Here is a 57,671-nt window from a genome sequence, read left to right as displayed (position 1 = left end):
GCCGCCGTTCCTTATCCATGTTTGCAATGCATCCGGCAGCGGTCCCGAGGCGAGCCACACCAATGGCTTGTCGATGGCTGGAAGCGATTGCTCAGTACCGGCGACATCGGGTGCAGGTGTCTTGTCCGCTCCGGCTGCAGCAGAAACGGCTTGCCAGGCAATCGCGGCCGCGCGGAAGTAACGAGCCGCTGCAGCATGGCTGTCGTCATGACGCACGACCAGGTGGGGCCGCGGCGTCGCTTCTTGTGGCTCCGAAGTTTTCCCGGGGATAGCGGCGCGATCGGCCACCTGCCAATCCACGCGCCGGTGCAACACGGGACGTTCCGCATCCGCGCCATCCAGTTGCTCCGGCACCAATACCGTGAGCCTTGTGTCGGCAGGCAAAGTCGCATCGAGTTCACGCAGCAGGCTGCCGGCAGGCTGCGAAGATGCAGGCGCGCCTTCTTCAATCGAAGGAAAGCCTTTAGCAAGCCAGCGCCGTTCGACGCCATCGGCTTCGGCAGTGACGGCTGCACGATCGACCTGCGGCGCAACCACGATCCATTGCTTCGCATGCGGCCCGCCGAACAACACCGGCTTTGCGAGTAGCAACGCCAGCGCCGCCAGCAGCAACAGGCGCACCAGCAGCAACGGCCATTCCTCGAACCGCAGCCGGCTGCGTGGCCGCGCACGCGCCGGCAGCCAACGCAGCGCGGCGAAGTCGGTGCGGTGCTGTTCGCTGTGGCGGCGCAGATGGATCAGCAGTGGAATCAGCCACGCAGCGAGGGCCGCCAGTCCCAGCGGCAGCAACAACACGAGGTTCATGCGAACTCCGTGTCGCCGTGCATGGCGAACAGGCGCCGTAGCGGCATGTCGAGCGCTTCGTCCATCACGTACTCGACCTGGCGCACGCCGTTCGCCGCCAGCTGCATCGCCAGCGCCTTGCGCGCCGCCGTGAAGCGGGCAAGGAAGCCGGCGCGCACGGCGTCGGCATCCGTCAGCAGTTCCTCTCCGCTTTCGACATCATGGAAGCGATGCCCGCCACGGAACGGAAAATCGCGCTCCTCGGTGGTGAGGATGCGGATGGCGAGCACTTCGCGTCGCGCGGCGGCTAGCCGTTGCGCGAACAGCGTCGCGTTGTCGTCGAAGCCGTCGCCGAGCATCAGCACCAGCGAGCCCGGCTGGATGCGTTCCCACAATGGACGCAGCGTGGTTTCCACTGGCCACGCGCCTTGCGCGCGAAGCTCGCGGAGTGCGAGCAGGCTGCGATCGCGGTGGCGAAGCCCTGCGCCCGCAGGCACCACGTCGAGGCCGCGGCCGCCGAGGAACGCGAGGCCAAAGCGATCGCCCTGTCGCAACGCGACTTCCATCGTGCAGGCGGCGAGGGCACGCGCGGTATCGAGGCGCGTCCAGTTCGCACGCGATACGTCGCCCTGGTTCATCGAAGCTGTCGCGTCGATCAGTAGCCAGATCGTGATCGGGCTCTCGCGCTCGGCTTCGCGCACGAAGAAGCGGTCCGAACGCGCGTAGAGCTTCCAGTCGACCTGACGCGGCTCGTCGCCGGGTTCGTAGGCACGGTATTGCGCGAACTCCAGTCCCGCGCCGCGGCTGTGGCTGCGATGCAGGCCGAAGCCATGCGCGCCAACGGCACGACGTGGCACCAGGCGCACGTCCTTGAGGCGTGCGCGTACATCGCGGGGAATGAAATCGGGCGTCGACATCGGCAGCTACAGCGATTGTCAGCCCGTGAACGGCACGCTGCGCAGCAGCGATGCCACGACATCGTCAGTCGTCTTCTGCTCCGCTTCGGCGGCGAACGACAGCAACAGGCGATGGCGCATTACCGGCGCGGCGAGCGCGAGAATGTCTTCGCGCGTGGCGGCAAGGCGGCCATGCAGCAGTGCACGCGCCTTCGCAGCGAGCACCAGCGACTGGCCGGCGCGCGGGCCGGCGCCCCATTTCACCCACTGCCTGATTTCAGCGGGCGCGTTTTCGCCTGGCCGCGTTGCGCGCACGAGGCGCGTGATCCATGCCAACAGGTCGTCGCCGAGGTGGATGTGGCGGACGAGCGCCTGCAGCTCGGTGATCTCGTGACCCGACATCACGCGCGGCACGGAGGCGCTGCGCGTACCGGTGGTCTGGGTGAGGATGTCGCGCTCTTCGGTTTCGTCGGGATAGTCGACGCGCACGTGCAGCAGGAAGCGGTCGAGTTGCGCCTCCGGCAGCGGATACGTGCCGGCCTGTTCGATCGGGTTCTGCGTGGCGAGCACGAAGAACGGGTTCGGCAACTCGTGCGTGACGCCCGCGTAGCTGACGGTGCGTTCCTGCATCGCTTCGAGCAACGCGGCCTGCGTCTTCGGCGGCGTGCGGTTGAGTTCGTCGGCGAGGAGCAGGTTGGTGAAAATAGGGCCGGGTTGGAACTTGAAATGACGCCGGCCGGTGCCGTGGTCTTCCTCAAGGATTTCGGTGCCGAGGATGTCGCTGGGCATCAGGTCGGGCGTGAACTGCACGCGACGGAACTGCAGGTCGAGCGCCTGTCCGAGCGAACGCACGAGCAGCGTCTTGCCTAGTCCCGGCACGCCTTCGAGCAGGCAGTGGCCGCCGGCGAGCAGGCCAATCAGCAGCTGCTCGACAACAGCTTCCTGGCCGACGATGGCTTGCGCGATGGCGGCGCGCAGCTCGGCGAGTTGCGCGAGCCGGGACTGGATGCCGGCTTCGGTGATGGTTTCGTTCATTTGCATTTATGCCTTTGCCTGTTGCCTTTGACGTCATTCCCGCGAAAGTGGGAATCCAGTGACTTTGCTTGGTTCTGCTTGCGGAGGACGCCATTGCAAGTGCACGAAAGACACTGGATTCCCGCTTTCGCGGGAATGACGATGTTGAGGTGTGCGACGACCTGAGAATGAACGGAGTCATCTGTATCAACTCGTCAGCGCATAGATGGCGACATTGACTGCGAACTTCGTATTGTCCTCGGCCAGGAACCGCTTGTTCCGCCAGTCGTAATCCCACTCGCAACCGTAATCCTTGTTGCTGTAGAGCACGCCAAGCCGGCCGTCGATCTCGATGCCCTTGAGGTACTCATGGACGATGTCGTCGCCCCAGCCGTTGAGTTCCAGCCCGGTGGGCGGCGGCCCATCGAACTTGAAGAAGCTGCGATAGAGCTTGTGGTCGTTCGGCAGCTTCCGTAGCGCGTCCTTGCCGAAGATCGAACCCATCTGCGATTCGAACGAGCGGGCAAACAGTCCGTCGATGTCGTGGTTGCAGTCGTCGACGAAGACGAATCCGCCGTTGCGCACATAGCGCTCGAAGTTGCGGCGTTCGGCGGGATTGAACTCCACCAGCTTGTGTCCGGCGAGGTAGCAGAACGGAGCGCTGAAGATCGTCGGATCCGACAGCGCGATCACGTGTTCTTTCGGGTCCACGCGCAGGTTCGTGTAGTCGATCAGCGCGGTGATCATGTTCGCCGGCATGCGCTGGTCCACGTCCCAGTCACCGGATTCGTACTTCAGCCGCGTGAACCAGAAGTCGTACGCGCCGGCTGCCCGCGCCAGCGGCGACAGCAACGCGGTAGCTGCGCCCCCCAGCGCCAGGCGGAGGAACTGCGCGCGGTTCATAGCGACCGCGCGGTGTTGATGACGTTGATGCCGTTGAAGCGCGCCGTGGCGGCGCCGTGCGACACGGCCGAGACCTGGCTCGGCTGTCCCTTGCCATCGAAGAACGAGCCGTTGAGGCGGAAGTCGCGTTCGTCGCAGATCGCAACGCAGGCGTTCCAGAACTCGGGCGTGCGGATCTGGTAGGCCGCGTCTTCGACCAGGCCCGTGACCTTGCCGCCCTTGATTTCGTAGACCAGCTGCCCGCCGAACTGCGCGTTGTAGCGTTGCTGGTCGATGGAATAGGAACCGCGGCCGTGGATGTACAGGCCGTTCTCCACGTCCTTCACCATCTCGTCGACGCTGAGCGGCTTCTTCCCCGGCATCAGCGACACGTTCGCCATGCGCTGGAACTGCACGCTCGACCACGAGTCGGCGTAGCTGCAGCCGTGCGATTCCTTGTGACCGAGGATGTGCGCTTCGTCGCGGGTGGCCTGATAGTCGACGAGGACGCCATCCTTGATCAGCGCCCATTCCTTTGTCTTCACGCCTTCGTCGTCGTAACCGACGGCACCGAGGCTACCCGGACGCGTCTTGTCTGCAACGAAGTTCACGATCGGGCTGGCGAAACGGAAACCCTGTTCGCGCTTGTCGAGCGTGGCGAAGCTGGTTCCGGCGTAGTTGGCTTCATAGCCGAGCACGCGGTCGAGTTCGAGCGGATGGCCCACGCTCTCGTGGATGGTGAGGAAGAGGTTGGTGGGATCGATTACCAGGTCGTACTTGCCCGGCTTTACCGACGGCGCCTTGAGCTTTGCCTGCGCGTCGCGGGTGGCGGCGACGGCATCGGCCATCACGTCGTAGCTGTGGCTGTAGCCGGTCATGCCGCCTGGCAGGGCGATGCGGCCCGCGGGATCCGCATCGAGGTATTCGTAACCCATGCCGACGGGCGCGGACAGGCCGTTACGCGTGCGGAACTTGCCGCTGGCCTTGTCGATCGCAGTCGCGGTGATCGGCAACCAGATGCGATGGATGTCCTGGTCGATGTAGCTACCGTCGGTCGAGGCGAAATACTTCTGTTCGTTGACGAGGAACAGCGTTGAATTGAAGAAGTTCGCGCCGGCCTTCATCGCCGCCGCATTCACGCCGAGCAGCAGGTCGACCTTTTCCCTGATCGGCACGGCCATCGCGTTCTTGCGGATCGGCGTCGCCCAGCGCACTTCGCCGACACCGCGCGCCGGGGCGAGTTCGACCTTGCGGGTCTGGAACTTCGCGTTCGCGCGCGCGATGGCCAATGCGGTACGGGTGGCTTCCGCGACGGCATCAGTGGACTGTGTATTCGTGGCGGCGAAACCCCATGCGCCATCGGCGAGCACGCGCACGCCGACGCCGGAGGATTCGCTGTTGACGATGTTCTCGACGCGCTCTTCGCGCGTGATGACGGATTGCCGCAGGTAACGGCCGACACGCACGTCGCAATACTGCGCGCCGCCGCGTTGGGCCGTCGTCAGCGCGGCATCGGCGAGTTGCCGGCGCAACGTGTTGTCTGCGGGTTCGAGCAGGGCTTCGGCGGCGATGCTGCGCCCGAAAGGCAGCATCAATCCGGCGAAGCCCAGCCCGGTACCACTCAGGAACTCACGCCGATGCACGTCCGGTCACACCGCATCCGACAGCGAGGTGAAGGTGAAGTCGCGGAGCTTCATCGGCGGGATCATCATCACGAACGGCGACTCGTCGTCGCCCACGCGCACCGGCTTGCCCAGCTCTTCGATGTTGTTGAGCATGATCACCGGTGATTCGTTGAAGCGGAAGTTCTTCACCGGGTACTTGATCTCGCCGTTCTCGATGTAGAACGTGCCGTCGCGCGTGAGGCCGGTGAGCAACACCGTCTGCGGATCGACCATGCGGATGTACCAGGTACGCGTGACCAGGATGCCTTTTTCGGTGCCCTTGATCATGTCCGCGGTCGACTTGTCGCCGCCGGCCATGATCAGGTTGCCGGGCTGGCCCACGGCGCGCTTGCCTTTCTGCTTCGCCCAGTAACGCGAATACTGCAGGAAGGAGACCTTGCCCTTCTCGATGATCGGCGTCTTCTCGCGCGGCAGGCCGTCCTCGTCCCACGGATACACGGCGGCTTCCGGATCCCACGGATCGGACCAGATTTCCACGCGCGGGTCGTAGACCTGCTCGCCGATCTTGTTGCCGCCGCCCTTCTTCGACAGGAAGCTGCGGCCTTCGTCGGCCTGGCGCGCATCGAAGCCGAACATCATGAAGGAGATGAGGCCCGCGGAAGCCGCGGGTTCCAGGATCACCGTGTACTTGCCCGGCTCGAGCGCCTTCGCGTCGGCCGAGTCCTTCGCCTTGCGGATCGCGGTGCGGATTTCGCGGCTCGCATCGAAGCGGCCGACTTCGCGCAGGTTGCGCGCGACCCAGCCCGAGCCGCGCCCGTCTTCGGTGCGCACGGTGCAGGTGTAATCCATTCCGGACGCCTGCTGGTAGCAGAAGTTGCCGTTGCTGTTGGCCGAGGCGAAGAACGAATTGCTGTCGCTGAAGAAGCCGGCGGCGATCAGCTTGTCGCTGCGGCACGGTGCGATCGAATCGGCCGCAACCTTGGCGCGGTATTCGGCGGTGATCGCCGCGGTGCCGGGATCGAACGTCGGCGTCGGCTTGTAGGTCTGCTTCCCGATCGCCGGCATGAACTCCGGATTTTCGGGCGCGAGGCGGGCGAGGTCCTCGGCGCGGCGCACCACGCGTTCGAGCGAGGCGTCATCGAACGAGTTGATCGTCGCGGTGCCGACGCGCTTGCCGAACGCGACCTGCACGGCAAGGTCGATGTTGTCGACGATGCCGCTGGTGGTGACGTTGTTGAGTGCGAAACGCACGTTGCCGTTGGTGGCGCCGGTCAGCGTCGCGGTGCATTCGTCCGCCTTCGACAGCTTGACGACCTTTTCGAGGATGGCCTTGGCTTCGGCTTCGGTGAAGATGCTCATGGGATTCTCCTGGTCGATCAGCCGAGCGAACGGGCCGTGTTGATGACGTTGATGCCGTTGAAGCGCGCGGTGCTCGAACCATGCGAGACCGCCGACACCTGGCCCGGCTGGCCCTTGCCGTCGAAGAACGAACCACCGAGACGGAAGTCGCTTTCATCGCAAACCGCCGCGCAGGCATTCCAGAATTCCGGCGTGCGGATCTGGTAGGCGACGTCTTCGATCTGCTGGGTGATCTTGCCGTCCTTGATTTCGTAGAACAGCTGGCCGCCGAACTGCGCGTTGTAGCGCTGCTGGTCGATCGAGAAGGAACCGTCGCCGATGATGTAGATGCCGTTCTCGACGTCCTTGATCATGTCCGCGACGGCGAGCTTCTGCTTGCCTGGCGCAAGCGAGACATTCGCCATGCGCTGGAACTGCACGCTCGACCACGAGTCGGCATAGCAGCAGCCATCGGACTCGGTCTTGCCGAGGATGTGGGCCTGGTCCCGGATGGTCTGGTAGTCGACCAGCGTGCCGTCCTTGATCAGGTCCCACTTCTTCGTCTTCACGCCTTCGTCGTCGTAACCGACGGCGCCGAGGCTGCCCGGCTGCGTCTTGTCGGCGAAGATGCTCACCTTGTCGCTGCCGTACCTGAACTTGTCCTTGAGTTTGTCGAGCGTCGCGAAGCTGGTGCCGGCGTAGTTGGCTTCGTAGCCGAGCACGCGGTCGAGCTCGAGCGGATGGCCGACCGACTCGTGGATCGTGAGCCAGGTGTGCGACGGATCGAGCACGAGGTCGTATTTGCCCGGCTTCACCGACGGCGCCGTCAGCTTGGCGCGCGCGTGCTTGGCGGCGGCGGTGATGTCTTCGCGCAGGTCGTAGGACTTGCCGTAGTTCACGACGCCGTTGGGCGAGACGAACTTCTGCGACGCGTCGCCGTCGAGGTATTCGAAGCCCATGCCCATCGGCGAGGACAGCTCGGCGCGCGTGCGGAACTTGCCGCTGGCCTTGTCGATCGCGGTGACGGTGAAGGGCAGCCAGATGCGGTGCACGTCCTGGTCGATGTAGGAGCCGTCGGTCGAAGCGAAATACTTCTGCTCGTTGACCAGGAACAGCATCGAGTTGACGAAGTCGGCGCCGGCTTTCACCGCGTCGGCGTTGGCGCCGAGCAGCAGGTCGACCTTGTCCTTGATCGGCACTTCCATCGAGTTTTTCCTGATCGGCGTCTTCCACGACACTTCGCCGAAACCGGGCGCCTTCGCCAGGTGAACCGGTTCGGTGCGCGTGAGCGCGTTGGCCTTCGCGATCGCGGCAGCCTGCTTCGCCGCCTTCACCACGCTTGCGGCGGAGAGATCATTGGTCGCGGCGAAACCCCACGATCCGCCGGCGATCACGCGGATGCCGACGCCCGTGGATTCCGTATTGACGATGTTCTGGACCTTGTCCTCGCGCGTGATCACGAACTGCCGCAGGTAGCGGCCGATGCGCACGTCGCAGTAGGTCGCGCCCGCGTCGCGCGCGGCCTGCATCGCGGCGTCGGAGATCGACTTCTTCATGCCGACGTCGAGGCTGGTAAGCAGCTCCTCGGCGGCGATGACGTTGCCGAAGGGAAGCGCCAGGCCTGCAAGGCCGACACCGGAAGCTTTCAGGAAATCACGTCTGTGCATCGCAATGCTCCGCCGTTGAACGCCCGAAACAGAATGTTTGCGGGTGCGAGTAGGTAGGACGAGGTGCCCCGGGACTGTGCTGGCCCACGCCGGAATGCGTCAAGGGTGACTAATGGGCTAGCGGAACGTTTTTCGCGCATGCGATGAGTAAGCGGAGCGTGATCGCATGCGCCGAAAGAGGAAGCGGTTGGATGCTGCAAAGAAGAAGGGCGCCAATGGCGCCCTTCGTGTCGATCGGTTTGCAATCGTGCTTCGGCGATCAACCGCCGGAATTGCGTCCGCCGCCGGGACGCCCGCCACCACGCGGACCACCCGGACGTGGGCCGCCCGGACGTGGGCCGCCCGGACGCGCGCCGCCGGGGCGCGGGGCAGCAGGCCCGCGGTTGCCACCAGGACGATTTCCACCCGGTGCGCCACCGGGACGGCCGCCCGCAGGAGCTGGACGGGGACCACCCGGGCGTCCGCCCGGACGCGGGCCGCGTGGCTTGTCGCCGTACGGATTGAAGCCGCCGGTACCGGCGTGATCGGACGGGAAGTGCGGCGCATTGCCCGGATGGCCGTAAGGCTTGGGCGCGCGGCCCTGTCCCTGGCCACCACTCCCTGGGCCGCGCGGACCGCGTTCTCCGCCGTAGCCACCGCGTCCGCCTTCGCCCTGGCCACCGAAGCCGCCTTCGCGACGCGGGCCGCGGCTTTCGCCTTGACCGCCACCGAAACCGCCTTCGCGACGCGGACCACGGTCGCCGTAGGCAGCGCCACCGGCACCTGCACCGCCAGGACGGCCCTTGTTGCCGTACGGCTTCTTGGGGCCGCGGTTTTCGGGATTGCGATGCCCGCTCGGACCGGTATCGACGCCTTCCGGCACGTACCAGCTGCGGAACGCGGCCGGATTGCCATCCGGCAACGGCTTGGGTCCCTTTTCCTTGCGCTGCTTGAACGGCTTCTGCGACTGCTTCGCGGCCATCTCGCCGCTGACCGTCAGGCCGCCAGGCTTGCGCGGGCCGCCTCGGCCGCGACCGCCGCGATCGTCGCGCACGTGGTCGAAGCGACGCAGTTCGCGGCCTTCGTCAGCGGTGTTGTGTCCGCTGACGTAACCCTGCGAGCGGGCACGGCCGGTGAGGTCGATCGTCGACTTGGAAGCCTTGCGCTGGCCGATCACCGGCTGCAGCGTCAACGCGGAGGGCGTGTCGCTATCGAGGCCGAGTTCGTCGCGCAGCGCTTCGACCTTGTCGGACGGAAGTTCCTGCGATTGTCCACGCAGCAGTTCGCGCGGCAGCGCGACCTTGCCGTAGCGCACGCGCTTGAGGCGCGAAACCTGGCAGCCCTGCGATTCCCACAGGCGGCGCACTTCGCGGTTGCGGCCTTCCTTCACCACGACGCGGAACCAGTCGTGCGAGTCGCTGCCGCCGATGCGTTCGATCTCGTCGAACTTGGCCGGACCGTCTTCCAGCGCAACACCACGGGCGAGGCGGTCGACGATGTTGTCGGGGACCACTTCCTCGCCTTCGGGCGCACGCACGCGGCAGACGTATTCGCGTTCGACTTCGAACGAGGGATGCATCAGTGCGTTGGCGAGCTCGCCGTCGGTGGTGAGCAGCAGCAGGCCGGTGGTGTTGATGTCGAGGCGTCCGATCGCGATCCAGCGCGCGCCCTTGAGCATCGGCAGCGACTCGAACACCGTCGGCCGGCCTTCTGGATCTTCGCGCGTGGTCACTTCGCCTTCGGGCTTGTTGTACATCAGCACGCGCGCGGGTTCGGTCAGCGCGGTGGCGACGAAGGTCTTGCCGTCGATCTCGATCTTGTCGCCGCCGGTGACGCTCTGGCCGAGCTGCGCGGTTTCGCCATTGATCTTCACCAGGCCATCGGCGATGCGCTGCTCGAGTGCGCGGCGGGAACCGAGTCCGGCTTGGGCGAGCACCTTGTGCAGGCGTTCTTCGAGCTTGGGTGCGTCCACGGCTTCGGTGCCGGGGCGCTTGAGGGTGAGCTTGCGGCTCTTTGGTTCAGTCATTTTTCTCTGGCTCCGACGATGCTTCGACAGCGTCGTCATCGGTCATGGGAACGGTCGTCGTCTCGACGGCGTTGTCCTGCCCGCTGCTTTCATCAAGCGCATCGGCGGGCAGGCTTTCATCGTGTTCGGGGTCGTTCTCGTCTTCCGCGCTGTTGCCCTGCGCGGATTCGGGTTCGCCATCGCTGGCGGGTTCGTTGTCTTCACCGGCGGCATCGGCGATGCCTTCGATGAGGTTGTCTTCGGATTCGCTGGCGGCGAGGTCGTCGTCTTCGCTTTCACTACTGTCAGACGCGTCGAGGTCTTCGGCATCAGAGGCGTGGGCTTCGGCTTCGACACCAGGCGTGGCGCCAAGGCTGCCTGCGTCGATCGGCGTCGGATCGTCCATCACGTTGTCGAACTGCAGCTGCGGTTCGAGCTCGCCGATGTCCTTGAGTTCCGACAGCGGCGGCAGCTCGTCCAGGCGCTTGAGGCCGAAGTAGTCGAGGAATGCCTTGGTGGTGCCGAACAGTGCCGGCTTGCCGGGCACGTCGCGGTGGCCGACGACACGGATCCACTCGCGTTCTTCCAGCGCCTGGATGATGTTGCTGCTCACCGCGACGCCGCGGACCTGTTCGATCTCGCCGCGCGTGATCGGCTGGCGATAGGCGATCAGCGCCAGTGTTTCGAGCGTGGCGCGGGTGTACTTGGTCTTGCGCTCGGTCCACAGGCGCGACACCCAGGCGTGCACGTCGGCCTTCACCTGGTAGCGGAAGCCCGAAGCGAGTTCGACCAGTTCCACGCCGCGGTTGGCGCAGTCCTCGCGGAGGAATTCCAGTGCCTGTTCGACGCTGTCGTTCGGCGCAGGCTGGTCTTCCGGGAAGAGCGAGTGCAGCTGCGCCAGCGTCAGCGGCTGGTTGGCCGCGAGCAGCGCGCCTTCGACGATTCGGTTGATGAGGTCTTGGTCCATCAGGATGTGCGTGCGGTTTCGACGGTTGAGTGGTTCGAGTTCGAAGTCGGGAACGGTGGGTTCCGCGTTTTCGGCTGCAAGCGGTGTGTCGTTGGCGGCAGGCATGTCTGCCGCCGCCGGAATGCCGGAAGACGGCGAATCAGGCGCGTGAGTCGTCATTCGCCGCCGGCTCGTCATCGAATTCGCTGCTCAGTTCGATTTCCTCGCCTTCCTTCATCAGCGCCAGCGACTTCACGTAGATCGGCTGCAGCGGGCCTTCCTGGACGATTTCGACCAGCTGCTCCTTGGCCAGCGTGAGCAGGCCGAGGAAGGTCACGATCACGCCGAGCTTTCCTTCCTCGGCGTTGAAGAGCGATTCGAAGCGGTGGAAAACGCCGTCCTTCAGCGATTCGAGCAGTTCGGCCATGCGCTGGCGGACGCTGAGCGCATCGCGCTTGATCGCGTGCTGGGTGAACAGCTCGGCGCGCTTGAGCACGTCATGCAGCGCCAGCAGCATTTCCTTCAGCTCGACCGGCGGCGGCAGCTTCACCGAAGCGCGGTCGGGCACGAAGGCGGTGGCCGGCGTGGTATCGCGGTCCTGGCGGGGCAGGGCATCGATGTCCTCGGCGGCCTGCTTGAAGCGCTCGTACTCCTGCAGGCGGCGGACGAGTTCGGCGCGCGGATCGTCCTCGAGCCCTTCTTCGATCGCAGCGCGCGGCAGCAGCATGCGCGACTTGATCTCCGCGAGCATCGCGGCCATCACCAGGTATTCGGCCGCCAGCTCGAAGCGCATCTCGTGCATCGTCTGGATGTACGCGACGTATTGGCGGGTGATCTCGGCGACCGGGATGTCCAGGATGTCGAGGTTCTGCCGGCGGATCAGGTAGAGCAGCAGGTCGAGCGGACCTTCGAAGGCTTCGAGGATGACCTCGAGCGCGTCCGGCGGGATGTAGAGGTCCTGCGGGATCTGCAGCACCGGCTGGCCAAGCACCATCGCCAGCGGCATTTCCTGCTGCTGCGGACGGTTCGCGTTGTGGTTGTTTTCCGGAGCGGCAGGCGCACTGCCTTCACCGGTTACATCGCCGCTGTTTACGTCATCGGTCATTCGAAGCCGGCCCCTCCGGGCCCTGGCGTTGGCTACGGCATTCGGTGGCGAGGCAGCGGGGCAAGGCCCGGTCTGCGAACACGACCGCAAGGTGCTACGGACAGCAAAGTCAAAGCACTGTTTCGAACATCTGGCTGATTCGAAAATCTGGCCCCGTTGCCCGATGGGCTTCAGCCTGCGCACCCGCACGGCGGGGCGATGGAGGTGAAGTGGATTGCGGGCTTGGACCGGGTAGGTGCAGCGACGCACGTCGATGTGCGTGTGGCGACGGTGTGGGGACCTGTCGCGACGGCCGCTGCTTCCGGCCTCAGGTAGTTGGCGCCAAGGGTACGGGGCTGTGCCGGGCGTGTCCAGCGATCCGGTGAACGGGAAGCCACAGTTTCGGCGCGGCTACAATTTGCGCCTTCGCAGCTGGGAAGAACAGGCATGTGGTACGTGATCGAAGGCCATGACGGCCCGGATGTGTTGTCCCGCCGGCAAGCCGTGCGCCCCGCGCATCTCGCGCGATTGACCGATCTGCGCGACCAGGGACGCCTGATGCTGGCCGGTCCATGTCCGGCGATCGACGCCGAAGACCCCGGCCCGGCAGGCTTCAGCGGAAGCCTGGTGGTCGCGGAGTTCGATTCGCTGGAGGCGGCGCGTGCCTGGGCCGACGCCGATCCTTATATGGAAGCGGGCGTCTACATGCGCGTCGACGTGCGCCCGTTCAAGCGGGTGCTGCCGTGAGCATGCCGCGGGAACAGCGGGTGGAAGCGATCCGTGCGGCCATCCAGGCGGCCTTGGCTCCCAACACGCTGGAGGTCGAGGACGAGAGCCACAAGCACATCGGCCATGAAGGAGCGCGCGACGGTCGCGGCCATTTCCGGGTCGATGTCGTCAGCGGCGCGTTCACGGGCATGACGCCGATCGCCCGTCATCGGGCGGTCTACGCGGCCGTCGGCGAGCTGATGGCCACGGATATCCACGCCCTGGCGATCCGTGCCCGGACGCCTGAAGAAGCGGGTTCGCCCGGTTAAGGGACGCGAGACGGTTCTCGCCTCCACTACCTCCTGCCACACGCCAACTGCCCAGCTATACTCGCCCACGACTCCGGTTTTAGTGCCGGGCACTGTCTAAGGGATTCAAATACTTAGGCGAACTATTTAACCTGTTTCAGAATCCAGTGGCGAGCCGTCCAACGGCCGCGACCGAGGCACCAACGCCGCATGCGTCTTTCCACGATCAAGCTCTCCGGCTTCAAGTCGTTCGTCGACCCGACCACCCTGCACCTGCCGACCAACATGACCGGCGTCGTCGGTCCCAACGGTTGCGGCAAGTCCAACATCATCGACGCCGTGCGCTGGGTGATGGGCGAAAGCTCGGCGAGCCGGCTTCGCGGCGATTCGCTCACCGACGTGATCTTCGCGGGTTCCTCCGCGCGCAAGCCGGTGTCGCAGGCGCAGGTCGAACTGATCTTCGACAACTCCGACCACACCATCACCGGCGAGTTCGCGGCCTTCAACGAGATCTCGGTCAAGCGCGTGGTCAGCCGCGATGGCCAGAGCCAGTACTACCTCAACGGCGCCAAGTGCCGCCGTCGCGATATCACCGATCTCTTCCTCGGCACCGGCCTGGGCCCGCGCAGCTACTCGATCATCGAGCAGGGCATGATCTCGCAGGTCATCGAGGCCAAGCCCGAGGAACTGCGCGTCTATCTCGAGGAGGCCGCCGGCATCTCCAAGTACAAGGAGCGGCGCAAGGAAACCGAGACCCGCATCCGCCACACCCGCGAGAACCTCGACCGCCTGCGCGACCTGCGCGAGGAAGTCGGCAAGCAGCTCGAACACCTCAAGCGCCAGGCCCGCCAGGCCGAGCAGTACCAGGCGATCCAGGCCGAGCGGAAGATCAAGGACGCCGAATGGAAGGCGCTGGAGTACCGCGCCCTCGAACAGAAACTGCAGGCCCAGCGCGAGAAGCTGAGCCAACAGGAAACCCGCCTGCAACAGCTCATCGCCGAGCAGCGCGAAGCCGAACGCCAGATCGAAACCAACCGCGTGCGCCGCGAGGAAGCCGCCGAAGCGCTCAACAAGGCGCAGGCCGCGAGCTACGAAGTCGGCGGCACGCTCGCCCGCATCGAACAGCAGATCCAGCACCAGCGCGAGATGGCTACGCGCCTGCAGCGCGCACGCGACGAAGCGATGACGCAGCTGGCCGAAATCGCTTCGCACATCGGCAACGACCAGTCGAAGCTGGATGTGCTGCGTGCCTCGATCGAAGAATCCGAACCGCGCCTTGAACAGCTGCGCGCCGAGGACGAAGCCCGCCAGGACGCCCTGCGCGACGCCGAAGCGAAGCTCAACGACTGGCAGCAGCGCTGGGACGCGCACACCCGCGCGCAGTCGGAAGCCGCGCGCGCCGCCGACGTCGAACGCACCCGCATCGAACACCTCGATCGCCAGTCGCTCGACGCCGACCGCCGCCGCGAAGCGCTGACTGCCGAACGCGCGGGCCTCGACCTGACGGCGCTGGCGGAAGCCTTCGCCGGCATCCAGGAACAGCACGACACCCAGAAGGAATCGCTCGACACCCTCACCACCGAGCTCGAGACCCGCAAGCACTCGCTGACCGAACTGCAGGACCAGCAGCGCGCCGCGCAGACCGAGCTGGCCGAAGTCCGCAAGCAGGCACAGACCGCGCGCGGCCGCCTGTCTTCGCTGGAAACCCTGCAGCACGCCGCGCTCGGCCAGGAGCAGGGCGCCGCTACCGAATGGCTGCGCCAACGCGGTCTCGATAACGCTGCGCGCGTCGGCGAGAAGCTGGTCGTCGAAGCCGGCTGGGAAAACGCCGTCGAAGGCGCGCTCGGCCAGCTGATCGAAGGCGTGCTGGTGGAAGCCCCGGAAGCGCTGGTCGATGCGATCGGCGATCTCGGTGAAGGACGCCTGTCGCTGGTCGATCCGCAGAATGATTCGGCTTCCTTTGCTCCCACTTCGCTGGCCGCGAAGGTGCAGGGGCCGATCGCGATCCGTCGCATTCTTTCGAAACTGCACGTCGCTGAAACCTTGGCCGACGCGCGCGCCATGCTGCCGCAACTGGGGGAGGGCGAATCCGTCATCACCCGCAACGGCGAGCGCCTCGGCGCCGGTTGGGTCCGCGTGCTGCGCTCGGGCGCCGCCAAGCAGGGCGCGTTGCTGCGCGAGCGCGAGATCCAGACGCTGCGCGCACAGATCGAAGAGCTGCAGAACCGCGAACACGAACTCGAACGCAACCTCACCACGTGGCGCGACCGCCTGCTCGCCGCCGAACAGCACCGCGAAGACGCGCAGCGCGCCCTCTACATGGCGCACCGTGGCGTGTCCGAACTGGCCGGCCAGCTACAGAGCCAGCAGGGTCGGCTCGACAGTGCCCGCGGCCGCATCGAAAAGATCGACGCCGAACTCGCGCAACTGGCCTCCACCCTGGATGGCTCGCGCGAACAGGCGTCCGAAGCGCGCAACCGCCAGGAAGAGGCGGTCATGCGCATGGCCGAACTCGAGGACGCACGCCTCGCGCTGGACGCCGAACGTCGCGCGCTGTTCGAAGCCCGCGAGCAGGCCCGTACCATGGCCCGTGAATCGCGCGACGCGGCGCAGGCCCTCCTGCTCAGCGTGGAAACCCAGCGCGCCCAGATCGCCGGCCTGATGCAGGCACTCGAGCGCATGGGCGGCCAGCGCGGCCAGCTCGATTCGCGCCTCGGCGAACTCGCGACCCAGCTCGCCGACGGCGACGAGCCCGTGGTCACGCTGGAGCAGCAGCGCCAGGTTGCACTGGAGCAGCGCGTCACCGTCGAACAGAACCTCACCGCCGCGCGCACCGCGCTCGACGGCATCGACAATGAACTGCGCCAGTTCGAACAGACCCGCCACACGCGCGACGAGCAGGCCATTTCCCAGCGCGAAGCGATCGGCCAGCGCCGCCTCGAACAGCAGGCGCTGGTGATGAAGTCCGAAACGTTGAGCGCGGCGATCGTCGAAGCCGGCTTCGTGATCGAGGACGTCGTCAACACGCTTGCCGACGATGCCGACGCCTCGGCGTGGGAACGCATCGTCAACGACCTGGACGGCAAGCTGCGCCGCCTGGAGCCCGTCAATCTTGCCGCGATCCAGGAACACGCCGAAGCCGCGCAGCGCAAGGAATACCTCGACGCGCAGGACACCGACCTCACCACCGCGCTGGAAACCCTGGAAGAAGCGATCCGCAAGATCGACCGCGAGACCCGCGGCCGTTTCAAGGACACCTTCGACCGCGTGAACTCGGGCGTGCAGGAGCTCTATCCGCGCCTGTTCGGCGGCGGCCACGCCTACCTCGAACTCACCGGCGAAGACCTGCTCGACACTGGCGTCGCGATCATGGCGCGCCCGCCAGGCAAGCGCGTGTCGAACATCTCGCTGCTCTCGGGCGGCGAGAAGGCGATGACGGCGGTGGCGCTGGTGTTCGCGATCTTCCGCCTGAATCCCGCGCCGTTCTGCCTGCTGGACGAAGTGGACGCACCGCTCGACGAAGCCAACGTCGGCCGCTTCACCGCGATGGTCAGCGAGATGAGCGAGCACGTACAGTTCCTGTTCGTGACCCACAACAAGGCGACGATGGAAGCCGCGCAGCAGCTCTCGGGCGTGACCATGCGCGAGCCGGGCGTCAGCCGCCTGGTCTCCGTGGACCTGGCCGAAGCCACCCGCCTGGCGGGCGCGGCCTGAGAACGGCTCGCGATTCCGGCTCCCATGCGTGGACCGGAATCGCTACCCTCGCATCCTGCTGTTAGGAGAAAACGATGTCCGACGTGACCCTGCTGCGACTCGGCATTCTGATCGCCGGCCTGATCCTGATCGGCGCGATCGTTTTCTTCGGTCGTCCGCGCAGGCAGGAGCAGGGCAAGCGGGTGCCGCGCGAAAGCGTGGCCGACGGTTTCATCCGCACGGAGCCGACGCTGAGCGGACAGGCAACGGGCAACGATGACCTCATCGACAACTACGACGAGCGCGCCAGCCAGCCGGAACTCGCGCTCGACGCGGCCGAAGCAGGTGCAACGTCCTCTTCCGCCGTGAGCAGCGACCTGGGCAAACGCAACGACGAGTCGTTCGACAAGATCGTCACGCTGTATCTGGCCGCTCGCGCAGGCGCGAAGCTGCATGGCCCGGACATCGTGGTGGCGGCCGAAAAGACAGGTCTGTCCTACGGCCACATGGGCGTGTTCCATCGCCTCGTCGACAACCATCCCGAACGCGGCCCGGTCTTCAGCGTCGCCAACATCATGAAGCCCGGCAGCTTCGACATGGCCAGCATCCAGTCGATGGAAACGCCGGCGATCGCGTTCTTCCTGACGCTGCCCGCACCGGTCGCGGCGCTGGATGCCTGGGAAACCATGCTGCCGACTGCGCAGCGCATGGCGGAACTGCTCGACGGCGTGGTGCTGGACGAGTCGCGTAACGCGCTCGGGCGCCAGCGCATCGCGCACATCCGCGATGAGCTGCGTGCCTACGACCGCCAGCGTGAAGCGCCGCCGTTGATGAAGCCGGGTCGCTGGTAACTCTCTCGCGGGTCCGCGGCCGATGCCGCGCCTGTTGGTGTTGCTTTGCTCGTCATTCCCGCGCAAGCCGGAATCCGGTGACTTTGGCCTGGAATGTCGATGCTGAGGCACTCCAGCAAGAGGTGCAGTACGCAGGCCCCGGCCTAGCGCCCTGGATGATTGGATCGAGCATTCCGCAAGTTGGCGAGGCGGTGTTTTTGCTTTCCCCATCGCACCCACAAAGGCAGAATCCCTACCTTGGATTCCCGCCTTCGCGGGAATGACGAGCAAGGCGAACAACCAACCAATGACGCCGAAGTCGCCATCGCCCGCTACCCGTATTGCCGAGCTGCGCCAGCAGATCGAAGACGCCAACTACCGCTATCACGTCCTCGATGATCCCGACATTCCGGACATCGAGTACGACCGCTTGATGCGGGAACTCGAGGCGCTGGAAGCCGCGCATCCCGAACTCGCGTCACCGGATTCACCTACGCAGCGCGTGGGCAATGCGCCCTCGGCCAAGTTCTCCGAAGTTCGCCACGCCGTGCCGATGCTCTCGCTCGCGAATGCGTTCGAGCCTCAAGAAATCCACGAGTTCGTTGCCCGGATAGGCAAGGAGACCGGCGATTTCGAACCGGTGTTTTCCGCGGAGCCCAAGCTCGATGGTCTCGCGATCAGCCTGCGCTATGAGAATGGCCAGTTCGTACGCGGCGCAACGCGTGGCGACGGCGCCACCGGTGAAGACGTCACCGTGAACCTGCGTACCGTGCGCGCCATTCCGCTGAGGCTGCGCGGAAAAACGCCCGATGTTCTGGAGGTGCGCGGGGAGATCTACATGCCGCGCGCCGCGTTCGAACGCTACAACAAGTGGGCACGCGAAAATGGCGAGAAGACCCTGGCCAACCCCCGCAACGGCGCGGCCGGATCCCTGCGCCAGCTCGATCCACGCATCACGGCGCAGCGTCCGTTGAGTTTTTTCGCCTATGCATTGGGCGAAGTGGAAGGCCTGAAGTTGCCGGCGACGCATTCGCAGACGCTCGCGCTATTGCGCGACTTCGGCCTGCCCGTGTGCCCGCAGGTCACCACCGCGAAAGGGGCCGAAGGGTTGCTCGCTTACTTCGAACAGATCGGCACGCAACGTAACGACCTGCCGTACGACATCGACGGTGTCGTCTACAAGTTGGACCGCTACGACCAGCAGCGCGCCATGGGCTTCGTTTCGCGTGCGCCGCGCTGGGCGATCGCGCACAAGTTCCCTGCGCAGGAAGAGGCCACCACGGTCGAGTCGATCGAAGTCAGCGTCGGCCGCACAGGCGCGGTGACACCGTTCGCCGTGTTCACGCCCACGCACGTTGGCGGTGTCACCGTGGTCAAGGCGACGCTGCACAACGCCGACCAGGTGGCGCGTCTGGACGTGCGCAAGGGTGACGTGGTCATCATCCGCCGCGCCGGCGACGTGATCCCGGAAGTCGTGCGCGTGATCGAGGAACGCCGGCCGACCGACAAGGAGGGCAATCCGCTGCATCCGCCGTTCGTGATGCCGGCAGAATGTCCTGCCTGCGGATCGGCGGTGGAGCGCGAAGAGGGCGAAGTCGTGGCGCGCTGCACGGGAGGCCTGTTCTGCCCCGCGCAACGCATCCAGGCACTGTTCCACTTCGCTTCGCGCCGCGCGATGGACATCGAAGGCCTGGGCGAGCAGTTCATCGCGGCGCTGGTCGAGTTCGACTACGTGCGCACCGTCGCCGACCTGTACAAGCTGACGCTCGAGGATTTCCTCGAGATGAAGCGCCGTGCGGACGAGGTTACTGGAGCAACCCCAGCGACCGCCAAAGCCGGGAAAGTCGCTACACGCTGGGCGGAAAACCTGATCGCCGCGATCGATGCCAGCCGCAACACCACGCTCGAACGCCTGCTGTATGCGCTGGGCATCCGCGACGTCGGCGAATCCACCGCGAAGACACTGGCGAAGCACTTCGGCGCGCTTGACCCAATCATGAGTGCCGACGTGGACACGTTGCGAACCGTGCCAGACATCGGCCCGATCGTCGCCGCGCGCATCGCCCACTTCTTCGCCGAGCCGCACAACCGCGAAGTTATCGCCGCGCTGCGTGCGAATGGCGTGCACTGGAAGGAGGGCGCACCGCAGCGCTCGGCCGACGGACCGCTCGCCGGACAGACGGTGGTACTGACCGGGGGGCTTGCAGCGATGTCCCGCGACGAAGCCGGAGACAGGCTGGAGGCTCTCGGCGCCAAGGTATCGGGCAGCGTTTCCAAGAAGACGTCGTTCGTGGTCGCAGGCGAGGCGGCGGGTTCCAAGCTGGCCAAGGCACAGGAACTCGGCGTCGAAATCTGGGACGAGGAGCGCCTGCTCGCTTTCCTCGCCGGGCACGCTTCGTGACGCAGGGCTGGCAGCCTTCGGCATCTTTCGATGCGTTGCATCTGCGCGCGCGTCTCAATGCAGCCATACGCTGCTTCTTCGACGAACGTAACGTGGTCGAAGTGGAAACGCCGGTACTGTCGCGCGCCGGCAACACCGATCCGAACATCGCGTCGTTTTCGCTCGAATTCAGCGGCCGCACCGACGGTGCGCCGCGCACGCGCTGGCTGCGTACTTCTCCGGAGTATCCACTCAAGCGGCTGCTGGCAGCAGGTTTCAACGACTGTTACGAATTGGGTCGCGTCTTCCGCGACGGAGAGGCGGGTGGCCGCCACAATCCTGAATTCACCATGCTCGAGTGGTACCGACTGGATTGGGATCATCGCCAGTTGATTCTGGAAACCGCGGCGCTGGTGAACACGGCATTGGCGCTGGTTGGTCGCAACGCCGAATTGAAGCAGGTGAGTTACCACGCGCTTTATCGCGAGCAACTTGGCATCGATCCGGCGACCGCGAGTGACGAAGAACTCCGTGCAGCAATGGGCGACGTGGTGATCGATCCCACCGGCCTGACGCGCGACGACTGGCTCGACCTGCTGATGACGCATCGGTTGCAGCCAGTGTTCGCCGAGGGCCAGTTGCTCGCCTTGTATGACTATCCGGCGTCGCAGTGCGCGCTTGCACGGATCCGGGAAGACGGCGTGGGCGGCGTGCCGGTAGCCGAACGGTTCGAGCTGTACCTGGGGCCACTGGAAATCGCCAACGGCTATCACGAACTCGCCGATGCGGCGGAGCAGGGTGCGCGCTTCAATCGCGACCTGCACCGACGCGCTGAACGCGGCGACGCGCAACCGCCGCGCGATGAAAACCTGCTGACGGCGCTGTCCGCTGGATTTCCTTCGTGTGCCGGCGTCGCGCTCGGCGTGGACCGTGTGCTGATGGCCATGCTTGGCACGACCCGCATTGCGGACGTGCTGGCCTTCGATTTCACCCGTGCGTGAATTGGTGCCGAGCCATGCGCGGCACGCTGCTGCAGCCGTGATGGCCAAAGACGTGCCGGCAAGCTCGGCACTACGGGCCGGTCGGTCGTGATCGCAATCACGCTCCGTTAGAATCGCGCCATGACCGACACCTTCGACTTCGACCGCTACGACCGCATCCGTCCGATCCGCTGGACCGGCGATGCACTCGAACTGCTCGACCAGCGCAAGCTGCCCTTCGATGTCGAATACGTGCGCTGCGTTACCAGCGATGAAGTCGCAGCGGCGATCCACTCGCTGACCGTGCGCGGCGCGCCCGCCATCGGCATCGCTGCCGCATGGGGCGTAGTGCTCGCGGACCGGACCATCGAAGCTGTCGACGGCGCCGAAGCCGTGCACAAGCTCGAACCCGCGATGCAGCGCCTCAACGACGCGCGTCCGACCGCCGTGAATCTCGCCTGGGCGCTGGCACGCATGCGTCGGGTGTTGGGCGCAGCCGGTCCTGACTGGCGCGAGGTAATGGAGCGGGAAGCACAGGCCATCGCCGACGAGGACCTCGCCGCCAACCGCCGCATGGGCGCGCTCGGTGCCGCGTTGATCGAACCCGAAAGCGGCGTGCTGACCCACTGCAACACGGGCTCGCTGGCTACCGCCGGCTTCGGCACCGCGCTGGGCGTCATTCGTGCCGGCGTCGCGCAGGGCCGCATCGGCAAGGTCTACGCCGGCGAAACCCGGCCGTGGCTGCAGGGCGCGCGCCTGACCGTGTGGGAGCTGCAGCAGGACGGGATCCAGCCCACCCTGATCGCCGACTCCGCGGCGTCGCACCTGATGAAGACCGGCGCCGTGCGCTGGGTCGTCGTGGGCGCCGATCGCATCTGCGCCAATGGCGACACCGCCAACAAGATCGGCACCTACCAGCTCGCCATCGCCGCGCGCCACCACGGGGTGAAGTTCATGGTGGCCGCGCCGTCTTCGACCGTCGACATGGACACGCCCACCGGCGCCGACATCCACATCGAGGAGCGCGACCCCTGCGAGATGTTCGCCATCGGCGGCGTGCGCACGGCCGCGCACGACATCGACGCCTGGAACCCGGTTTTCGACGTGACGCCGCACGAGCTGATCGATGCGATCGTGACCGAAAAAGGTGTCATCGAGCGCCCGGACGTGGCCGCCATGAAGGCGGCTTTCGGCAGCTGATCGGGCGTCTTGTGCGGACCCGTGACCGGGCGCGCTGCAATAGTTTCGGAACGACCGCGAAAAAGCGCCGTAAGTACTTGTTTCCACGTGGAAATCCGGGTGTCTATAACCCCGGTTCTGTGATACGATTTCACGTCTTTTGAAGCCGCCCTGAGCGAGCCGCAAAACACGCCCGCTCCGGGCACGTTTTGCCTCGCCCCGACGGGCCGGTTTTGAACCAACCGCAACGCAAGCACACGGAACCCGAATGGCAGAACTCGCCAAGGAAATCATCCCGGTCAACCTCGAAGACGAGATGCGCCGCAGCTACCTCGATTACGCCATGAGCGTGATCGTGGGACGCGCGCTTCCCGATGTCCGCGATGGTCTCAAGCCCGTGCATCGCCGCGTCCTGTACGCGATGCACGAGCTCGGTGCGCACAGCAACAAGCCGTACTTCAAGTCGGCGCGTATCGTCGGTGACGTCATCGGTAAGTACCACCCGCATGGCGATACCGCGGTGTACGACACGCTGGTGCGCATGGCGCAGCCGTTCTCGCTGCGCTACATGCTGGTCGACGGCCAGGGCAACTTCGGTTCGATCGACGGCGACTCGGCCGCGGCGATGCGTTACACCGAAGCGCGCATGTCGCGCCTCTCGCACGAGCTGATGGCGGACATCGACAAGGAAACCGTCGACTTCCAGCCCAACTACGACGAAAAGGAACTCGAACCCACGGTCATGCCGACCCGGGTTCCGAACCTGCTCGTTAACGGTTCCGCCGGCATCGCGGTCGGCATGGCGACGAACATTCCGCCGCATAACCTCGGTGAAGTCGTCGATGCCACGATCGCGCTGATCGACGATCCCACGATCGACATCGACGGCCTGATGCAGTACATCCCGGGCCCCGATTTCCCGACCGCGGGCATCATCAACGGCGTCGGCGGCATCCAGCTCGCCTATCGCACCGGCCGTGGCCGCGTGCGCATGCGCGCGAAGGCCGACATCGAAGTGAACGAGGACACCGGCCGCGAAGCCATCGCGGTGACCGAGATCCCGTACCAGGTCAACAAGGCTCGCCTGATCGAGAAGATCGCCGAGCTGGTGAAGGAAAAGAAGCTCGAAGGCATCAGCGAGTTGCGCGACGAATCCGACAAGGACGGCATGCGCATCTACATCGAGGTCAAGCGCGGTGAGTCGGCGGAAGTCGTGCTCAACAACCTCTATCAGCAGACGCAGATGGAGTCGGTGTTCGGCATCAACATGGTGGCGCTGGTCGATGGCCGCCCGCAGCTGCTGAACCTCAAGCAGATCCTCGAAGCCTTCGTGCGCCATCGCCGCGAAGTCGTCACCCGCCGCACCATCTTCGAACTGCGCAAGGCACGTGCCCGCGCGCACATCCTGGAAGGCCTGACGGTCGCGCTCGCGAACATCGACGAGATGATCGAGCTGATCAAGACCTCGGCGAATCCGAACGAAGCGCGCGATCGCTTGCTGGCGCGCACGTGGGAAGCCGGGCTGGTTGCTTCGCTGCTGGCCGCCGCTGGCGCGGATGCATCGCGTCCGGAAGACCTGCCGCAGGGCGTTGGTCTCATCGACGGCCGCTACCAGCTGACCGAAACGCAAGCCCAGCAGATCCTCGAGATGCGCCTGCACCGCCTGACCGGCCTGGAGCAGGACAAGCTCACCGAGGAATACAAGCAGCTGCTCGAAACCATCCGCGGCCTGATCGAGATCCTCGAAGATTCGTCCGTACTGCTTGAAGTGATCCGCACCGAGCTGCGCAACCTCAAGGAAGAATTCAACGACGCGCGCCGCAGCGAAATCCGTGCTTCGGAAGAGGACCTCGACATCCTCGACCTGATCGCGCCCGAAGACGTGGTGGTCACGCTGTCGCACTCCGGTTACGCCAAGCGCCAGCCGGTCAGCGCCTACCGCGCGCAGAAGCGCGGCGGCCGGGGCCGTAGCGCGGCTTCGACGAAGGACGAGGATTTCATAGACAAGCTCTGGCTGGTCAACACGCATGACACGCTGCTGACCTTCACCAGTGCCGGCCGCGTGTTCTGGCTGTCGGTACACCAATTGCCCGATGCCGGCCCGAACGCGCGCGGCCGTCCGATCATCAACTGGATTCCGCTGGAAGCCGGCGAACAGGTCCAGGCCGTCGTTCCGGTGCGCGAATATGAAGAAGGCAAGTACGTCTTCTTCGCCACCCGCAACGGCACGGTCAAGAAGACGCCGCTCACCGAGTTCGCCTTCCGCCTGCAGAAGGGCAAGATCGCGATCAACCTCGACGAGGGCGATGCGCTGGTCAACGCCGAACTCACCAACGGCAGCCGCGACATCATGCTGTTCGCGAGCAACGGCAAGGCCGTGCGTTTCGCCGAGAGCGAAGTGCGCTCGATGGGCCGCACCGCCACCGGCGTGCGCGGCATCCGCCTGGCGGCTGGCGATTCGACTGAAGGCGAAGAAGGCGAGGGCGAAGTAGTCCAGTCCGGCGCCAAGGTCGTCAGCCTGATCGTGGTCGATGGCGATGGCGACATCCTCACCGCCAGCGAACGCGGCTACGGCAAGCGCACGCCGGTGTCCGAGTACCCGCGCAAGGGCCGCGGCACCCAGGGAGTGATCGCGCTGAAGACGACCGAGCGCAACGGCTTGTTGGTCGGCGCCGTGCAGCTGTCCGACCACCACGAAGTCCTGCTGATCTCCGACGGTGGCACGCTGGTCCGCACCCGGGCGGCGGAAATCTCGCAGGTCAGCCGCAACACGCAGGGCGTCACGCTCATGCGCCTGGCGGCGGACGAATGCCTGCAGGCGATCGAGCGGTTGGATGCTTCGCTCGACGACGACGGCGAACCCGTCGAAGCCGAGGCCCTTGTGCCGGCCGGCGCGGAAGACGAATCGCGTTTGGAGTCGTAATCCGGACTGCGTTCCACGAAAACGCCGCCTCAGGGCGGCGTTTTTGTTTTTGGGCCCGGTCATCGCCAGCTAAACGCCAGTTCACTGGACCGTATTCCACACCTCTCCCACATCGTTGCGCGCTGCCGTACGCTTGCCCGCAAACTTGGGGAGAGTCGCATGAAGCGCCTGCAGTATCCGGAGGGAATCGTTCCGGCCCGCCTGTCGTGCGGGTTGGTTTTTGTGCTGATCCTGGCAAGCCTGGCGCTGGGAGGCTGCAGGCGTGACGCCGACGGACAATTGCCCGAAGTCACCGGCGAGAAGATCGCCGCCAAGCGCGAAGCGGTGGAGGGATTCGGCCTCGTTGCCGCGTATCCCGACCAGAACGGCGACGAGCTCGCCATCGCGCTGGAATTCAGCCGTCCGCTGGTCGGCACCCAGGAATTCGATGCACTGATTGCCGTTACCGACAAGGACGGCGCGCCCGTCAAGGGCAGCTGGGTTCTCGACGACGACGGCGATGACGAAGCCAAGGTGCTGCGCTTCCCGCACGTGGAAGCGAGCAAGGAATACGTGGTCACCCTCAGGGCGGGCCTGACCGCCGCGGATGGCAATCGCCTCGGCAAGGAAGAAAAGCGCACCGTCTACACCGGCCCGCTCGAACCCGTCGTCGGTTTCGCCTCGCAGGGCAGCGTGCTTCCCGCGCGCGAGAGCCGTGGGTTGCCGGTGGTTTCGGTGAACGTGACGGAAGTGGACGTCGAGTTCCTGCGCATCAAGGAGAAAGAACTGCCGAAGTTCTTCGCCGAATTCCAGCGCGGCGGACGACGCAGCAGCTGGGATCTCGAGCGCGAATATTCCTGGGACGACGACGGCGGTACCGAACACAGCCGCACGCCGCTGTCGAAGCTCGCCGAACCCGTGTACGTCAACCGCTTCGTGCTCGGCGGCAAGAAGAACGAACGCGTGCTGACCTACTTGCCATTGCAGGACATCGAGGAACTGCAGGAACCCGGCCTGTACTTCGCCGTGATGAAACGAACCGGCACGTTCAAGGAAGAATTCGACACCGCCTTCTTCACCGTGAGCGACCTCGGCCTGCATGCGCGCGCCTACAAGGACAAGTTGTTCGTCCACGCCGCATCACTGGAAACGGGCAGTGCGATCGCCGGGGTGGAGCTGAAGGTGCTCAACGCCGAAGGCGAGCCGGTCATGAAATCGGCGACCGACCGCAACGGCAACGCGATGCTCGATTACAGGATCGATGCCGCGCACGTGTTGATCGCGCAACGCGGCAGCGACGTGTCGATGCTGCCGTTCAACCAGCCCGCACTGGATCTGTCGGAATTCGCCGTGGCCGGTCGCGAGCAGGCCTGGTTCGACGTCTTCGCCTGGTCCGGTCGCGACCTGTACCGTCCCGGCGAAACCGTGCGCATCTCCGCGCTGCTGCGCGACCAGGATGGCCAGCCTGTCGCCGCCAAGGGCAAGGCGCTGCAGCCTGTTTTCGTGCGTTACGTGCAGCCGGACGGCAAGACGTTCCTTGAAACGAAGTTGCAGCCGGATGCACAAGGTTACGTGCGCCATACCCAGGTGATTCCAGTCGACGCGGCAACGGGTCGCTGGCGCGTCGAGTTCCGCACCGATCCGGCGAGCAAGGACGCCGTGCAAGGCATGGCGCTGCGCGTCGAGGAATTCCTGCCCGAGCGGATGAAGCTCGATCTCACCGCGCAGCCTGTCATCCGCCCGGGTGAGCCGCTGCGATTGCAGGCGACAGGCGCCTATCTCTACGGCGCGCCGGCAGCCTCCAACCGCTTCACCGCGAAACTGACGGTAGCCGTCGAACAGCATCCGCTCGAACAGTTACCGGGTTGGTTCTTCGGCGATCCCACGCTGCAGCTGCCGAAGGAAGCGAAGGACGTCATCGATACCTCGCTCGATGCCAACGGCAAGCTGCAACAGGACATCGCATTGCCCGCCGAGGCCAAGCCGGTCAGCGCCATCGCGGCGATGGTGACGGGCAGCGTCTTCGAAACCGGTGGACGCAGCGTCAATCGCAGCCTCAAGCGCGTGCTCTGGCCCGCCGATGCGCTGGTCGGCGTGCGCCCGCTGTTCGACGACAAGGAAGGTTCGGACGCGAACGCGAACGCCGCATTCGAAGTGGGGCGCTTCGGCAGCGACGGCCAGCCGCGTCCCGGCAAGGCGCTGCGGGTCACGCTGGTGCGCGAGCACCGCGACTATCACTGGAACTGGCACGACGACAGCTGGGATTACGACTTCACCCGTCGCTACGAAGACATCAATACGCGCACGGTTGACGCGGGAACTTCGCCGGTGAAGATCGATTTTCCGGTCGAGTGGGGCGAGTACCGGCTCGATGTGTACGACCCTGCGACGAAACTCACCACGCGCTATCCCTTCAAGGCCGGCTGGAGCTGGAGCGACGAGAACCGCGGCCTCGACGCCCGTCCCGACAAGGTCAAGCTCGCGCTGGACAAGACCGCGTACAAGGCGGGCGACGTGCTCAAGGTGACACTCACGCCGCCGCACGAAGGCCGTGGCCTGCTGATGGTCGAAAGCGACCACATGATCTACGTGCAGGACATCGAAGCGAAGGCCGGCAAGACCTTCGAAATTCCAGTCACCAAGGATTGGGAGCGCCACGACGTATACGTCACCGCGCTCGTTTTCCGCGGCGGTACCGCGGAAGACAGGATCACGCCGGCGCGCGCCGTCGGTGTGGCCTACGTGCCGATGGATCGCCGCGACCGCAGGGTTGCCGTGGGTCTCGCGGTGCCGAAGCAGATGCGTCCGGAACGGGATCTTCCGGTGACGGTGAGTGTGCCGCAGCTCGCAGGTGAGCAGGCGTTCGTCACAGTCTCCGCGGTCGATGTCGGCATCCTCAACATCACGCGCTTCCCGGTGCCCGATGCGGCGAAACACTTCTTCGCCCAACGCCGCCTTGGCGTGGATGCCTACGACGTCTACGGCAGGGTGATCGAGAGCTTCGAAGGCGGAACCGCGAAGATCCGTTTCGGCGGCGACATGGCGCCGCTGGCTTTGCCGCAGGCGCGTCGTCCCACCGCGCATGTGCAGACCGTGGATCTGTTCAGCGGCCCGGTGAAGCTCGATGCGAAAGGTCTGGCCCAGCTCAGCCTGCCGGTGCCCGATTTCAACGGAACATTGCGCGTGTCGGCGGTGGTGTATTCGGGCAATCGCTACGGCAGCAAGGACAAGGAAACCGTCGTACGCGCACCGGTACTGGCCGAAGCCAGCCTCCCGCGCGTGCTCGCGCCAGGCGATCGCAGCAGCGTGACTCTCGACGTGCAGAACTTCACCGGCAAGGCGGGCGAGTTCAAGGTAAGGCTGGACGGCATCGGTCCGTTGTCGCTTGCCGATGCGGCGCGAACCGCGAAGCTGGGTGTCGACGGCAAGACCACCTATACGTTCCCACTGGTCGCGCGCGAGGGATATTCCACGGCGCAGGTCCGTGTGCGGGTGGAAGGCAACGACTTCAACGTGGACCGCAAGTACGACGTCCCGGTGCGGCCGGCCTGGTCGCAGGTGACCCGTTCACGCACGCGAGTGATCAATGATCTGGCTGCGGTATCGCTCGGCACGGATCTCACCGAAGGTCTGATGCCGGGGTCGGTCAAGGCGCGCATGGTCGTGAGTGCGTTGCCGCCGATCCCGTTCGCCGCTGCACTTGAAGACGCGTTGAAGTACCCGTACGGCTGCGCGGAGCAGACCACGAGCAAGGGCTACGCCGCGCTCGAACTCGACGAAGCGACGGCGAAGATGCTCGGCGTGGACGGTCTCAATGCGAAGCAACGTCGCGAACGCATGGAAGGCGCCTTCGGCCGCCTCGCGGCGATGCAGGTGACATCGGGCCACTTCTCGATGTGGGGCGATGGCGACTACATCAACCAGTCGCTGACGCCGTACATCGTCGAGTTCCTCCTCGATGCGCGCGAAGGGGGCTTCGCGGTGCCCGAGAACATGCTGCAGAAGGCATTGAAGGCGCTCAACGAGGACCTGCTCGCCGGTGGGACGCCGTTCTACGGCTACGACAATCGCGACCACCTCAAGTTCGCGTACCAGGCGCATGCGGGCTACGTGCTTGCACGCGTGAACCGGGCTCCTCTCGGCACGCTGCGTGCGCTGTACGACAACAGCCGCAAGCAGAGCATGACGGGGTTGCCGCTGGTGCACCTGGGGCTGGCGTTGTCGCTGCAGGGCGACAAGGCGCGCGGTGCGAAGGCGATCGCTGCCGGCTTCGCAATGGACTCGAAGAGCCGCCCGGTCTACCTCGCCGATTACGGAACGCGACTGCGCGACGACGCACTGATGATCGCGCTGCTGCATGAGCGCGGTTACGCCAAGCCTGAGTACGACACGCGCGTGGTGGCGCTGGGCCGCGAGCTGGATGCGCGGCGCAAGGAACGCTGGTTCTGGCTGAGCACGCAGGAACAGGTGGCGCTTGCGCGGCTGGGCAAGGCCCTGATGGCCGACCAGGCCAAGACCCTGTCGGGCCAGTGGAAGGTGGGCGCGGAATCGTCCGAGGTTGCATCGACCCGCATCACCGGCCGCGTCTTCGACCAGGACGCCTTGTCGCGCGGCGTCAGCTTCGCTCCAAAAGGCGAGCCGCCGCTGTTCGTAAGTCTCGAAGCCGTCGGTGTACCGCGCAGTGCGCCGGAGCCGGATTCGAGCACGGTTTCGATAGCGCGCAAGTACTACAACACTGATGGCACCGAATGGAGTGGCGGCACCCTGGAAGAGGGTGACAGCCTGATCGTGCAGCTCACCGTCAAGAGCAGCGTGAACATGCCCGATGCGTTGGTGACGGACCTGCTGCCAGCGGGCCTGGAGATCGAGAACTTCAATCTGGGCGATGCCAAGCAATGGGCCGGCGTGGTCGTCGACGGCATCGAGATCGCCGATCGCGATGAAGCTGCCGAGGTACGCCACGAGGAGTATCGCGACGATCGCTACGTTGCCGCGCTCAAGCTCAGCACCTATGACACTGCGCGGCTGTTCTATCTGGTTCGCGCTGTAACGCCCGGTACGTACACCGTGCCGCCGTCACTGGTCGAAGACATGTACCGGCCGGACCTGCGCGGCGTCGGCAAGGCCAGTCCGGCTACGCTGACAGTGAAGCAGCCTGGGAAATAACAGTACGCCGGAACCGCGGGGTGAGCGCTAGGCACCCCGCCATGACGAAGGCCATTCGAATCGCGCTGGTGTTGTCTTGAACGCAGAAACAACCATCGACGCGCGGAACATTCCTGCGGGAGATCCGGCGGCGGCGGCCGGCTTCCGTCACTTCGGACGCCTGCGCGTTCATTACCGCTTTCCCTTGCAGGCGCTGCTCGCAACACTGCTGCTTCTCATTGCAGCGATGCTGCTCGATCTCGCATTTCCCCTGCCGCTACCACGCGCGCGCGATGCCGGGGCGGTCGTGCTTTCCCGCGAAGGCACGCCGCTGCGCGCGTTCGCCGACCGTGGCGGCATCTGGCGTTATCCGATCGATGAAAAGCAGGTCTCGCCGCTATACCTGCACGCATTGCTGAATTACGAAGACCGCTGGTTCTGGCGCCACGGCGGCGTCAATCCGGTCGCGTTGCTGCGCGCGGGCGGGCAGTGGCTTCGCAACGGACAAGTGGTGTCGGGTGGTTCCACGCTCACGATGCAGGTCGCGCGCATCCTCGACTCGCCGGCCAACGGCAGGCGGAATACGCGAACGCCGTGGGGCAAGCTTCGCCAGCTCTGGCGGGCGCTCCAGCTCGAGGTCCATCTGAGCAAGCACGAGATCCTGCGGCTGTACCTCAACCGTGCACCGTTCGGCGGCACTATCGAAGGTGTCGAAGCCGCGAGCTGGGCCTATCTCGGCAAACCCGCCACGCGGCTCTCGCATGCGGAGGCAGCATTGCTCGCCGTGCTGCCGCAATCGCCCAGCCGCCTGCGTCCTGATCGCGAAGCCGAACGCGCACGCCTCGCACGCGACAAGGTTCTCGTGCGCATGAATCACCTGGGCGTGTGGTCGCCACAGGTCGTGCGCGACGCACGCGTGGAACCGGTCGTCGCGCGTTCCCTGCAGCCGCCACAGCACGCATCGCTCCTTGCCCAGCGCTTGCGCACTAGCAATCCGAAATCTTCGCGGATCGAATCCACCATCGATCTCGATCTGCAGCGCACCCTGGAAGATCGCGTCGCCGCGTACTTCTCCGATCTTCCCGAACGCACGTCGGCGGCGCTGCTGGTGATCGACAACGCCAGCCTCGAAGCGCGCGGCTATGTCGGTTCCGTCGAGTTCGCCGACAAGGCACGGCTCGGTCATGTCGACATGGTCAAGGCGTGGCGTTCGCCAGGGTCCACCTTGAAGCCGTTTCTCTACGGCCTTGCGCTCGACGATGGACTGATCCATTCCGAGAGCCTGCTGGTCGACGCCCCGCAATCGTTCGGCGATTACCGGCCGGGCAACTTCGACATGGCATTCAATGGCCCGATCGGCGCGGCGGAGGCGCTGCGTCTTTCGCTCAACGTGCCAGCCGTCGATCTGCTGGATCGCGTCGGTCCTTCGCGCTTCGCCGCGCGCCTGGCGAATGCAGGGATCGACCTGAAATGGCCGAACGGCGCCACTCCCAATCTGGCGATGATCCTCGGTGGCACGGGCGCGCGGCTGGAAGACCTGGTCGGTGCATACGCCGCGTTGAATCGCGAAGGGGTCGCCGGGCGCGTGCGCTATCAGCCGGGTGATCCGCGCGTGGAGCGGCGCCTGCTGTCGCCCGGTGCGGCCTGGATCGTCCGCGACATCCTCGAGGCGAATCCGCGACCGGGCAGCATCGCCGACACCTTCGATCAGCGCGGCCGTCCGCGCGTGGCGTGGAAGACCGGCACCAGCTACGGCTTCCGGGATGCATGGGCACTCGGCAGCACGCGGCGCTACACGGTCGGGGTGTGGGTGGGACGGCCCGACGGCACGCCGCTGCCCGGACAATATGGCGCGGTGACGGCATTGCCGTTGCTGTTCGAAGTCGTCGACAGCCTGCCGACGCAACGTGGAGACGGCGAGTCGCGTCCGCCGCCGCGCAACGTCGAGCAGATCGACGTCTGCTGGCCGCTCGGGCTTCCGCCCGATCCGCACGCACCGCAACTGTGTCGCAGGAAGCTCAAGGCGTGGACGCTCGACGGCGCCGTGCCACCGACGTTTGCAGAACGTGACGCGCGGCTGTGGAGCGCGGGCCGCGAGCGTTTCGAAGTCGACGCGATCTCTGGCCTGCGTGTCTCGGCGGAATGCACGAAGCCGCACGAGAGGCGCCGTGCAGAAGTCGCACGTTGGCCCGCGCTCGCTTCGCCATGGCTGTCGATCGAGGCACGACAGGCATCGCGCCTTCCCGCGCTGTCTTCCGACTGCGCGCCGGACGGCCGTGATGCCACGGAAGAACTTCGCATCGAAGGCATCAACGACCACGCGACGCTCGCGCGTGCCTCCAATAGCACCACGCAACTGCGCCTGTCGCTACGCGCCATCGGAAGCGAGGCACGGATCCGCTGGTTGCTCGATGGTCGTCTCGTAGGCGAATCACGCGGGGCCGGCAATTTCGTGCACGAATTCAGCGAACCTGGTTCGCACACGCTCACCGCGTTGGCCGATAGCGGCGCATGGTCGCGCGTCGAGTTCCGCCTGTTGCGCTGAACCCTTCAGTCGAACGTCGTGCGGCCGCAAGTTGTTGCTGCCGCTGTCACGCAGGCACACGCGGTCAATAACGACACGCTCGCTAGGTTGGCCGCGCAGGTGCAGCTCGACCTGCAGGCAGTTTTCCATGCTGTGCCCGTAGCGCGGCGGAGCAGGAAAGCGATGGTGCAGCGCGTACAGGCGCTGAAAGACCTCTGGTGGCGTCGCGACGCCGCCCTTCATGCAGGAGAGAACAGATGCCGAACCGCAACCAGACAGAGAACCGTGGCAACCAGCAAGGCTCGAATCGCGGCTTCGCGGCCATGGACGACGAAACCCAACGCGAGATCGCGCGCAAGGGTGGAGAAGCGGTGAGCGGAGACCGCGCGCACATGTCCGACATCGGCCGCCGCGGCGGCGAGTCGGTGAGCGGCGATCGCGAACACATGTCCGACATCGGCCGCAAGGGCGGTGAAGCCTCGGGGGGGAGCCGCGAACGTGCGAGCACCAGTTCGCGTTCGGATGGCGATTCAATGTCCGCCAGCAGCACGTCTTCGAGCGCAAGCGATTCCAGCCGTGGCAGCAGCGCAGGTTCCCGCGACAGTGATGGTGGTAGCCGCAGCGCGAGCAGTGACGGTGGAAGCCAGGGCAGCCGAAGCGCCAGCCCACTGGATGACAACGACAGCGGCGGCGATCGTTCCCGCAGTTCGGATGATTCCGGCAGGTCGGGAATGTCGGGAAGCTCCAGTACCCGCAGGCATTAGGACCGCTTCCGCACATCCGGGATCGCCAGACATGACAACGCCCGCACAAGCGGGCGTTGTCACTATGGCGGCATGTGCGTTCAGCGCATCCGCGTCATTCCGGCTTGGCCAGTTCGTCGAGCATGTACTCCGCCGACGAAACCTTGAACTCGCCCGGCGCTTCCACGAACAGCTTCTTTACCACGCCGTTATCCGCATACAACGCGAAGCGGCGCGAACGCGTGCCCATGCCGTAGGCGCTGGCGTCGAGCTCCAGGCCGAGCGCTCGGGTGAAATCCGCATTGCCGTCGGCGAGCATCTGCAGGCCCTCGGGCACCTGCTGGCTCTGGCCCCAGGCCTGCATGACGAAGGGATCGTTGACCGACATGCAGAGCACGTCGATGCCGCGCGCATTGAACTGGTCGAAGTGTTTCACGTACCCCGGCAGGTGCCGTTCCGAGCAGGTGGGAGTGAATGCGCCCGGCACGGCGAAGAGCACGACTTTCTTGCCGTCGAACAGCGTCGGCGTATCGACGATTTCGACGCCGTCGCGAATGCGTTGCAGGGGGATTTCGGGAATGCGGTCGCCAACCTGGATGGTCATCGCTGGTCTCTCTGGTGGAGGTCTTCACGAAGTCTAGACGCTGCCGGGTAACAACGCGTCAATGCGCCCGAAGCCGTGTGCTTGATGTCGTCCGCTTGAAGTCATCGGCTTGAAATCGCAAGCCCCCAAACCCATGTCCGCGGTTGGCGAAGGCAGCCTGCGCGACTGCCCGATGTTCGCCTTCGCCACATCCCTCGCAGATTTTTGTCAGGAGTATTGGCAATGAATATCGTCCGTTACCGTCAATGGCCGCAGAACGCGCTGCAGGACGAATTCCGCAACATGTTCGAGCGCTTCTTCGAAGGCTCCGGCATGGACACCCGCGATACCGACGACAGCTCGGTCGTGACCAGCCAGTGGGTGCCGCGCGTCGACGTGAAGGAAGAGAAGGACCGCTTCGTGTTGTACGCGGACCTGCCCGGCATCGATCCCGACGACATCGAGGTGTCGATGGACAAGGGCATCCTCACCATCAAGGGCGAGCGCAGCAGCGAGACTTCCGAACAGACGGATCGTTTCTCGCGTATCGAGCGCCGCTACGGCAGCTTCCACCGCCGCTTCGTGCTGCCCGACAGCGCCGACCCGGAAGGCATCCAGGCGCACGGCCGCCATGGTGTCCTGGAGATCACCATTCCCAAGCGCCCCGAAGCCGCACCGCGCCGCATCCAGGTCGGCCGGCGGGACGCCGAGCGGCCCGCCATGACATCGGAGCCGCAGTCGGGTCAGTCCCACTGACGGCCGCATCCCGTGTCAGTGCCCGCTGTGCGCTAACCTCCATCGCCCCGCGGCATTCCGCCACGGGGCGGACTTTCGAATGGCTGCGGCCAGAGCGGATGGAACATGCAGTTCAAGGATTACTACGAAACGCTGGGCCTGGAGCCCGGTGCCGGCGAAGCTGAAATCAAGGGTGCGTACCGCCGCCTCGCGCGCAAGTACCACCCTGATGTCAGCAAGGAACCCGGGGCCGAGGAGAAGTTCAAGGCCGTCAACGAAGCCTATGAAGCGCTGCGCGACCCGCAGAAGCGCGCGGCGTACGACCAGTTGCGCGCGCGTGGTTACCGCCCGGGCGATGAAGTGCAGCCACCGCCGGGCGGTTTCGGCGGCGGGCCTGGCGGAGTGGATTTCGACGAGATATTCGCCGGCGGTGGCGCGGGTGGCGGCTTCAGCGACTTCTTCGAGCAGATGTTCGGCCGTGGTCGCGCCGGCGGTTTCAACGGCGGCGGGCAGCATGGTCGCGGCGACACGCGCGCCAAGCTCGCGGTGTCGCTCGAGTCGGTATACGCAGGTTCGCCTGCACGCATCGGCGTGGGCAATCGCACGCTCGACGTGCGCATTCCGAAAGGCATCAAGCCCGGACAGATGATCCGGCTCGCGGGGCAGGGATCGATTACGCGCGAAGGCCGGCGCGGCGACCTGCTGCTGGAGATCGAATACGCCGCGCACCCGCAGTTCGAAGTCGACGGCCGCAACATCATCCATGTGCTGCCGGTAGCGCCTTGGGAAGCCGCGCTCGGTGCGACGGTCAGCGTGCCGACACTCGGTGGCCCGGTGGAACTGAAAATTCCTCCGCAGTCCGAAAGCGGCCGCAAGCTACGGTTGCGCGGCCGTGGTTTGCCGGGCACACCGCCAGGCGACCAGATCGTGGAACTGGAAATTCTCTCGCCCAAGCCGAATACCGAGGAACAGCGGGCGGCGTATGAGGCGATGCGCGATGCGTTCGCGGGCGACTGGCGCCGGGCGTGACGGAAGTTACAGCCTGAAAACAGCAATAAAAAAGGCGGGCCAGGCCCGCCTTTTTTCTTACACCATCACCTGGGTGATCACGTCGGCCAGGTCGCTTTCGCTGAAGGGCTTGGTGATATACGCCTTCGCGCCCTGTCGCATGCCCCACACGCGGTCTGTGTCCTGGTCCTTGGTCGTCACGAGGATGACAGGGATGTGCTGCGTCGCCGGGTCCTTGCTGATCGCGCGAGTGGCCTGGAAACCGTTGAGGTTCGGCATCACCACGTCCATCAGCACCAGGTCGGGCAACTCGCGCTTGCAGACGTCCACGCCCGCTGCGCCGTCTTCGGCAGTGATGGCTTCGTGACCCAGCTTCTCGACGATGCGGCGGATGCCCATCAGCTGCGAAGGCGAATCATCGACGATCAGGATGCGGGCCATCAGGTTTTCCCCAGGAAGTCGGCCGATTGTAGCCCGGCTGAATGACGCCGCAACCCGCTACAAAGCCACCAGCGTGCGGCCGAGCGAGCCACCTGAGAGCATCGTCGCAAATACGTCGGGCAGCTGCGCCAGCGGAATCTCGCGGGTGCAGACGCGGTCCAGGTGGCGTGGTTTCCAGTCGGTAGCCAGGTGTTGCCACACAGCTTCGCGAATGTCGCGTGCAGTGCCTGCCGAAGCCACGCCGACAAGCGACACGCCGCGGATGATGAACGGCATCACCGTGATCGGGAGGTCCGCCGTTGCCACAAGTCCCGCGCTGGCGACATTGCCGTAAGGCACCGTCTGCGCGAGCAGGCTGGCAAGCATGGTGCCGCCGACGTTGTCGAGCCCGCCGCCGAAGCGCGCGGACTCCATTGGCCGCGTGGTGGCGAGCGCATCGCGCCCGAGGACTTCGGTTGCACCGATCGACTTCAGATAGCCGGCCTGGCCGGCCTTGCCGCTGATCGCATGCACTTCGAAGCCGGCGCGGCTGAAGATGTCGACCGCAAGCGAACCCACGCCGCCGGTCGCGCCGGTGACGGCGAGCGGTCCGAGTTCCGGCGTCTGCCGGTTGTCCTTCATGCGATACAGCGCGAGCGCCGCGGTGAAACCCGCGGTGCCGAGGATCATGCTTTCGCGCAGGCTCAGTCCGTGGGGCAGGGGAATGACCCACTGCGATTCGAGTCGCGCGTATTCGCTGTAGCCGCCGTCGCGTGTTTCGCTCAGTCCGCAGCCGGTGACCAGCACCTGGTCGCCTTCGCGGACCTTCGGATCGGTGGAAGCCACGACGTGGCCCGCCACGTCGATACCGCCCACCAGCGGGAAGCTGCGCAGGATCTTGCCCTGTCCGGTGCCGGCGAGGGCGTCCTTGTAGTTGACGGAGGAGTAAGCCGTTTTGATCACGACTTCGCCGGGCGCGAGGTTGTCGAGCGCTATCTGCTCGATGCCGCTGCGATAGCCGTTGGCGTCGTTGTGGATGCGGAAGGACTGGAACTGTGCGGGGATGTTCATGGGATGCTCGCTCGCGGTATCAGCCGATGGCGCCAATGAAGATGCGCGCCAGGGCATCCGGCGTCATGCGCAGGATGGTTGCGTTGACGTCGATGGGGAATTCGCCGGTGTCCGGAATGGCCTGCGGAAGATAGACATTGGCGCTGGCGATGCGCTGGGAAAACACATCCGGTGCGACGCCCGCAACTCCAAGGAAGAAACGACTGGTGCCATCCGGAATGCGACGTACGCGGAAGCGTCCATCCGCTTCGAGCAAGGCAATCAGTCGTTCGGTGGATTGCCAGGCGCGTGCGTAATCTTCTGCGTAGTGTTCCAGGTAACGGGGAACCAGCGCGACGTTGGGCCAGGCACGGGGCAGTGACCCGCCGAACATCCGCCGCGTGTGGTACAGGCCTTCGATGAAGGACGCATCTCCGGCTAGGATTGCGCCAGTCGAGCCGTTGAAGTGCTTCCACAGCGACACGTACACGGTGTCGAAGAGCGCGGCGTAGTCGCGCACGCTGCGTCCGGAGTGCTGGGGCAGGTTGAACAAGCGCGCGCCATCCAGGTGCAGGCGGATGCCCTGTTCGCGCGCATAAGCACTGACGCGTTGCAGCTCGGCGAACGGAACCATCTGGTGATCGAGCCGGCGAATGGGGCTTTCGATCGAAATCGCGCCGACCTTCATTTCCACCCGCCCGTGGGCCGAACGTTCCACCCACTGCTTCACCTCGTCCAGCATCGGCATGCGGCCGCCGGCGGCGAGCGGGATGAGGTTCAGTCCGCTCAGTACTTCCGCGCAATCGCCACTGTCGTTGTAGAGGTGGCTCTCCGCCTGGACCAGCACGCGGCGATCGTTGCCGGCGAGCTTGCGTATGGCGATATGGTTGGCGAGTGTCCCGGTTGGTACGAACATCGCCGCCTGCTTGCCAAGGCATTCCGCGAAGGCCTTTTCGATTTCCTCGATCACGCCGCCGTTCGAATAGAAGTCGGCGGGGAAGGGCCGCGCGGTCACGGCTTCATGCAGGAGCGTCGCATACTCGCGCGCGTTCAATCCAAGCCCGTCGGTACCGAAATTGACGCGCTTGAACATGTCCATGCCCGGCGACGGGGCAGCAGCCGTTGTTGTCGAAGCGACAGCTGGAAGCAGCGACGCAGAGGCGGCCAGTGCGGTGGTAGCGAGAAAGTGACGTCGATCCATCGGGCCTGGTCCTGTCGTGCCGTTACAAGCGGACTACTGCGATTTTGTTGTCAGCGCAGCGCTGCGCGGCGCTTTTCGTCGATCCACTTCGACGCCTGCGCGGGTTCATAGGCCCGCATCCAGGCCATGAGCGCGTCGATGCTGTCGCCGTGCCAGAGATCGCGGCGCTGGTCGGGATGCAGGAAACGCTCTTCGACCATGCGATCCATCATCGCCAGCAGCGGCGCGTAGAAACCATCGACATCCAGGAAGGCGCAGGGCTTGTCGGCGATGCCCAGCTGGCGCCAGGTCAACATCTCGAACATCTCGTCGAGCGTGCCGAAGCCGCCGGGCAGGGCGACGAAACCGTCGGCCAGGTCGAACATGCGCGCCTTGCGCTCGTGCATGTTCGTGACGACTTCCAGCCGGGTGATGCCCTTGTGCGCGACTTCCCAGTTGACCAGTTGCTCGGGAATGACACCGATCACCTCGCCGCCGGCTTCGAGCACGGCATCGGCGACGACGCCCATCAGGCCGACGTTGCCGCCGCCGTAGACCAGCGCGAGGCCTTCCTTCGCGATGCGCGTGCCGAGTGCGATCGCACGTTCGGTGTAAACGGGTTTGCTGCCGGCGTTGGAGCCGCAATAGACGCAGATGGAGCGCATGTCTCTTCGCTGATCAGGTGGATTCGAGCAGCATGATGCCGGAAAAACGCTTCATCGCTTCGCGCTGCCTGGGTGGTTGCAGCCGGCGCAGGATCTTCCAGAGCCATGCATGCGGCATGGTCCGCTTCAGGCGGAGCGATTCGTCCCAATGCGGGCGATATTCCGCCTCGCGCCAGCCAAACGGTGCAAAGAAGCTGGTGCTTTCGGCAGGTCCGAAACGAAACGGCGCATTGCCCTGCTTCAGCATCGGCTGCCATTGCCGTTCGAGGTACTTCAGCAGCATCGGCGAAGCGAGGTCGGAGAGCCACCAGTTCGCGCGGGCGATATCGTGCAGGTCGCGCGCGAGATCGGCGACATCGCCCGACTCGAGGTAGATCAGCAATCCTTCGGTGATCACGAGCACGGGGCCGAACCGGGCGGCGTTCGTGAATACCTCGCGCCGCGCATCGGCATCGCGCAGGTCGGCGGCGATGAATTCCAACTCGCAGCGCGGCGTTTCGCCGGACATGCGCGAACGGAAGTAATCGACCATGTCGGGCAGGTCGACGTGCAGCCAGCGCAGGGAAGCGGGCAGGGCGAGTCGATAAGGGCGTGTGTCGAGCCCTGCGGCGAGATTGAGCACGGTCGCTGCGCCCTGTTGCACGCAGCGCAGGATGATCTCGTCCATCACCGCGGTGCGCACGACCATCGGCCAGCTCATCATCTTGCCGCGCGGCATCGCGTCGACGATCGCCTGGCCGCGCTCGCCACCGAGACGGCGAGCATAGGGGTCGTGGAATATCGCATCCGGACGCTCGCTTTCCATCGCGCGATAGATCGCGACCCACAGTGCAGTGTCGGACACGTTGCGGATGGGATTGCCCTGTGTGGCCATCGTCAGCCTCCGGTGGTGAAGCGAGCCAGCAACCATTGCGTGAGTGCGACGCCCGCAAAACCCGCGAACGCGGCGGCGCCGAACGATACGAACACATTCCAGCCGCTACGCAACGCAACGGCAAGCACGACGAAGAAAGGCAATCCACCTAGCACGAACCAGAAGATGCCCATCGACAGGTCCGCAACCTGTTTCGCGTCGCGCGTGTCGGTGTAGAGCCACACCAGCACCAGCAATGACGTCAGTGGCAGCGAGGCGACCAGCGCGCCAAGCCATCCGTGCCGCTTCGCCAAAAAAGAAGCCGCCAGCACCAGTGCGACGGTGATGGCGGCCTTGAGCAGGAACTGTGCGTTCACTGCCGGTCTTGCTTAGTTTGCTTTGTGGATCGAACGCTTGTGCACGGCCATCGCGGCGTCGTGGACGGCTTCGGACAGCGACGGGTGCGCGTGGCAGATGCGGGCGAGGTCGTCGGCGGAGCCGCTGAACTCCATCGTCAGAACGCCTTCGTGCACGAGTTCGGACACGTTCGCGCCCACGAGATGCATGCCGAGCACACGATCCGTTTCGGCGTGCGCGAGCACTTTCACGAAGCCAGCGGGTTCAGCCATGGCGACCGCACGACCGACGGCGGCGAACGGGAAGCTGCCGGCTTTGTACGGAATACCTTCGGCCTTCAATTGCTCCTCGGTCTTGCCGACCCAGGCGATTTCCGGCTCGGTGTAGATCACCCACGGGATCGTGTCGAGATTGACATGGCCCGGCAGGCCGGCGATCAGTTCGGCAACGGCGATACCTTCCTCGAAGCCCTTGTGTGCGAGCATCGGACCGCGCACGCAGTCGCCCACGGCCCACACTCCGTCGACGCCGGTGTGGTTGTGCTCGTCCACTTCGACCATCCCACGTGCATCGAGCTTCACGCCGGTACCGTCGGCCAGCAGACCCTTGGTCGCGGCGCGGCGGCCGACGGCCACCAGCAGCTTGTCGACGACGATTTCCTGCTCGCCCTTGTCATCGGCGTAGGTGACGTGGACGCCGTCCTTCTTCACCTCGGTCTTGCTGACCTTGGCGCCGAGGCGGATGTCGAGGTTCTGCTTCTTGAATTCGCGCGCGGCGACCTTCGCGACTTCGCCGTCGGCGGCCGCGAGGAAGTTCGGCAGCGCTTCGAGGACGGTCACCTGTGAACCGAGGCGGTTCCACACGCTGCCCAGTTCGAGACCGATCACGCCAGCACCGATCACGCCCAGGCGCTTGGGCGCGGTTTCGAAATCGAGCGCGCCGACGTTGTCGACGATGTGCTCGCCGAACTTCGCGAACGGCAGTTCGATCGAATCCGAACCGGCGGCGATGATGACGTTGGTGCCCTTGAGCTCCACTTCGCTGCCGTCGTGTTGCTTCACCTTGACGACGTTACCGGGCTGCAGCTGGCCGAAGCCGTAGAACGGCGTGACCTTGTTGGCCTTGAACAGCATGCCGATGCCGCCGGTGAACTGCTTCACGATCTTGTCCTTGCGGGCAATCATCGTGGGGACGTCGATCTTAGCGTCCTTCGTGCTGATGCCGTGCTCGCCGAAGATATGGCCGAGGTTCCAGAACTGGCGCGAGCTGTCGAGCAGCGCCTTCGACGGGATGCAGCCGACGCGCAGGCAGGTGCCGCCGAGAGCGGGCTTGCCGTCCTTGCCGAGCGCGGCGTCGATGCACGCGGTCTTCAGGCCGAGCTGCGCGGCACGGATGGCGGCGTGATAGCCGGCGGGGCCGGCGCCGATGACGACTACGTCGAAGTTCTGTTGTTCGCTCATGGGAATCTCTTGTTCAGCCGGAGCGCGAGCGCTGCACGAAGCTGTTGGCGGGGGAGTGATTTGATCCTGCGATCCAACGCAGAACGGGAACCGCTGCCGGTTCCCGTTCCGATGTTCTTACATGCCCAGCAGCATCCGGTGCGGATTCTCGAGCTGGTTCTTGATGTCGACCAGGAACAGCACCGCGTCCTTGCCGTCGATGATTCGGTGATCATAGGACAGCGCGATGTACATCATCGGCGCGGCGACAACCTGGCCGTTCTCGACGATGGCGCGTTCCTTGATCGCGTGCATGCCCAGGATCGCCGACTGCGGCGGGTTGACGATCGGCGTCGACATCAGCGAGCCGAAGGTGCCGCCGTTGGTGATGGTGAAGGTGCCGCCCTGCAGGTCTTCGAGGCTGAGCTTGCCGTCGCGCGCTTTCTTGGCGTACTCGGCGATCTGCGCTTCGATTTCGGCGAAGGAAAGGCGCTCGACATTGCGCACGACCGGCGTGACCAGGCCCTTGTCGGTCGACACGGCGATCGAGATGTCGGCGTAGCCGTGATAGATCACGTCATTGCCGTCGACCGAGGCATTCACGGCCGGATGGCGCTGCAGCGCATTCGCAGCAGCCTTGGCGAAGAAGCTCATGAAGCCCAGCTTGATGCCGTTGGCTTTTTCGAACGACTCGCCCAGCTCCTTGCGCATCGCCATGACCTTGCCGAGGTTCACTTCGTTGAACGAAGTGAGCATGGCGATGGAGTTCTTCGACTGCATCAGGCGCTCGGCGATGCGGGCGCGCATGCGGGTCATCGGAACGCGTTCTTCCGGACGCGCGCCGCCACCCACGCCGGCGGTCTTGCCGCTGGCGTAGTTGACGATGTCTTCCTTGGTGACCGCGCCGCGACGACCGGTGCCTTCCACCTGCGATGCATCGACGCCTGCGCTTGCAGCGGCGAAGCGCGCGCCCGGCGGCAGTTCGACGCCCGCGGCCTTCGCGGCGGCCGGAGCGGCGGCAGCGGCCGCCTTCGATACGACCGGCTGCGCTTCAGCCGTAGTGGCGGCCTTGTTCTTGGCGTCGTCGGAAGCGGTTGCCTTCGGCGTCTCAGCGGCCTTCGGAGCCACCGCGCCGGCTTCGACCACGCCGATGACCTGCTGGCTGTTGACGGTCGTGCCTTCGGCGAACTTGATTTCCTTGAGCACGCCGTCGACCGGCGAGGGCACTTCCAGCACGACCTTGTCGGTTTCCAGGTCGACCAGGTTCTCGTCGCGCTTCACCGCGTCGCCGACCTTCTTGTGCCAGGTGGCGATGGTGGCGTCGGAAACCGACTCGGGCAGAACAGGAACTTTGATTTCGGTGCTCATTGGGCGTGCATCCTGGATTTTTGAAGTGTCATTCCGAACGAAGTGAGGAACCTGTTTCCAGCAAGTCGAACAGCAGGTCCCTCACTGCGTTCGGGATGACAACAAGTGCGTTATTCGGGGCAGCCTTCGCCATGCACCGGATTGACCAGTGCATCGGCGACCAGCCTGTTCTGTTCGACGATGTGGTCGCTCAGGTGGCCCACGGCGGGCGAAGGCGAGCGTGCACGGCCGGCATAGCTCAGCGACTGCTTGGGTGCGAGGCATGCGGTCAGGTGGTGGCGGATCTGGTACCACGCGCCCTGGTTCTGCGGTTCTTCCTGGCACCAGACCACGTCGGCCGCCGCACCGAAGCGCTTGAGTTCGGCCGTGAGTTCCGCGCGCGGGAAGGGATACAGCTGTTCGACGCGGACGAGGGCGACATTGTCGAGCTTCTGCTTCCGCGCTTCTTCCAGTAGGTCGTAATAGACCTTGCCGCCGCAGACGACGACGCGCTTGACCTTCTTCGGGTCGGCCGACTTGTCGGGAATCAGGAGCTGGAAACTGCCGTTGGCCAGTTCGTCCAGCGACGACACCGCCAGCTTGTGGCGCAGCAGCGACTTCGGCGTCATCACCACCAGCGGTTTGCGCGTGGTCATGAGCATCTGACGGCGGATCATGTGGTAGTCCTGCGCCGGCGTGGTCGGCGTGCACACGATCATGTTGTCGAGCGCGCACAGCTGCAGGAAACGTTCGAGGCGGGCGGAGGAATGTTCCGGACCCTGGCCTTCGTAACCATGCGGCAGGAACAGCGCCAGTCCGCACAGGCGACCCCACTTGGCCTCGCCCGAAGCGATGAACTGATCGATCACCACCTGCGCGCCGTTGGCGAAGTCTCCGAACTGCGCTTCCCAGATGTCCAGCGTCATCGGATCGGCGGTGGAGTAGCCGTATTCGAATGCCATCACCGCTTCCTCGCTGAGCAGCGAGTCGATGATGGTGACGTCGGAAGGATTTTTCACCAGGCGACGCAACGGCAACTCGTAGGCGTCCGTGGTCTGCTCGTGCAGGATCGCGTGGCGATGGAAGAACGTGCCGCGTCCGCTGTCCTGTCCGACCAGGCGCAGCTTGTAGCCTTCGGTCAGCAGGGTTGCGTAGGCGAGGTTCTCGGCGAAGCCCCAGTCGCCCGGCTGCTCGCCAGCGGTCATCTTGCGGCGGTCTTCGTAGATCTTTGCGACGCGCGGATGCAGCTTCAGCGTGTCCGGAACTTCGTTGATGGTCTCGGCGAGCTTCTTCAGCTTCTTGCCATCGTACTTCGTGTCGACCTTGTCGGTCAGTTTGCCCTTGAGGTAGCTCGACCAGTCGATGGTGAACTCGTCCGGCTTGACCTCGGTCACCTCGGTGGTGATCACGCCGTCATCGAGCTTCTGGCGATAGCCATCGACCAATGCCTGCGCTTCGGCTTCGCTCACCACGCCTTCGTTCACCAGCTGCGCGGCGTACAGCTCGCGCGGCGTCTTGTGCTTGCGGATGACCTGGTACATCAGCGGCTGCGTTGCGGCCGGCTCGTCGGCTTCGTTGTGGCCGTGGCGGCGGTAGCAGATCAGGTCGATGACGACGTCCTTGCCGAAGCGGTTGCGGAAGTCGAGCGCGAGTTCCGCGCAGAACACAACCGCTTCCGGATCATCGCCGTTCACGTGCAGGATCGGCGCGTTGACCATCTTCGCCACGTCCGTGCAGTACAGCGTGGAGCGTGCGTCCTGGCGTTCGCTGGTGGTGAAGCCGACCTGGTTGTTGATCACGACATGGATCGTGCCGCCGACGCGGAACCCACGCGCCTGCGACATCTGGAACAGCTCCATGACCACGCCCTGGCCTGCGAACGCGGCGTCACCGTGGATCAGCACCGGCAGCACCTGCTGCGTGCCTTTTTCACCGCGGCGGGTCTGGCGCGAACGCACCGAACCGACGACCACCGGGTCGACGATTTCCAGATGCGAGGGATTGAAGGCGAGGGCGAGGTGCATCGGGCCGCCGGGCGTGGCGACGTCGGCGCTGAAGCCCATGTGGTATTTCACGTCGCCCTGGTGGGCAAGGTCGTTGTGGACGTGCTCGAACTTGCCTTCGAACTCGTCGAACAGCTGGCGCGGCGGCTTGCCGAGCGTGTTGACCAGCACGTTGAGCCGGCCGCGATGAGCCATGCCGATGACCAGGTCCCTGCCGCCCTGTTCGCCGGCGCGGCGGATGGTGGTGTCCATCAGCGGGATGAGCGCGTCGCCGCCTTCCAGCGAGAAGCGCTTCTGGCCGACATACTTGGTGCCGAGATAACGCTCGAGGCCATCGGCGGCGGTGAGGCGCTCGAGGATGCGCTTCTTGTCTTCGGCGGTGCGGCCATACCTGCCGGCAGCGGTTTCCATGCGCTCCTGCATCCAGCGACGCTGGTCGACGTCGGAGATGTGCATGTATTCGGCGCCGATCGGACCGGTATAGGTGGCCTTGAGCAGGGCGACGAGGTCGCCGAGCTTCATGCGGTCCTTGCCCGCGACGCCACCCGTGCTGAATTCAGCGGACAGGTCCTTGTCGGAGAGGTCATGGAAGCCAAGCTCCAGATCGGGAGCGTCGGTCTTGGCCATCATGCCGAGCGGGTCGAGGTTCGCCGCCAGGTGGCCGCGCGAACGATACGCGGTGATCAGCTTGCCCACGGCGCGTTCGCGCTCATCGCCCATCCCGGCGACTGCGAGCTTGCCCGAGGCAGCCAGGCGGCCGGCGACTGCGATCTGCTCGATGACGGCGGAGTGGGGAACATCACCGGCTTCGCGGCCTTTGAGGCCGTCGAAATAGGTCTTCCACTTGGCCCCCACGCTGTCAGGGTCGACCAGGTACTGCTCGTACAGGTCTTCGATATAGGCGGCGTTGGCGCCGAGCTGCGAGGACTGGGCAAACTGCTTGAGAAGACTGTCCACGATGATGTCGGGAAGATCCAAGTTGTAGGGCAAGCGGTTGATCCGGCGGGATTTTCGGGGGAACGCCGGCGCGTCGGGCTGCGGGTGACGCTAAAGGGCCAAAATTATAGCCGGACCCTATGTCGCGCTGCATCACGACGTAAGGACCGCTCATGACGGATAACGAGGCGGGGCGATCGCGCGGCCGTGGAAGGTGTGTTGCCGGGACGAAGCGTTGTTCGTGCGGTGCGCTGGAAAATATGGTGTTTCCGTGCAAACAGCCGGGCTTCGCAGCATGTTTTCCGCGCTGAAGCAGGCGGCGGCGTTTAGACCAAAGTTGCAAAGCCCGAGCGCCGGCCATGCCCGGGATCAGATCCCCAGTGCGCGGTACTCGCTGCAGGGACGCGCCCGTTCCCAGAACGGTTCGAATACGCCCTGCAGCTGCCGGGCGCGCGCGGGCTGGTCGATGCGGGTCTCGCCTTCGGACCGGTGCCCGAGCGGGCGGAAATACCAGCCGCCCCGGTCGTTGGTCGCGAATGCAGCGGCATAGGCGCGGTCCACGGGCTCTTCGATCACCCGGAACAGCAGTGCGCTCGGCAGCCGCTGCGAAAGTCCGATCAACGGCGCGTGCGCGGACTGCGGGGTCACGGCGTCCTGCAACAGGATGTGGGCGACGCCGCGGCCGGTACCGAAGCGGCGCATCGCGGCAACCACGTCCGGATGGTCGAGCAGCCCGGGGTCGAGCTCGCGGCTGTAGATCCATAGTTCGCGCCGTGCCGTGCCGATCACGCCGAGCATCGCGGCGACTGCGGCGTCGTGCGTTTCGACGGGATTGGCAGTGTCGAGCAGGCGCCGCATCGATTGGTGGTCGATGCCGGCCTCGGAAAAACGTTCGCCATACGGCAGGAAACCCTGCCGCGCATAGAAATTGATCGCCGATACCTGTGCGTGCAGCGAGACCTCGTGCCAGCCGAGTTCGCGCGCCTTGTCGATCAGTACCTGCAGCATCGCGTCGCCGACGCCGCGGTTGCGCCACTCGGGCAGAACCGCCATCCGGCCGACCTTGTGCTCGGGGGTCAGTCGGCCGGTACCGATCGGCTGGCCTTGCGGGTCGCGGGCGATGACGTGGTGGCACTGCGGATCGAGCGCATCCCATTCGAGTTCGACCGGCACGCTCTGTTCCTGCACGAAGACGGCATCGCGGACGATGCGCAGCTGTGGCAGCGCGGCTTCGTAATCGGTGGCTTCGACGGTAAAAGCCGGCGGGGATGCGGTGACGACACTCATTCTTCTTCCTCGCCCCCGATGTCGAGCCGGTAGTGGCCGGCGTGCAGCAGTTCATGGACGCAGTCGCGCCCGGCCTGCGAGAGCGTGGCGTACGCGGCGCCGTCGATCTCCCTCGCATTGGCAACGGATTTCGCATCGCGGACCGGCAAGTCGTGACCCTGTCCGTTGACGTAGAGCTTCGCGCCGCGGGCCGCCTTGCGCCAGGCCATGCGCGAATACGGATGCCGCACCAGCGTCGCGCCGTGCTGCAGGTCCCACTCGATTTCGATACGAGAGCGCTGGCTCTCGTCGTTTTCCGGCGGCGCCATTACCTCGCCCGCGTTGCGGTACAGCGTGATGAAGCGGCCGAACCAGTCGCCCAGGCGCTCGGGATCGTTCATGCGCAACGCGTTCAAGGCTTCGATCGCGCGGCGCATCGCGTCGTCGTCGATCTGCGCGGGGTCGGCTGCGGGTGCGAGGTCGGGATCGTGGTAGCGCGTGCTTTCATCCGCATCCGCAGCCAGGGTGTCGACGAAATCGCCGAGCAGTTCCGCGGCGCTCGGCGCGCGCATGCCCACCGAGAACGTCAGGCAGGCATCTTCGGCCACCCCGTGGTGCGGAACGCCCGGCGGCAGGTAGAGCATGTCGCCCGGGCGCAGCAGCCATTCGTGGGTCGGGTGGAATTCGCGCAGCAGCTTCAGGTCGACGTCGTTGCGGAATTCCGTCGGCGGATTCTCCGAGGCATCGATCTGCCAGCGGCGATGGCCCAGGGCCTGCAGCAGGAACACGTCGTACTGGTCCACGTGCGCACCGACCGAACCGCCGGGCGCTGCAAACGACACCATGATGTCGTCGATGCGCCAGCGCGGCAGGAAGTCGAAGGCGTCCAGCAGCGCGGCGATGTCGTTGTCCCACTTGTCCACGTCCTGCACCAGCAGCGTCCAGTCGTGGTGCGGCATGCTTGGGAACATGGCTTCCTCGAACGGGCCATGGCGCAGCATCCATGCGTCGCGGCTTCCAGGAGGATTGCCACGATCGTGGGCGACGATGCGCGCCAGCGTGCCTTCCTCGCAGGCGAGTCCGGCGAGGTCCTCGGGCTGGATCGGCGATTCGAAATCCGGGAACGCATTGCGGATCAGCAGCGGCTTCTTCTGCCAGTAGTCGCGCAGGAACTGCGCGGCCGGCATGCCGAGCGGAGGCAGGGTGGAGGCATCGACTTCGATGGGCAGCGTCGCCGTCTTCTTCGCGCTGGAGCGGGTGGACTGCCTGGTTTTCTGTCGTGCCATGAATTCGTGTCGATGGGAGGGGGACGAACTCAGTTCGTCTTGATGGCGTCGTAGCCGCGGCCACGAAGTTCGATCAGGCACCAACCGTGGCCATACGGATCAGCGAGCTGGACGAAGCGACCCCAGGGCGCATCGCGCGTCGCGCCTTCCTGCACCGCTCCGGCTGCGATGGCGCGGGCGAGCGCGGCGTCCAGGTCGTCGACCGCCAGGTCGCAGTGCACGGGTGTCCAGTGGCGTCCGTACGTGCGGGTCGATTCTCCCGCGCCGACCGTGCCTTCAGCCTTCGCCAGCAGGTACAGCGGGGCCTCCAGGCCGAGCAGTTCCAGACCTTCCGCGCCGAACCTGCGGCCGGGTACCAGGCCGAACGCCGCGGTGTAGAAGGCCTCCGCCGTCGCGATTTCGGGTACGTCGATGTTGAGCAGCAGCTTCATGGCAACGGCCCGGGCATGCGAGGGCGCGCATTCTACCGGGCCGAAGGTTTGCGCCGTGTTGCCGCCGGCGATGAGCCTTGTGGAGCGAAGTCTGCTCCGTTGCCTTTGCGGTTGCTCTGTAGCGCCGCGCTGCACGGCGCGGCAAGCTACGTCCTGCGACAAGCAACGGGGCGCGTCAGATTTCCCTGGCGAGACGATCAGCCAGGCCGATGTAGCTCCCGGGCGTCATCGCAAGCAGGCGCTGCTTCGCATCGGCGGGCAAGTCCAGCGACGCAATGAACTCGCGCATCGAGGCTTCGTTGATGCCCTGGCCGCGGGTGAGTGCCTTCAGCTGCTCGTAGGGATTGGGTAGGCCGTGGCGGCGCATCACGGTCTGCACGGCTTCGGCAAGCACTTCCCATGCGGCGTCGAGATCGGCAGCGAGACGTTCCGGATTCACGCTGAGCTTGTTCAAGCCGCGCTGCAGCGATTCGAAGCCGATCAGCATGTGGCCGAAGGCGGTGCCCAGTGCGCGCAGCACGGTCGAATCGGTCAGGTCGCGCTGCCAGCGGCTGATCGGCAGCTTCGCGGCGAAGTGTTCGAACAACGCGCTGGCGATGCCGAAGTTGCCCTCGGCGTTCTCGAAGTCGATCGGGTTGACCTTGTGCGGCATGGTCGAGCTGCCGACTTCGCCGGCCTTCACCGCCTGCTTGAAGTAACCCTGCGAGATGTAGCCCCAGATGTCGCGACACAGGTCGATTGCGATCGTGTCGATGCGCCTGGATACATCGCACAGTTCGGCGACGCCGTCGTGCGGCTCGATCTGGGTGGTGTAGGGCTGCCAGGTCAGGTCGAGGGATTCGACGAAGCGGCGCGAGAACGTCGTCCACTCGATGTCGGGATAGGCGGCGACGTGCGCGTTGTAGTTGCCGACTGCGCCGTTGATCTTGCCCGGCATCGGCAGGCCGGCGAGCACTTCGCCCTGGCGCTGCAAGCGGGCGACGACGTTCGCGAGTTCCTTGCCCACGGTGGTCGGCGAGGCGGTCTGGCCGTGCGTGCGCGAGAGCATCGGCGCGCCAGCGTGTTCGTGCGCCATCGCGCGCAGCTTCTCGATCAGTTCGTCAAGCTTGGGCAGCAGCACGTCCTGGCGGGCTTCGTTGAGCATCAGCGCGTAGCTGAGGTTGTTGATGTCCTCGCTGGTGCAGGCGAAGTGGACGAATTCCAGTGCCGGTCCGAGCTCGGCGTCGCCCTTGAGCTTTTCCTTGATGAGGTACTCGACCGCTTTCACGTCGTGGTTGGTGGTGCGCTCGATCTCCTTCACGCGCGCGGCATCGGCCACGGAAAGATTGTCGGCCAGTGCGCGCAGGCGGGCCGTTGCTTCGGCGGAGAACGGCTTGAGCTCGACGATGCCTTCTTCGTTGGCGAGCGCCAGCAGCCATTCCACCTCGACCTTCACGCGGGCCTTGATCAGGCCGAATTCGGAAAAGATGGGCCGCAGGGCGTCGACCTTGCCGGCATAGCGGCCGTCGAGCGGAGAGAGGGCGAGGAGCTGGGTTTCGACGGACATGGCGATGGGGGCGGCGAAGGCAAACCCTAATTCTACAGACTCGGCCGGACGCGGCCGTTCGGCTGGTGCCAGCTCCGGACCGCGATGTCCGTAAACCGGTGCCGGCGTAAGCTGCGGACAGACCTTGCGAGGAGAACGACATGGCGAAGAAGGCGGCAGGCTTTCGCGTCGAACACGACAGCATGGGTGAGTTGCGCGTCCCGGCCGATGCGCTGTGGGGAGCACAGACCCAGCGCGCCGTGCAGAACTTCCCGGTGTCGGGCACGCCGATGCCGCGCGAATTCATCCGCGCACTCGGCCTGATCAAGGCTGCGGCGGCGGAGGTCAACGGCGGCTTCGGACTGCTCGGCAAGGGAGCGGCGGCTGCGATCCGCGCGTCGGCCCTCGAAGTGGCCGATGGACGTTACGACGCGCAATTCCCGATCGACGTGTTCCAGACCGGATCGGGTACGTCGAGCAACATGAATGCCAACGAGGTGATCGCGACACTGGCGACGCGTAATGGCCGCGCAAAGGTGCATCCGAACGACCACGTCAACCTCGGGCAGAGCTCCAACGACGTGATCCCGACGGCGATCCGCGTGGCGGCGCAGCTGTCGGTGACGGAGCAGCTGCTGCCCGCGCTGAAGCACCTGCGCAGGACCATCGAACGCCGCGCCAAGTCATTCGGTAAGGTCACCAAGACCGGCCGCACGCACCTGATGGATGCGATGCCTCTGACCTTCGCGCAGGAATTCGGCGCGTGGGCGTCGCAGCTCGCATCCGCGCAGGAGCGGATCGAGGATGCGTTGAAGCGGCTTCGGCGCCTCCCCATCGGCGGCACGGCGATCGGTACCGGCATCAATGCCGATCCGCGCTTCGGGCGCGCGATGGCGCGAACGCTTTCATCGCTGGGCGGCACGAAGTTCGAATCGGCCGAAGACAAATTCGAAGGGCTGGCGGCACAGGACGATGCAGTCGAATTGTCCGGGCAGCTCAGCGCCCTCGCGGTGGCGCTGATGAAGATCGCCAACGACCTGCGCTGGATGAATTCCGGTCCGCTTGCGGGCCTGGATGAGATCGAATTGCCGGCGTTGCAGCCCGGCAGTTCGATCATGCCTGGCAAGGTGAATCCGGTCATTCCCGAATCGCTGGCGATGGTGTGCGCGCAGGTGATGGGCCACCACACTGCGGTTACCGTCGCGGGGCAGAGCGGCAACTTCCAGCTCAACGTGATGCTGCCGCTGATCGCCTACGACCTGCTCGATTCGATCCGACTGTTATCCAACTCGATGCGGCTGCTGGCCGATGCGGCCATCGCCGGATTGCGCGTGCGCGAAGAGCGCGTGCGCGAGGCGCTGGACCGCAATCCAATCCTGGTGACCGCGTTGAATCCGATCATCGGTTACGAAAAGGCCGCAGCCATCGCGAAGCAGGCTTACAAGGAAGGCCGCCCGGTCCTGGACGTGGCCATGGAGCACAGCGGTCTGCCCGAAAAGCAGCTGCGGAAGCTGCTCGATGCTGCGGCATTGACCAGGGGTGGTATCCACGGTGGCGGTTCCGGCGGAGGCTGAGTGGTGGGATTCGCTTTGTAGAGCGGAGCTTGCTCCGCTGCTCTTGCTGTCGCATCGAGCCTGCTCAGTGCACGTGGGAGAAGGCACCGAGCAGGCTCGGCGCTACGGGAAGCGTGCGTGAGGTGACTTACTAAGGCCTGCGAAGCAAGCTCCGCTCCAAGAGGAAGCGGCAAAGCGAAAGGCGCCAAGGGACGAAGCTGGACCCACCGACACCGGATTGCGGCAGATCCAGCCCGTCTTTGAAGCAATACTTCCTTGGGCTCAATCGAATGAGCTGATCGAAGCGCGGATTAGTGCTTCGTCTTTGCGCTCAATGAAATGAACTGAGCGGAGCGGTTAGTGCGTCGTCGCCGCCTCGGCGCTGGCTTCCGCCTCGGCGTCCGCTACGGCTTCCTTGTCGTCCTGTCGCACGGCGCCCCGAACGGTTCCGCGAACCGCATCGCGGATCTCGCCGCGGATTTCCGACTGCAGCGCCGCCTGCTGCGCGGTGTCGTCCTTGCTGTCCTTCATGCAGTCGTCGATGTCTTCCCTGGTCATCGTCGCGTAGGGCTCGAACTCCGGCAGCGTCGCGGCCAGTTTCTGCTGCGAGACGAGCAGGCCGGGCAGTCGCTCGCAAAGTTTCGCGGCAGCCTGCTTGATGCCGGCGGCTTCGGCTTCGACGCTCTGCTCGATCTCCTGCTCCGACTTGCCGGAGAAGATGCCCTTGAAGGCTTCGCCCATGGCCTTGGCGGCGAGATCCGCGCCCTGGACGCCGATGTCCATGCCGCTTTCGGCGATGCCGATGATCTGCGCGCGGTGTTCGAGCAGCAGTGCGCGTTGTTGGGCGTTGATCGCAACCGCCTTGCCTTCGATCAGCAGGTCACCCTTTGGCGTGATCTCCGCGTCGGGACGGTTGTCGTCGCGGTCGTTGGTGTCGATGTTCACGCCGCCCTTGCCGTTGAAGCGGACACCGTTCTTGATGCTGATGTTTTCGGTGGCCAGCTTTTCGCGTGCCTTGCGGATTTCCTTGTTCACCACGCGGCCCAGTGCGCTCTCGGGTTCCTGCGTGGAAGCCGAGGGCTTGGATGCGGTTGGTGTCGACGGTGCATTGCCCTGGCATGCGGCGAGGGACGCAAGCACCGCGGTGCATGCGAAAGTACGGATCCTGTTCATTGCCATCGTTCCTCGAGAGTGGTGGCTCAGCGCGTCGCCAGGTCTTTGCGCATATCGCGTTCGCAATTCTCGACATCATCGTTGTCGAGGGTGGCGTAGGGCCGGAACTCGGGCACACTCGCGGCCAGCGCCTGCTGCGAATCGCGCAACTGCGGCAGGCGATGGCAGATCTGCAGCACCATCGGCTGGATTTCCCGCTGCACCGTCGCTTCCACGCGACGCTCGAGGCTGCCGGTGAGGCCGCCGGCGATGAGCCGGAACAGCGAGACGTCGGTGGCTTCGATCGCAAGCATTGCAGCGCGTTCCCCGGCATCGATGCCAGTCCTGGCGATGCCGATGACCTGCGCGCGGTAGTTCAGTACCTGCCGGCGCTGCGCGGCGTCGAGGGCGACCGCCTTGCCGTCGATCAGCAGGTCGCCGCGCGGGGTGATTTCGCCCTTCGGCAGGGGCCGGCGTTTCGCGGCTTCGTCCTTGTCTTCCCTGCCGAAATGCAGGCCCTCGCCGAGGGACAAGTTTTCGCTGTCCAGCCTGGCGCGTTCCTGCGCCAGTTCGGTGCGGACTTCCTGCCGGGCATCGTCGAGATCCTTCGCGACTTCGGTCCGCACCGTACCGGCCTGTGCGATCAGTGGCGACAGGGCAACAAGCAGGGCTGCGATGTGAATGTACTTGCGGTTCATGGTCATTCCTTGTTGGACCGGGGCATCAGTTGTCGTCGCGCCAGCGGCGCAGGCGGATCGCACCGTAGATCATCACCAGGCCAACGACTGCGCCGATCCAGATTTCAGGCGACGACAGCGTGTTGAGTGCGCTCGTGGCGGACAGGTGGTGCAGCGTTCCATGTACGTCGCCCGCGCCTTCGCCGAATCCTTCCTGGTATGGCAGGTCCGAACCCGGGAAGGTGCCCAGCAGCGCACGGCCGACGATGTGCTTCCAGTACCAGGACGAATCCAGGTTGAACAGCTTCGTCACGTCGAACCAGCTCACGAAGATGCCGGAGAACACCGGAATCATGATCGCCCACAGGAACGGCTTGCTACGGGCCCATGCGGAGCACAGCAGCAGCCAGCCGGCGGTCGGCAGTGCCCACAGGGCGTAGACGGGAATGCCGATCAGGAACGCGCCCACCACCGACAGCGGATTGCCCGGGCCCCACAGCAGGGTGAACGGATTGCCGCCGTGCAGGAGCACGACCACGCTCAGGATCAGCATGAAGCCGGCCATCGTGATCAGTGATGCCGCGAGGGCCAGGATCGGCGCGACCAGCAGCGCGCTGATGCCTTTCGAAACCACGGTGTCGCGATCGGAAACCGGCAGCGACTTCCAGAACAGCACGCTGCGGTCCTTGCGGTCGTCGTACAGGGCGCCAAGGCAGTAGAAGAACACCACGAAGCCGAGGACGACGAAGGGCCAGGCGGATGCGACGAACAGGCTCAGGTCGATGCCCTGGCCGAGTTCGGTCATTTCCTTCGGGCCCAGTCGACCCGTGAGCGCGCCGAGATCGAGACCGTTGATGATCACTTCGCCATCGATCTGGAGATCGCCCCGGGCCATGGCGCGCCGTGCGGTGATCTCGCCGAAGATGATGCCGAGGATGGTCAGCAGCAGCGAGATGCCACCGGCCACGAGCGGTGCCCAGAAGAAGCCGCCCTTGTGCTCCCAGAACTCGCGCTTCAGCAGCAGCTTCAGCTTGTGCGTGGGATGGGGTGCAGCCATGGCGTGGCTGCGCGGTTCTGCAATGGCGTTCATGCGTAGGTCCCCTTCATGGTGGCGACGAACAGGTCGGCCAGGCCCGGGATGCGGGTTTCGCCAAAGTGCGCGAGTCGCGCCTGTTCGATGCCGTCGAACAGCATCACGGTCTTGCCGAATGGCAGGGCGCGTTCGTCGATGGGCTTGAGGCTGCGGGCTTCGTCGGTCTTGTCGCCGTTGACCAGCACCTCGATGTAGCGGTTGCCGATGGTTTCCATCGGCGCGTCGAGCACGATCTTGCCGTCGCGGATGAACATCACGTCGGTGAGGATGTGCTCGATCTCTTCCACCTGGTGGGTGGTGACGATGATGGTCTTTTCCTCGTCGAAGTAGTCTTCCAGCAGTCGCTGGTAGAACTGCTTGCGATAGAGGATGTCGAGGCCGAGCGTGGGCTCGTCGAGCACCAGCAGCTTGGCGTCGATCGCCATCACCAGCGCCAGGTGCAGCTGCACGATCATGCCTTTCGACAATTCGCGCACGCGCATCTCGGGCTTGAGCTGGGTCGGCGCGAGGAAGCGTTCGCAACGGGCGCGATCGAAGCGCGGATGCACGCCGGCGACGAACTCGATGGCTTCCTTCACCTTGATCCAGCGCGGCAGCACGGCCACGTCGGCGATGAAGCAGACATCGCGCATCAGGTCGTCGCGCTGCGTGCGCGGATCGCGGCCGAGGACGGAGAGTTCGCCTTCGAACGGGATCAGGCCAAGCATCGCCTTGAGGGCGGTGGTCTTGCCGGCGCCGTTGGGACCGATCAGGCCGATGATGCGGCCGGTCGGAATCTGGAACGTGGTGCCGTCGAGCGCGAGCTTGTTCTTGTAGGCCTTGCGCAGGCCGCGCGCGTTGACGACGGTTCCCGTGTTGACGGAAGTGGCAGCGTTCACTGGGCACCATCCTTGCCATTGGCGCGAAGCAGTTCTTCGATCTTCAGGCCGAGGCGGTTGATGCGCTCGACGACCTGCGGCCATTCCTCGCGGAGGAAGCGGTCACGTTCGTTGAACAGCAACTTCCTTGCGGCTTCTTCTGTGACGTACATGCCCAGACCCCTGCGTTTTTCGACGAGAGCCTCGTCCGCCAGTTCCTGGTAGGCGCGCGAGACGGTGATTGGATTCAGCTGGTACTCGGCGGCGACCTGCCTCACGGAGGGCAGGGCATCGCCGGGCTTGAGGAGGCCGTCGAGCATCATTGCGATGACGCGCTCCTTCAGCTGGCGGTAGATGGGAGCGGAATCGCTCCATTGGATAGCGGTCATGGTTCAGCCCCGCGGCAGAAAGGAGAAATAAGGCATGACGATGGTCTGCCGGCGATGGCGCGTGCCCTTGCGGGGCGCGCGTTGCGTGGCTTCCATGCCTTGGTCCGCTTCCATCGCCATTGCCGAAGCGGCAGCGATTTCAGCAGAGAGGGCGACGGCTCCCGCGAGCGTGCCGAGTTCATCGGCATGCTGGCCGGCCATGGCCTGACGGGGGAGCTCCTGGTTCATGCCGGCAGGCACGGCAACCATCAGGGCGATGGCCAGCGCGGCGCCGGAGGCGGACAGGGCGGAGAGCGTGTGGCGGAGCTTGCGGTTCATGGCGAACGTCCTGCTCGTTGGTAGACCGGTGTTGTATGCAACTATAACACCTAAACACAGGGCGTCAACCAGCGGGTAACCCAACTGAAGTCATGGTTGGCTCTGGTGACCCTACGGACGTTTCAAGGGGGAACTCCTTGTGCGTCAGTAACTTGCGGCAGGTCGGGCCGATGCGGCGCCATCCGGGGTGCGGCGTCCCGGGCTTTTTGATCGCAAAGTTTTGGGCTGGAAAGCCGCCTTCGGAGCTTTTTGCCTGGCACGCGGAGCTCGACGCTCGGTCCTCCGAGCCTTTTGCTCGGCCCACGGAGCTCGAAGCTCGGTGCTCCGAGCTTTTTACTCGGTTCGCGAAGCCCGGAGCTCGGCCGTCCGAGCTTTTTGCTCGGCGCGTGAAGCCCGGAACTCGGCCCTCCGAGCTTTTTGCTCGGCGCACGGAGCTCAGAGTTCGGCCGTCCGAGCTTTTTGCTCGGCGCACGGAGCTCGGAACTCGGTCGTCCGAGCTTTTTGCTCGGCACGCAACCAGGCCCCGGGGCTTCCGAGTTTTGCGTGCCCGTCGCTTCGATATTCGAAGAAGCGTGCCGCACGCCCGCTATCCCGCATTGCCCGTTCCGCAACGCCCCGCGACAATAGCCGCTTCGCGCCGCGCTCTGCGGCGTGTCCACAGGAGTCTTCATGAAGCCCTTGCTGCGCGGCATCGCTGCGCTGTTCACCACCGCAGTCGTGCTGTTCGGTACTGCTGCCTCTGCCCAGGACAAGACCGTGCTGACCACCGAACGCGACAAGGCCAGCTACATGGTCGGTACCGACATCGGCCACTCCATCGCACCGGTCGGCCCGGACCTGGACATGGCGGCGTTTGAAAAGGCGATCCGCAACGCATTCACCGGCGGCAAGCCACTGATCACACCGGAAGAAGCGCAGGCCACCGGCAAGGCCCTGA

45 protein-coding genes (2 of these 45 running past the window's edge) are annotated in these 57,671 nt (G+C 65.2%); 15 read left to right on the top strand and 30 right to left on the bottom strand.

Going from position 1 to position 57,671, the window contains the following annotated elements; all coding sequences use genetic code 11:
• The 10 genes from ASD14_RS08420 to ASD14_RS08375 all read right to left on the bottom strand — a co-directional run.
• A protein-coding gene (locus ASD14_RS08420) for a BatA domain-containing protein (protein ID WP_056131611.1) crosses the window boundary here: on the bottom strand, nt 1-804 show its 5' portion. The gene continues 384 nt to the left of window position 1, outside the view; only the first 804 of its 1,188 coding nucleotides appear in the window; it begins with the start codon at nt 802-804; its stop codon lies off the left edge, out of view.
• The gene (locus tag ASD14_RS08415) at nt 801-1,700 is read right to left on the bottom strand and encodes a DUF58 domain-containing protein (protein ID WP_056131608.1); all 900 of its coding nucleotides are present in this window, start codon (nt 1,698-1,700) and stop codon (nt 801-803) included. Before ASD14_RS08415 ends, ASD14_RS08420 begins: the two co-directional genes overlap by 4 nt.
• An 18-nt stretch (nt 1,701-1,718) precedes the next feature.
• Nucleotides 1,719-2,714: a MoxR family ATPase gene (locus ASD14_RS08410; protein ID WP_056131605.1), complete on the bottom strand. Its 996-nt coding sequence runs from the start codon at nt 2,712-2,714 to the stop codon at nt 1,719-1,721.
• Between the two features lie 186 nt (nt 2,715-2,900).
• Nucleotides 2,901-3,596 carry a DUF4159 domain-containing protein gene (locus ASD14_RS08405; protein WP_056131603.1) on the bottom strand — a complete coding sequence of 232 codons (696 nt, stop codon included), beginning with the start codon at nt 3,594-3,596 and terminating at the stop codon, nt 2,901-2,903.
• The gene (locus ASD14_RS08400; protein WP_056131601.1) at nt 3,593-5,218 is read right to left on the bottom strand and encodes a TldD/PmbA family protein; all 1,626 of its coding nucleotides are present in this window, start codon (nt 5,216-5,218) and stop codon (nt 3,593-3,595) included. The genes ASD14_RS08405 and ASD14_RS08400 overlap by 4 nt, the downstream gene beginning before the upstream one ends.
• Before the next feature lie 6 nt (nt 5,219-5,224).
• Nucleotides 5,225-6,559 carry a TldD/PmbA family protein gene (locus tag ASD14_RS08395; RefSeq protein WP_056131598.1) on the bottom strand — a complete coding sequence of 445 codons (1,335 nt, stop codon included), beginning with the start codon at nt 6,557-6,559 and terminating at the stop codon, nt 5,225-5,227.
• A 17-nt stretch (nt 6,560-6,576) separates the two neighbouring features.
• Complete coding sequence (locus tag ASD14_RS08390; RefSeq protein ID WP_056131595.1) at nt 6,577-8,205, bottom strand: metallopeptidase TldD-related protein; 1,629 nt, start codon at nt 8,203-8,205, stop codon at nt 6,577-6,579.
• A 259-nt stretch (nt 8,206-8,464) separates the two neighbouring features.
• On the bottom strand, nt 8,465-10,210 hold the full coding sequence (gene rluB / locus ASD14_RS08385) for a 23S rRNA pseudouridine(2605) synthase RluB (RefSeq protein ID WP_056131592.1): 1,746 nt from the start codon (nt 10,208-10,210) through the stop codon (nt 8,465-8,467).
• Complete coding sequence (scpB, locus tag ASD14_RS08380) at nt 10,203-11,156, bottom strand: SMC-Scp complex subunit ScpB (RefSeq protein ID WP_056132364.1); 954 nt, start codon at nt 11,154-11,156, stop codon at nt 10,203-10,205. The genes rluB and scpB overlap by 8 nt, the downstream gene beginning before the upstream one ends.
• Before the next feature lie 139 nt (nt 11,157-11,295).
• The gene (locus ASD14_RS08375) at nt 11,296-12,240 is read right to left on the bottom strand and encodes a ScpA family protein (RefSeq protein WP_056131590.1); all 945 of its coding nucleotides are present in this window, start codon (nt 12,238-12,240) and stop codon (nt 11,296-11,298) included.
• A 426-nt stretch (nt 12,241-12,666) separates the two neighbouring features.
• Between ASD14_RS08375 and ASD14_RS08370 the strand changes: the two genes are divergently transcribed.
• The 11 genes from ASD14_RS08370 to ASD14_RS15715 all read left to right on the top strand — a co-directional run bounded on the left by ASD14_RS08370 (nt 12,667) and on the right by ASD14_RS15715 (nt 33,632).
• Nucleotides 12,667-12,966, top strand: coding sequence for a YciI family protein (locus ASD14_RS08370; RefSeq protein ID WP_056131586.1), 300 nt, complete (start codon nt 12,667-12,669; stop codon nt 12,964-12,966).
• 2 nt (nt 12,967-12,968) lie between these two features.
• On the top strand, nt 12,969-13,256 hold the full coding sequence (locus ASD14_RS08365; RefSeq protein WP_056131583.1) for a BolA family protein: 288 nt from the start codon (nt 12,969-12,971) through the stop codon (nt 13,254-13,256).
• Between the two features lie 189 nt (nt 13,257-13,445).
• Nucleotides 13,446-16,949: a chromosome segregation protein SMC gene (gene smc / locus ASD14_RS08360; protein ID WP_056131580.1), complete on the top strand. Its 3,504-nt coding sequence runs from the start codon at nt 13,446-13,448 to the stop codon at nt 16,947-16,949.
• Nucleotides 16,950-17,023: 74 nt separating this feature from the next.
• The gene (zipA, locus tag ASD14_RS08355; protein WP_056131577.1) at nt 17,024-17,779 is read left to right on the top strand and encodes a cell division protein ZipA; all 756 of its coding nucleotides are present in this window, start codon (nt 17,024-17,026) and stop codon (nt 17,777-17,779) included.
• A gap of 286 nt (nt 17,780-18,065) precedes the next feature.
• Nucleotides 18,066-20,159, top strand: coding sequence for an NAD-dependent DNA ligase LigA (gene ligA / locus ASD14_RS08350; RefSeq protein WP_056132361.1), 2,094 nt, complete (start codon nt 18,066-18,068; stop codon nt 20,157-20,159).
• Nucleotides 20,156-21,139, top strand: coding sequence for an EF-P lysine aminoacylase EpmA (epmA, locus tag ASD14_RS08345; protein ID WP_056131574.1), 984 nt, complete (start codon nt 20,156-20,158; stop codon nt 21,137-21,139). Before ligA ends, epmA begins: the two co-directional genes overlap by 4 nt.
• A gap of 120 nt (nt 21,140-21,259) precedes the next feature.
• The gene (gene mtnA / locus ASD14_RS08340; protein ID WP_056131571.1) at nt 21,260-22,318 is read left to right on the top strand and encodes an S-methyl-5-thioribose-1-phosphate isomerase; all 1,059 of its coding nucleotides are present in this window, start codon (nt 21,260-21,262) and stop codon (nt 22,316-22,318) included.
• Between the two features lie 247 nt (nt 22,319-22,565).
• Nucleotides 22,566-25,220, top strand: a complete 2,655-nt coding sequence (gene gyrA, locus ASD14_RS08335; RefSeq protein ID WP_056131567.1) for a DNA gyrase subunit A — start codon at nt 22,566-22,568, stop codon at nt 25,218-25,220.
• Nucleotides 25,221-25,379: 159 nt separating this feature from the next.
• The gene (locus tag ASD14_RS08330; RefSeq protein ID WP_056131565.1) at nt 25,380-30,365 is read left to right on the top strand and encodes an alpha-2-macroglobulin; all 4,986 of its coding nucleotides are present in this window, start codon (nt 25,380-25,382) and stop codon (nt 30,363-30,365) included.
• A gap of 184 nt (nt 30,366-30,549) precedes the next feature.
• Nucleotides 30,550-32,889: a penicillin-binding protein 1C gene (gene pbpC / locus ASD14_RS08325; protein WP_235565359.1), complete on the top strand. Its 2,340-nt coding sequence runs from the start codon at nt 30,550-30,552 to the stop codon at nt 32,887-32,889.
• 236 nt (nt 32,890-33,125) lie between these two features.
• Nucleotides 33,126-33,632, top strand: coding sequence for a KGG domain-containing protein (locus ASD14_RS15715; RefSeq protein WP_082538824.1), 507 nt, complete (start codon nt 33,126-33,128; stop codon nt 33,630-33,632).
• 94 nt (nt 33,633-33,726) lie between these two features.
• Here the strand turns inward: ASD14_RS15715 and ASD14_RS08315 are convergent, their stop codons facing one another.
• Entirely contained in the window at nt 33,727-34,215 is a 489-nt protein-coding gene (locus ASD14_RS08315) for a peroxiredoxin (RefSeq protein ID WP_056131561.1), read from the bottom strand.
• A 222-nt stretch (nt 34,216-34,437) separates the two neighbouring features.
• Between ASD14_RS08315 and ASD14_RS08310 the strand changes: the two genes are divergently transcribed.
• On the top strand, nt 34,438-34,950 hold the full coding sequence (locus ASD14_RS08310) for an Hsp20/alpha crystallin family protein (protein WP_056131558.1): 513 nt from the start codon (nt 34,438-34,440) through the stop codon (nt 34,948-34,950).
• Between the two features lie 105 nt (nt 34,951-35,055).
• Nucleotides 35,056-35,958 carry a DnaJ C-terminal domain-containing protein gene (locus ASD14_RS08305; protein WP_056131556.1) on the top strand — a complete coding sequence of 301 codons (903 nt, stop codon included), beginning with the start codon at nt 35,056-35,058 and terminating at the stop codon, nt 35,956-35,958.
• Between the two features lie 57 nt (nt 35,959-36,015).
• On the opposite strand, the gene pilH is transcribed toward ASD14_RS08305, so the two are convergent.
• The 13 genes from pilH to purB form a co-directional block, all read right to left on the bottom strand.
• A complete protein-coding gene (pilH, locus tag ASD14_RS08300) occupies nt 36,016-36,378 on the bottom strand; it encodes a twitching motility response regulator PilH (protein WP_056131552.1) in 363 nt (120 codons plus the stop codon).
• A 57-nt stretch (nt 36,379-36,435) separates the two neighbouring features.
• Complete coding sequence (locus ASD14_RS08295; protein ID WP_056131548.1) at nt 36,436-37,428, bottom strand: YhdH/YhfP family quinone oxidoreductase; 993 nt, start codon at nt 37,426-37,428, stop codon at nt 36,436-36,438.
• A 19-nt stretch (nt 37,429-37,447) separates the two neighbouring features.
• Nucleotides 37,448-38,608: a beta-eliminating lyase-related protein gene (locus ASD14_RS08290; RefSeq protein ID WP_082538823.1), complete on the bottom strand. Its 1,161-nt coding sequence runs from the start codon at nt 38,606-38,608 to the stop codon at nt 37,448-37,450.
• A gap of 50 nt (nt 38,609-38,658) precedes the next feature.
• On the bottom strand, nt 38,659-39,252 hold the full coding sequence (locus ASD14_RS08285; protein ID WP_056131544.1) for a TIGR00730 family Rossman fold protein: 594 nt from the start codon (nt 39,250-39,252) through the stop codon (nt 38,659-38,661).
• Nucleotides 39,253-39,265: 13 nt separating this feature from the next.
• Entirely contained in the window at nt 39,266-40,126 is an 861-nt protein-coding gene (locus ASD14_RS08280) for an SAM-dependent methyltransferase (RefSeq protein ID WP_162247686.1), read from the bottom strand.
• Nucleotides 40,127-40,128: 2 nt separating this feature from the next.
• Nucleotides 40,129-40,482 carry a DUF3147 family protein gene (locus ASD14_RS08275; protein ID WP_200947035.1) on the bottom strand — a complete coding sequence of 118 codons (354 nt, stop codon included), beginning with the start codon at nt 40,480-40,482 and terminating at the stop codon, nt 40,129-40,131.
• Between the two features lie 12 nt (nt 40,483-40,494).
• On the bottom strand, nt 40,495-41,922 hold the full coding sequence (gene lpdA, locus ASD14_RS08270; RefSeq protein WP_056131541.1) for a dihydrolipoyl dehydrogenase: 1,428 nt from the start codon (nt 41,920-41,922) through the stop codon (nt 40,495-40,497).
• Nucleotides 41,923-42,039: 117 nt separating this feature from the next.
• The gene (gene sucB / locus ASD14_RS08265) at nt 42,040-43,269 is read right to left on the bottom strand and encodes a dihydrolipoyllysine-residue succinyltransferase (protein ID WP_056131538.1); all 1,230 of its coding nucleotides are present in this window, start codon (nt 43,267-43,269) and stop codon (nt 42,040-42,042) included.
• Nucleotides 43,270-43,379: 110 nt separating this feature from the next.
• The gene (locus ASD14_RS08260; protein ID WP_056132349.1) at nt 43,380-46,208 is read right to left on the bottom strand and encodes a 2-oxoglutarate dehydrogenase E1 component; all 2,829 of its coding nucleotides are present in this window, start codon (nt 46,206-46,208) and stop codon (nt 43,380-43,382) included.
• Nucleotides 46,209-46,556: 348 nt separating this feature from the next.
• Nucleotides 46,557-47,474 (bottom strand): GNAT family N-acetyltransferase, encoded by a 918-nt coding sequence (locus tag ASD14_RS08255; RefSeq protein WP_082538821.1) that lies wholly within the window; start codon nt 47,472-47,474, stop codon nt 46,557-46,559.
• A complete protein-coding gene (locus tag ASD14_RS08250) occupies nt 47,471-48,739 on the bottom strand; it encodes a cupin domain-containing protein (protein ID WP_056131535.1) in 1,269 nt (422 codons plus the stop codon). Before ASD14_RS08250 ends, ASD14_RS08255 begins: the two co-directional genes overlap by 4 nt.
• Before the next feature lie 29 nt (nt 48,740-48,768).
• The gene (locus ASD14_RS08245; RefSeq protein WP_056131530.1) at nt 48,769-49,170 is read right to left on the bottom strand and encodes a VOC family protein; all 402 of its coding nucleotides are present in this window, start codon (nt 49,168-49,170) and stop codon (nt 48,769-48,771) included.
• Nucleotides 49,171-49,345: 175 nt separating this feature from the next.
• A complete protein-coding gene (gene purB / locus ASD14_RS08240) occupies nt 49,346-50,716 on the bottom strand; it encodes an adenylosuccinate lyase (RefSeq protein WP_056131527.1) in 1,371 nt (456 codons plus the stop codon).
• A gap of 140 nt (nt 50,717-50,856) precedes the next feature.
• On the opposite strand from purB, the gene ASD14_RS08235 reads away from it, so the two are divergent.
• The gene (locus tag ASD14_RS08235) at nt 50,857-52,269 is read left to right on the top strand and encodes a class II fumarate hydratase (protein WP_056131523.1); all 1,413 of its coding nucleotides are present in this window, start codon (nt 50,857-50,859) and stop codon (nt 52,267-52,269) included.
• A 336-nt stretch (nt 52,270-52,605) separates the two neighbouring features.
• Here ASD14_RS08235 and ASD14_RS08230 read toward each other — a convergent pair whose 3' ends face one another.
• The 6 genes from ASD14_RS08230 to ASD14_RS08205 are packed head-to-tail and all read right to left on the bottom strand — an operon-like array spanning nt 52,606 to nt 56,734.
• Entirely contained in the window at nt 52,606-53,421 is an 816-nt protein-coding gene (locus tag ASD14_RS08230) for a hypothetical protein (protein ID WP_056131519.1), read from the bottom strand.
• A 26-nt stretch (nt 53,422-53,447) separates the two neighbouring features.
• Entirely contained in the window at nt 53,448-54,098 is a 651-nt protein-coding gene (locus tag ASD14_RS08225) for a hypothetical protein (RefSeq protein WP_157475171.1), read from the bottom strand.
• 25 nt (nt 54,099-54,123) lie between these two features.
• Complete coding sequence (locus ASD14_RS08220; RefSeq protein ID WP_056131512.1) at nt 54,124-55,167, bottom strand: ABC-2 transporter permease; 1,044 nt, start codon at nt 55,165-55,167, stop codon at nt 54,124-54,126.
• A complete protein-coding gene (locus ASD14_RS08215; protein WP_056131510.1) occupies nt 55,164-56,048 on the bottom strand; it encodes an ABC transporter ATP-binding protein in 885 nt (294 codons plus the stop codon). The genes ASD14_RS08220 and ASD14_RS08215 overlap by 4 nt, the downstream gene beginning before the upstream one ends.
• Entirely contained in the window at nt 56,045-56,416 is a 372-nt protein-coding gene (locus tag ASD14_RS08210; protein ID WP_056131506.1) for a GntR family transcriptional regulator, read from the bottom strand. Before ASD14_RS08210 ends, ASD14_RS08215 begins: the two co-directional genes overlap by 4 nt.
• Before the next feature lie 3 nt (nt 56,417-56,419).
• Nucleotides 56,420-56,734, bottom strand: a complete 315-nt coding sequence (locus ASD14_RS08205; protein ID WP_056131503.1) for a hypothetical protein — start codon at nt 56,732-56,734, stop codon at nt 56,420-56,422.
• 669 nt (nt 56,735-57,403) lie between these two features.
• Here ASD14_RS08205 and ASD14_RS08200 point away from each other — a divergent pair.
• A protein-coding gene (locus tag ASD14_RS08200) for an FKBP-type peptidyl-prolyl cis-trans isomerase (RefSeq protein WP_056131500.1) crosses the window boundary here: on the top strand, nt 57,404-57,671 show its start. It continues 677 nt past the right edge of the window; 268 of the gene's 945 nt are visible here — the first part of the coding sequence; the start codon lies at nt 57,404-57,406; its stop codon lies off the right edge, out of view.

The organism is Lysobacter sp. Root494 (assembly GCF_001427225.1).
GTDB lineage: Bacteria > Pseudomonadota > Gammaproteobacteria > Xanthomonadales > Xanthomonadaceae > Agrilutibacter.
Note: the sequence above shows the minus strand (reverse complement) of the source record. Positions and strands in the feature narration are given on the sequence as shown.

What these genes read in the sequence shown, in the direction of transcription:
- ASD14_RS08225 (WP_157475171.1), bottom strand. Translation starts at nt 54,098, where the DNA reads ATGAACCGCAAGTACATTCACATCGCAGCCCTGCTTGTTGCCCTGTCG.
- purB (WP_056131527.1), bottom strand. Translation starts at nt 50,716, where the DNA reads ATGTCCGTCGAAACCCAGCTCCTCGCCCTCTCTCCGCTCGACGGCCGC.
- ASD14_RS08315 (WP_056131561.1), bottom strand. Translation starts at nt 34,215, where the DNA reads ATGACCATCCAGGTTGGCGACCGCATTCCCGAAATCCCCCTGCAACGC.
- ASD14_RS08415 (WP_056131608.1), bottom strand. Translation starts at nt 1,700, where the DNA reads ATGTCGACGCCCGATTTCATTCCCCGCGATGTACGCGCACGCCTCAAG.
- ASD14_RS08410 (WP_056131605.1), bottom strand. Translation starts at nt 2,714, where the DNA reads ATGAACGAAACCATCACCGAAGCCGGCATCCAGTCCCGGCTCGCGCAA.
- ASD14_RS08405 (WP_056131603.1), bottom strand. Translation starts at nt 3,596, where the DNA reads ATGAACCGCGCGCAGTTCCTCCGCCTGGCGCTGGGGGGCGCAGCTACC.
- ASD14_RS08255 (WP_082538821.1), bottom strand. Translation starts at nt 47,474, where the DNA reads ATGAGTGTCGTCACCGCATCCCCGCCGGCTTTTACCGTCGAAGCCACC.
- ASD14_RS08205 (WP_056131503.1), bottom strand. Translation starts at nt 56,734, where the DNA reads ATGAACCGCAAGCTCCGCCACACGCTCTCCGCCCTGTCCGCCTCCGGC.
- ASD14_RS08210 (WP_056131506.1), bottom strand. Translation starts at nt 56,416, where the DNA reads ATGACCGCTATCCAATGGAGCGATTCCGCTCCCATCTACCGCCAGCTG.
- ASD14_RS08310 (WP_056131558.1), top strand. Translation starts at nt 34,438, where the DNA reads ATGAATATCGTCCGTTACCGTCAATGGCCGCAGAACGCGCTGCAGGAC.
- ASD14_RS08305 (WP_056131556.1), top strand. Translation starts at nt 35,056, where the DNA reads ATGCAGTTCAAGGATTACTACGAAACGCTGGGCCTGGAGCCCGGTGCC.
- lpdA (WP_056131541.1), bottom strand. Translation starts at nt 41,922, where the DNA reads ATGAGCGAACAACAGAACTTCGACGTAGTCGTCATCGGCGCCGGCCCC.
- ASD14_RS08365 (WP_056131583.1), top strand. Translation starts at nt 12,969, where the DNA reads ATGCCGCGGGAACAGCGGGTGGAAGCGATCCGTGCGGCCATCCAGGCG.
- zipA (WP_056131577.1), top strand. Translation starts at nt 17,024, where the DNA reads ATGTCCGACGTGACCCTGCTGCGACTCGGCATTCTGATCGCCGGCCTG.
- ASD14_RS08395 (WP_056131598.1), bottom strand. Translation starts at nt 6,559, where the DNA reads ATGAGCATCTTCACCGAAGCCGAAGCCAAGGCCATCCTCGAAAAGGTC.
- ASD14_RS08235 (WP_056131523.1), top strand. Translation starts at nt 50,857, where the DNA reads ATGGCGAAGAAGGCGGCAGGCTTTCGCGTCGAACACGACAGCATGGGT.
- ligA (WP_056132361.1), top strand. Translation starts at nt 18,066, where the DNA reads ATGACGCCGAAGTCGCCATCGCCCGCTACCCGTATTGCCGAGCTGCGC.
- ASD14_RS15715 (WP_082538824.1), top strand. Translation starts at nt 33,126, where the DNA reads ATGCCGAACCGCAACCAGACAGAGAACCGTGGCAACCAGCAAGGCTCG.
- gyrA (WP_056131567.1), top strand. Translation starts at nt 22,566, where the DNA reads ATGGCAGAACTCGCCAAGGAAATCATCCCGGTCAACCTCGAAGACGAG.
- pilH (WP_056131552.1), bottom strand. Translation starts at nt 36,378, where the DNA reads ATGGCCCGCATCCTGATCGTCGATGATTCGCCTTCGCAGCTGATGGGC.
- ASD14_RS08280 (WP_162247686.1), bottom strand. Translation starts at nt 40,126, where the DNA reads ATGGCCACACAGGGCAATCCCATCCGCAACGTGTCCGACACTGCACTG.
- ASD14_RS08370 (WP_056131586.1), top strand. Translation starts at nt 12,667, where the DNA reads ATGTGGTACGTGATCGAAGGCCATGACGGCCCGGATGTGTTGTCCCGC.
- ASD14_RS08330 (WP_056131565.1), top strand. Translation starts at nt 25,380, where the DNA reads ATGAAGCGCCTGCAGTATCCGGAGGGAATCGTTCCGGCCCGCCTGTCG.
- smc (WP_056131580.1), top strand. Translation starts at nt 13,446, where the DNA reads ATGCGTCTTTCCACGATCAAGCTCTCCGGCTTCAAGTCGTTCGTCGAC.
- mtnA (WP_056131571.1), top strand. Translation starts at nt 21,260, where the DNA reads ATGACCGACACCTTCGACTTCGACCGCTACGACCGCATCCGTCCGATC.
- rluB (WP_056131592.1), bottom strand. Translation starts at nt 10,210, where the DNA reads ATGACTGAACCAAAGAGCCGCAAGCTCACCCTCAAGCGCCCCGGCACC.
- ASD14_RS08245 (WP_056131530.1), bottom strand. Translation starts at nt 49,170, where the DNA reads ATGAAGCTGCTGCTCAACATCGACGTACCCGAAATCGCGACGGCGGAG.
- ASD14_RS08295 (WP_056131548.1), bottom strand. Translation starts at nt 37,428, where the DNA reads ATGAACATCCCCGCACAGTTCCAGTCCTTCCGCATCCACAACGACGCC.
- ASD14_RS08375 (WP_056131590.1), bottom strand. Translation starts at nt 12,240, where the DNA reads ATGACCGATGACGTAAACAGCGGCGATGTAACCGGTGAAGGCAGTGCG.
- ASD14_RS08390 (WP_056131595.1), bottom strand. Translation starts at nt 8,205, where the DNA reads ATGCACAGACGTGATTTCCTGAAAGCTTCCGGTGTCGGCCTTGCAGGC.
- sucB (WP_056131538.1), bottom strand. Translation starts at nt 43,269, where the DNA reads ATGAGCACCGAAATCAAAGTTCCTGTTCTGCCCGAGTCGGTTTCCGAC.
- ASD14_RS08290 (WP_082538823.1), bottom strand. Translation starts at nt 38,608, where the DNA reads ATGGATCGACGTCACTTTCTCGCTACCACCGCACTGGCCGCCTCTGCG.
- ASD14_RS08230 (WP_056131519.1), bottom strand. Translation starts at nt 53,421, where the DNA reads ATGAACAGGATCCGTACTTTCGCATGCACCGCGGTGCTTGCGTCCCTC.
- scpB (WP_056132364.1), bottom strand. Translation starts at nt 11,156, where the DNA reads ATGGACCAAGACCTCATCAACCGAATCGTCGAAGGCGCGCTGCTCGCG.
- ASD14_RS08285 (WP_056131544.1), bottom strand. Translation starts at nt 39,252, where the DNA reads ATGCGCTCCATCTGCGTCTATTGCGGCTCCAACGCCGGCAGCAAACCC.
- ASD14_RS08220 (WP_056131512.1), bottom strand. Translation starts at nt 55,167, where the DNA reads ATGAACGCCATTGCAGAACCGCGCAGCCACGCCATGGCTGCACCCCAT.
- ASD14_RS08250 (WP_056131535.1), bottom strand. Translation starts at nt 48,739, where the DNA reads ATGGCACGACAGAAAACCAGGCAGTCCACCCGCTCCAGCGCGAAGAAG.